Here is a 54,683-nt window from a genome sequence, read left to right as displayed (position 1 = left end):
CGGGCTGGAGTTTCGCCGCATCCAGTTCACAGCCGACCTGATGCCCTCGGATATCGTCGGGGGCCCTGTCTACAACCCCAAGGACGGCAGTTTCGCCCTGCGGCCGGGGCCGGCATTTTCCAATGTGGTGCTCGCCGATGAGATCAATCGCGCCAATCCGCGCGCGCAGTCGGCCTTGCTGGAATGCATGGAAGAGGGGCAGATCACCCTGGACGGCCAGACGCTGCGCCTGCCCGAGCCCTTCCTGGTGCTGGCCACGCAGAACCCGATCGACATGGCGGGCACCTATCCGCTGCCCGAAGCACAGCTCGACCGCTTCCTGATTCGCCTGTCGCTGGGCTACCCCAGCCCCGAAGTGGAAACCAGCCTGATAGCCACCCAGCAGTTCGAGCATCCGATTTCCCACCTCGCGGCAGTTTGCCGGCCGGTGGAATTCGCCCACTTGGTGGCCAATGCCAAAAACACACTGATTTCTCCGGAGATCTCGCAGTACATCACCGCCATCGTGGCGGCCACACGCAAGCATCCCGGCATCCGCTTCGGCGCCAGTCCGCGCGGAACGCTGGGGCTGGCCCGCATGGCGCGCGCGCTGAGCTGCATACGGGGCCTGGCCTACGTCGATCCGGCCATCGTGCGGGAACTGGCCGTACCTGTGCTGGCGCACCGCATCATCGTGCAAACGCAGGGCGCACAGGCCAAGCCCCCAGCCGCGCTGATCGAGGAAATCCTGGCCTCCCTGCGAACGCCGCAATAAGAAGCCACCATGGAACGCTGGCTCAGCAAATCACGCGTATTGCTGGCATTGAGCGGCGTGCTGCTGCTATCGGCGCTAAACCGGCACGACCCGACGGTGTTCGGCATGTTCCTGTTTCTCGCCACGCTGAGCGCCCTGGGACTGCTCCTGCCCTGGCTGTCGCTGCGGTCCATGCAGGTGTTCGCGAGCGGCAGCTCGGAAGCCGTCGAGGGCCAAGCCTGCGACGTGCAACTACTGGTCGAGCGCCGGGCATGGTGGCCGGCTTTTATGGTGGACGTGGAAACGCACTGGCAATGGGGCCCGAGAACCATCGTGCTGAGCCATACGCTAGCGCTCATACGCGCGCGCCAGCGAAGCGCGCTGGGCCACCAGATCATCTTTCCATGCCGCGGCGACTACCGCCTGGCCAAGGTGGTGCTGGCCAGCGGCTTCCCGCTGGGGCTGGTGATTGCCCGTCGCACCATTGCCCTGCAGGGCGTCGCTGTGCTGGTGCTGCCCAAGGCCGAGCAGGTGTTCTTGCCCGCGGACCTGAGCGCCGCGCACGACCCCGTTGGCAACCAGGTTACGCGCCGCCTGGGGCAATCGTTCGAACTCGGCAACCTGCGCCACTATGTGGCCGGCGAGCCCCTCGGGCGCGTCAACTGGCGGGCTTCCGCACGCTCCGGCGAGCTGGTGATCCAGCAATTTCAACAAAGCGGCTCGCCGTTACTGCATGTGGTGACGGATATTCCCTCCAGCAACGAACTGGCGCGCCCCGACGCCCCTGCTGAACAAGCTCTGCGCGTGGTTGCCGGCCTGTGCGAAGCGGCTGGGGAAGCGGGTGCGCGCCTGCGGGTCTATCTGCCGCAGCAGGCCGAACCGCTACGGGATACCCGAGCCATCCACCGCGCGCTTGCCGGCGCGATGCCCGACAGCCTGCCGCTTCGCGAAGCGCTGGGCCGGCTTCGAGGCCGCCTCTCGGAAGGTTCCCAGCTGCTGGTAGTCGTCAGCCCGCGCTGGGCGGCTTCGTTGTTGCTGCGCGAGTTCTCAGCCGTCGAACTCGGACGCTGCCCAGTGACCGTGTACATCGCGACCCACCCAGCGCAAGCGACCGGCGACCTGGCACTTGCACCGGCCTTGGCCCAAGCGCTGGCGCAAGCCGGTTTCCAGGTCATTTCACAGTACCCGGGGCAACGCTGATGCCGGCACTGCCAACCTCAACAGCCGCCGTCGCAACGGTGCGAACCGCGCAGGACGGGCTCTCCAGTCGCCTGATTGTCGTTTTCACCGGGCTTTGTTATTTATGCGTGGCTGTCGGCTTTTCCTACCTGGACAGGCGATATGGCCATTTCCAGGCTGAAAGCCTGTTTTGGGTCGCCTGGGCCGCACTGGGTTTTACGGGCGGCTCCTTGATACCTGGCAGGGCCGCTCCCGCGGGCAAAGGTCTCAGCAGGGTGATGACGGCCGTTGCCGTGGTGCTGGCCATTTTTCCCGCGCTTTTCATGTACTCGATGCTGCGCTGGGTCTGCGTGCTGCTGCTGCTGGTCATGGCCGCGCGCGCACCTTTCATGCATACCCGGCGTGATCTCTATCTGTGCCTGACGACCTGTTTCACCGTGAGCTTCATGGCAGCGACCCATCACGCGGCCGACTGGACTCTGTGGCTCTACCTGGGCCCGGCCTGGATATTCGCCGGGCTGGCCTTGACCTGGGACTACGCGCCGTCCAGGGCCATCGGACACGCGACGCGGCTGGGCATGAACCTGGGCTTTGTCGCGGCCACGGCGCTGATCGCCGCACTGCTGTTTTTCTTCGTGCCGCGCCCGCCGGTGCTCGGTTTCGGCTTTATCCCTCCCGCGGGCGATGCTTCAGGCCTGCTGGGCCAGCCCGCCGGCAAGCCCCCGGGCGAAGCCGGAACGGGACAGAGGCAAGGCGCAGCCAAAACCGTCGGTCCAGGAGACGCCCCGGGCGGCATGGCAGGCGAAGGCCATGACACGGCAAGAAGCCAGAGCTGGCAGAGTCGCTGGCAGGAGATGCTGAAGAAAATGCGTCCGGCACTCAAGGACCCGGCCATGCCGCAATGGCAAAAAGACCTTCTCGAAAAACTGCTCGACCTGGGGGAGATGCCGGGAGAGCCGCAAACCCGGCCCGGCAAGTCCGGTTCGGGCGGCAGTCCCTCCATGATCGAAAAAGCAGCGGATGCCATCGCTTCGCTGGTGGCGTTGTTGCTGGCGTTGTTGCTGGCCTGGCTGATCTATCGCTGGCGTTACTGGCTGGGCATTGAGCTGCTGCATTTCGCCGCCTGGCTGCTGGCCCCTGTCCGTCCCATGTTGTCGATGCGCCTGTCGGCGCAGGCCATCAAGCTCTGCTTGAGGGAGGCCGGCCATCAAAGCCTGTCCGGCCAGTCAGTGCGGGAATACGTCGCAGCCGCGCCGGGCCAGCCGGAACTGGTACGCCGCTGGTTGGGCTACGCGGTGGAGCTCTATTGCGAGACCCGTTTTGGCGCCGCCCCGGCCACACACGCCAGGGCCAGAAACATGCGCCGGGCAGTCAGCGCAGCTACCCAGGTCGTCAAAGGTTACGCGCCCGAGCTCAGAAAGCCTTGAGGCGAAAGCCCGCGAGGGATGCCTGCGCGCTAGTCGCCGCCCCCACCGCACCCCGAGCCGCAACCCGAACTGCATCCGCTGCTGCCATCCGAAGAATCCCCGCTGCTGCTGGACTCGCTATTGCTCGAGGACTGGCTGCCGCCAAAGCCGTCGGCGTCGCCGCTGTAGCTGCCGTCTGAAAAGCTTTCACCGCAGTAGGTGTGGACCCCGCCCTGCCCATCCTCGCGGCGCACGCCCTTGCAATCGGCCATGTAGACAAAGCCGCCGGGAATCGCGAACTTGGCGTCGAGGGCGAACAGCAGCGGCAGCCGGCTGGGCTGCTTGGGGTTGATGGACTCGTCGCGGCAGGCCCAGAACCAGGCGCGGCGCAGGCCGTCGTTGGTCGAAGCCTTGCGGCCCAGCACCTCGGCCGGCACATGGTCGATGAAGCGCCCTATCACCAGGTCACACCACTCGCGGTAGGCCGAGGTGTGCAGGATGAACTCGTGCCACATGCTATCGACTACCTGCGAGGGCATGGCGACAAAACGCTTGTTGCTGCGCTGGCAGGCGATGAAGAACTGGCGCAGGCCGCGTTCCACGAGTTCGGTATCGCGCAGGCTCAGGTGCGGATAGGCGTCCATCAGCTTGCGCCTGAGGAAGCGGGGCAGCGGCGCTTCGCGGACCAGCCGACTGCGCTCGCGGGCCGCCCAGATGCCGGCGGTCAGCATGAAGGCGAACGAAACGAAAATCGCGCTCATGCCCCAGCCCGGCGGACGCCAACCCGTCAATATCGCGCCCAGCATCAAGCCAACCCAGACGAAGGCCAGCATGGCCGCGGTGGAACGCGAATGCCGCAGCACCAGCCGGCGCAAGGGCGATACCTCCGGGCCCCGATACACTTTTCCTAAACGTGCCATGTCAGACCACCACCGGTTCAGGCTCCAGCAGGATGCCGAAGCGTTCATACACACTGGTCTGGATGGCTTTCGCCAGCGTCATGACCTCGCCGCCGGTGACCGGGTCGGCCGTGCCGCCGCGGTTGACCAGCACCAGCGCCTGCTTTTCGTAGACGCCGGCATTGCCTATGGATTTGCCTTTCCAGCCGCAGGCGTCTATCAGCCAGCCCGCGGCCAGCTTCACCGCGCCGTCGGCCAGGTGGTAATGAACAATCTTGGGTTCGCGCTGGATGATGTCGGCGCACTGCTCGGGCGAGACCGTGGGGTTCTTGAAAAAGCTGCCGACGTTGCCAATCACCTTGGGGTCGGGCAGTTTGGCCTTGCGGATCTCGCAAATCCACTCGTAAATCTGCATCGCATCCGGCGCCTGCACACCCAGCTGCTGCATCTTTTTCTCGATGTCGGCATAACCCAGCACGGGCTTCCAGGCTTTGGGCAGGGCCAGGCGCACCCGGGTGATGACGGCTTTGCCTTCCAGCCCGAAGCCGTGGCCGCCCGGGGCGGGGGCCGCGCTGCTGTGCTTGAACACCGAATCGCGGTAGCCGAAGGCGCATTGCGCGGCATTGAGGGAAAAAGCCTGGCCTGTCGTCAAATCGATGGCGTCCAGCGACTCAAAGCGGTCCTGCAGCTCCACCCCGTAAGCGCCTATGTTCTGCACCGGCGACGCGCCCACCGTGCCGGGAATCAGGGCCAGGTTCTCCAGGCCGGGGTAGCCGTTTTTTAAGGTCCAGCTGACCAGGTCGTGCCAGTTTTCGCCGGCGCCGGCCTCGATGATCCAGGCCTTGGCGTCTTCGCGCAGCAGCCGTTTGCCCATGATCTCGACCTTGAGCACCAGCGGCTTGACGTCGCCGGTCAGCACGATGTTGCTGCCGCCGCCCAGCACGAACTTGGGCGCGGCCTTCAGGGCCGGATCCCGCAGCACGGCGGCAATATCGGCTTCATCGGCCACCCGGACCAGGCTCAGGGCCTTGGCCACGATGCCAAAGCTGTTGGAATGCTGGAGCGGAACGTTTTTCTCGACTAACATCCGGGGGATTGTCTCACCCCGACGCCTCCCCCTTACTCCCTTACCGTCCCCCTCATAAAGACCCGCACCATGCCCTCTTTCGACACCGTTCTTGAAGCCGATCTGGTCAAGGTCAAAAACGCCGTGGAAAACACCGGCAAGGAAATCGCCACGCGCTTCGATTTCAAGGGTACCTCCGCCTCCATAGAGCTCAAGGACAAGGACATCACGCTGATCGGCGACAGCGACTTCCAGCTCGACCAGATCAACGACATCCTGCGCAACAAGCTGACCAAGGCCGGCGTGGACATCCGCTTCCTCGATATCGGCAAGGCCGAAAAAATCGGCGGCGACAAGGTCAAGCAGGTGTCCAAGGTGCGCAACGGCATTGAAGCCGAGCAGGCCAAAAAAATCCAGCAGCTCATCAAGGGCAGCAAGGTCAAGGTTCAGGCCTCCATCCAGGGCGACGCGGTGCGCGTGACCGGCGCCAAGCGCGACGACCTGCAGACGGCCATGGCCATGATCCGCGCAGAAATCAGCGACTTTCCGCTGAGCTTTAACAATTTCAGAGACTGAATATATGCCCCCCACGCTCCCCACTGCGTGTGGTTCGCTGCCCCCCGAGGGGGCTGTTTCGGCTTGGGGCGGCCCGGCGCCGAAACGTATGACCCCCACGCTTGCCACGGCCGTGGCGCCGTTGCTGGCGGCACTCGCGCTGCTGCACGGCGCCGCGCAAGCCCAGACCGTGGGCCTGGCCGGCATGCTGGGCAACAAGGCTTTGCTGATTGTGGACGGCGGCCCGCCCAAGACGGTGGCCCCCGGGGAAACCCACCAGGGCGTCAAGGTGGTTTCCACCACGGGCGACCAGGCGGTGGTGGAGCTGGGCGGCAAGCGCCATGCGCTGCGCATCGGCGAAGCTCCCATGAGCGTGGGCGCCGGCGGCGGCCCGGGCACGCAGGCCGGGCAAGGCACCCGCATCGTGCTGACGGCGGGCAGCGGCGGCCACTTCATGACGCAGGGCCAGATCAACGGAAAGATGGCCCAGTTCCTGGTCGATACCGGCGCCAGCGCCGTGTCCATGTCGCTGGCCGATGCCGAGCGCATGGGCATTGACTACAAATCAGGCCGGCCCGTACAGCTGACCACGGCCAACGGCACCATCCTCGGCTGGCAGACCTCGCTCGCCTCGGTGCGTGTCGGGGATGTGGAGGTGTTTAATGTGCCGGCCGTGGTGGCCGCGCGCGAGATGCCTTTTATCCTGCTGGGCAACAGCTTCCTCACGCGCTTCCAGATGAACCGCACCAATGAAGAGATGGTTTTAACGCGGCGTTTTTGAGTGGCTCTTTGGAGTGGCTCAGGCCTTTTTGGCGCTTCCCAGTTTCGACTCCGTGCCCTTGAGCAGCTTGCTGATGTTCTCGCGGTGGCGGTACACCAGCAGCGCGCTGATCGCGAACATCACCAGCAGCATGGCCTTGTCGACATACCAGGCTTCCCGGTCGCCGAAGAGGTAATACAGGGGCGCGAAGGCCGCGGAAACCAGGGAGGCCAGCGAGGAGTAGCGCGAGAAAAAGGCAATGATCACCCAGGTCGCCAGCGTGGCCAGGCCCAGCACCCAGCTCACGCCCAGCAGCACGCCCGCCGCCGTTGCCACGCCCTTGCCGCCCTTGAACTGGAAGAACACCGGGTACAGATGCCCGAGGAAAGCCGCGAAGCCGACGGCGGCCATCGTGCCGTCGCCCAGGCCGTAGTCGGCGCCAAACCATTTCACCAGCACCACCGGCAGCCAGCCCTTGAGGCCGTCCAGCAACAGGGTCGCGATGGCGGCCGGCTTGCTGCCCGAACGCAGCACATTGGTGGCGCCCGGGTTTTTGCTGCCGTAGCTTCTGGGGTCGCTCAGGCCCATGAGCTTGCTGACGATGACCGCGAAGGACAACGAGCCGAGCAGGTAGGCCAGCAGCGTGGCGACTGTTGAATATGCGTAAACCATGTGTCCCTCTTTATGTATGGTGGCGGCCGGCCTGTAGGCCCGCGCTCAGCCGTAGCCGGCGGCGTTGTCCAAACTCAGCGCGCAATTCACCGATTTTGCACCGAGCAATGTGACGCACACCTGCGGGTCCAGCCCGACCAGGTAACCGCGCCGCCCGCCGTTGATGGCGATTCTAGGCAAAGCCAGGATGCTTTCCTCGATATAGACCGGCATGGCCTTGCGCGTGCCGAAGGGCGAGGTGCCGCCCACCAGGTAGCCGCTGTGCCGGTTGGCGACCTCGGGCTTGCAGGGCTCGACCGACTTGGCGCCTATCTGCCGCGCCAGGTTTTTGGTCGAGACCTTGCGGTTGCCGTGCATCAGCACCAGCAGCGGCCTGGCGTCCTGGTCTTGCATGACCAGGGTCTTGACGACGGTGAAGGGATCAAAGCCCAGCACCTCGGCGCTGTGCTGGGCGCCGCCATGCTCCAGGTACTCGTAGGGGTGCTCGGTGAAGGCCACCTTGCTGGCCTTCAACAACTGCGTGGCCGGCGTTTCGCTGACGTGGCCTTTCTTACTCACCAGGTCGCTCCACACCAAGGGTCGGCGCGGAACCGGCTTCGCCGGGCCGCAGCGGACGCCCCCCGGAGGGGGGAGGCGCCGAAGGCGCGTCGGGGGGAAGCCATCTCTAGAGCGCGGGGTCCCGCAGCTCCCAACGAATCTTGTCGATCTCGGCCAGAATTTCGGGCGTCAGCGTGGTACCCCAGACATCCAGGTCTTCATCAAGCTGCGCGACCGAGGTCACGCCAATGATGGTACTGGCCACCTGCCACTTGGTGTAGCAAAAGGCCAGCGCCATCTGCGTGGGCGTCAGGCCGTTGGCGCGCGCCAGCGCGTTGTAGCGCCGCGCGGCGGCCAGCGCCTCGGGGCGGCCCCAGCGCTGCTTGCGCGTGGAGTCGAATTTGGCGATGCGCGCCTCCTTGGGCGCGTTCGCGCCTTCGAAGCCCGATTCGTCGTACTTGCCCGTCAGCAGGCCGAAGCCCAGCGGCGAATAGGCCAGCAGCGAAACACCCAGCCGGTGCATGCTTTCGTCCAGGCCGTTTTCCACCGTGCGGTTGACCAGGCAGTAGGGGTTCTGCACCGAGGCCACGCGCGGCAGGCCGTGCTGCTCGGCCAGGCGCACAAACTCATGCACGCCGTAAGGTGTTTCGTTCGACAAACCTATGGCGCGCACCTTGCCGGCCTTGACCAGGCCGGCCAGCGCCTGCAGCTGTTCGTGGATGGGCGTGGCGGAGCGTTCCTGCGCGGGGTTGTAGTACAGCGCGCCGAAGGCCGGCACATGGCGCTCGGGCCAGTGGATCTGGTACAGGTCAATGACATCCGTCTGCAAGCGCTTGAGGCTGGCGTCGCACGAAGCCACGATGTCCTTGGCCGTCATGCCGCTGCCTTCGCGCACCCAGGGCATGCCGCGCGAGGGGCCGGCCACCTTGCTGGCCACCACCACCTTGGCGCGTGCTGACGGGTTTTTGGCGAACCAGTTGCCGATGATGGTCTCGGTGGAGCCGAAAGTCTCGGCGCGCGCCGGCACCGAATACATCTCGGCCGTGTCCAGGAAGTTGACGCCGCGCGCCAGCGAGCGGTCCAGGATGGCGTGCGAGGTTTTTTCATCCACCTGTTCGCCAAAGGTCATGGTGCCCAGGCAAACAGGCGTCACATGCAGGTCGCTGGAGCCGAGTTGAACTTTATTCATGGGATTTGCGGGTTGAGGAGAAAAGACGACGAAAAGCGTTGTTGCGCCAATGAGAAAGCCGTGTGACGGACTTCACGAAACGGCTAGTTTAAGGGCTCAGCTCGCGGCGTGCAGGAGGCCTGATTCGGGCCCTTGTCTTACAACTGCTCACCAATTGCCTGCCTAGTATTCACAGACCGGCGATTTAATCCCTGCGTGGCTGAATCCTGAACTGAATTCAAAAGCACACTTTCATAACGACATCGTCCAATTTTTCCCGAGGAGAATTTCCATGAACAAACTGACCATCACTTCCCTGAGCTGCGCCGTCCTGGCGGCCGTCACGCTGTCCGGCTGCGCCAACATGACGGAAACCCAATCCGACACAGCCAAGGGCGCCGGCATAGGCGCGGTGGCGGGTGCGCTGCTGGGCGCGGCCACCGGCGGCTCCAAGGGCGCGGCCACCGGCGCGGTGCTGGGCGGTGCGGTCGGCGCGGGCGGCGGCTACATCTGGTCCAAGAAGATGCAGGACCAGAAAGCCGCGATGGAACGCGCCACCGTGGGCACCGGCGTGGCCGTGAGCCAGACCACCGACAACCGCCTGAAGCTGGACATCCCCAGCGACGTCTCGTTTGACGTGGGCCGCTCGGCCATCAAGCCCAACTTCGCGCCCATCCTGAACCAGTTCGCGACCAGCCTGAACCAGAACCCGGTCACGACGGTCACCATCATCGGCCACACCGACAACACCGGCTCGGACGCCATCAACAACCCGCTGTCTATAGACCGCGCCGATTCGGCCCGCGACTACCTGGTCAGCCGCGGCGTGGCCCGCACCCGCATCGTGACCGACGGCCGCGGTTCGCGCGAGCCTGTGGCCGACAACAGCACGCAGCAAGGCCGCGATAAAAACCGCCGCGTCGAAATCTATGTGGCAGAGCAGGTCGCAGCCCGCTGAACATTGGGTAACTCATAAAAAAAGCACCTTCGGGTGCTTTTTTTATGTCCGCGTCAGGCCGGCGACTGCGCCTTGAATCTTTCCTCCTCCTGCAGGCGCAGCACGCGCCGCTGCACCTTGCCCGTGGTCGTCATGGGCAGCGCGTCTATGAATTCGATCTCCTTGGGGTACTCATAAGGCGCCAGCATGTTCTTGACATGGGCCTGCAGCTTCGCGGTGAGTTCCTCGTCAAAGCCGGCCGCACCACCCGGATGCGCCGCGCGGGCCGCGACCTGGTCGGGCGCGATCACCACATAGGCCTTGACGACGGCGCCACGTTCGCGGTCGGGTTTGGGCACCACGGCCGCGTTGGCGACGGCCGCGTGCTTGACCAGGCAGTTTTCGATTTCACCAGGGCCTATGCGGTAACCGGCGGCCTTGAACACGTCGTCGGCGCGGCCCTCGTACCAGAGATAGCCCTCGGCATCGCGGCGCGCCAGGTCGCCGGTGCGGCACCAGTCGCCGGTGAACTTGTTGCGGGTGGCGGTTTCTTTCTTCCAGTAGCCCAAAAAGAAAATCGGGTCGGGATCGCCGTGCACGTCATAACGGTTCACCGAGACATCGCCAGGCACGCCCACAGCGCATTCATTGCCTTCGTCGTCTATCACCGCCACGCGGTGGCCCGGGTAGCCTTTGCCCATGCTGCCCGGCCGGGCGGGCCAGAAGCGGCTGCAGTTGCCCACGACGTAGTTGATTTCGGTCTGGCCGAACATTTCATTGACGGTGACGCCGAGCTGCTCCTGGCAGTAGGCAAACACCGCATCGCCCACAGCCTCGCCGGCGCTCATCATGGCCTGCAGCGTCAGTTTGAACTGTTGCCTGGGTTTGGGATAAGCCTTCATCATGGCCTTGAGGGCCGTGGGAAACAAAAAGGTGTGCGTCACACCCTGCTCCGCCATCAGGCTGAAGGCCAGCTCGGGGCTGAAGCGCCCGTTAAAGGCGACGATGGGCCGGCCGAAATACAGGCTGGGCAGCAAAGCATCCATCAAGCCCCCGGTCCACGCCCAGTCCGCCGGAGACCAGAAAACCGCGTCCGATTTTTTGTTCGTCTTGCCGTCGAAGCCAAACCAGTTGTGGCTGCAGACAAAACCCGGCAAGTTGCCTATCAATGCCCGGTGCGGCAGCAGCGCGCCCTTGGGCGGGCCGGTGGTGCCGCTGGTGTAGATCAGGATGGCGCCTTCGTCGGCCTTGGTCTTGACGGCCGTGAAGACGCCCTTTTGCGCCGCAAGTGCGCTTTCATAGCCGAGATCGCCCTGGCCCTGGGCACTGCCGGCGGCGATCACCGTGCGCAGCGCCGGGCAGTTGCCGCGAATCGCCTTGAGGCTGGCGATGGAGCTTTCATCGCAGACGGCCACCACGGCATCGCTGTCCTGCAGCCGGTATTCCAGCGCCTCGGGCCCGAACAGCATGGACAGCGGCATGGCCACCGCGCCCATCTGGAACACCGCCATATAGGCCACGGCGGTTTCCAGGCGCTGCGGCATCACGATGGCGACGCGGTCGCCGCGCTGCACGCCCAGGCCCGTCAACACCTGGCTTAGCGCATCGGCGGCCTTTTGCAGCTCCTGGAAGCTGTGCAACACCGTCTTCGCGCCCGGCTTGTGAGCCCGGATGGCGGTTCGGGGCTCGGCCCGCGCCCAGCGGCTGCAGCAGGCCTCGGCGATGTTGAAAAATTCATCCACCTGCCAGCGAAAGCCGGCGTGCAGCGCCGCGTAGTGGTCGGCTTGTGCGTTGGCCGGCTTGTCTCTGTGTTGACTGCGCTTTGTGTCTTGTCTCTTTATCATGGGGTCCAATGTACAAAGAAAAACGCTCCTCCCGCAGCGAGTTTGTCCCTATACGCGGCCTCAGTTACCACGTCCGCCTGTGGGAAAGCCCCTCGGGCACAAACCCCGCGCTGCCGCCACTCGTTTTGGTCCATGGCTGGATGGACGTCGCCGCCTCCTACCAGTTCATGGTGGACGCCCTGTCCGACGCCTTCACACAAGGCCGCACCATCATCGCGCCCGACTGGCGCGGCTTTGGGCTCACAGGCTCGGGCCCGGACGGCAGCCCCGCCGACAACTACTGGTTCGCCGACTACCTCGCCGACCTGGATTTTTTGCTGGCCCACTATGTGGGCGAACAAGCCGTGGACCTGGTCGGCCACAGCATGGGCGGCAATGTCGCCATGCTGTATGCCGGCGTGCGGCCCGCGCGCATACGGCGGCTGGTCAACCTCGAAGGCTTCGGCCTGCCGCCCAGCAAGCCCGAACAGGCGCCGGGCCGTTATGCCAAATGGATGGACGAGCTCAAAAGCCTGCGGCGCGGCGAACTCGCGCTCAAGGCCTATGACGGCGTGGACGGCGTGGCGCGCCGCCTCATGAAAACCAACCCGCGGCTGTCGGCCGACAAGGCGGGCTGGCTAGCCAGCCACTGGGCACGGCCCGATGCGACGGGGAAATGGAACATCCTGGGCGAAGCCGCGCACAAGATCACCAGCGCCCAGCTTTACCGCGTCGACGAAGCGCTGGCGATTTACCGCTGCATCAGCGCGCCCACGCTGGCCGTCGAGGCCTCCGACGATTCGCTGGCCACCTGGTGGCAGGGCAAATACAGCCTGGCTGAGTACCACGAGCGCCTGAAACAGGTGGCCCAGGCCCAAGTCGCCGTGGTCCAGGACGCCGGCCACATGCTGCACCACGACCAGCCGGAACAGCTGGCAACACTGATTGAGGGCTTTCTGGAGCAGTAAGGCCCGTGTCATGAGAAAATGACGGGTTCAGCCGCCCCCTTGCGGCTACCACCTTATTCAGGACAGAAGAATCATGGAAGCAGAACGCATCAACCTCATCAGCAACCAGCTCGTGGACCTCAGCAACCGGGTCAACGAGCTTCGGGGGTATCTTTGACTACCCTGCCAAAGAACGAAAGCTGAACGAAGTCAACGCCGCCCTCGAAGACCCCAAGGTCTGGGACAACCCCAAGCGCGCGCAGGAACTCGGCAAGGAAAAAAAATCGCTGGAAGACGTGGTCCACGTCATCGACCGCCTGAGCTCGGAGCTCTCCGACAACAGCGAACTCTTCGAGATGTCCAAGGGCGAAGGCGACGACGCCGGCATGGCGACGATTGAAGGCGAGGCCGCCAAGATCGCGGCCGAGGTCGAAAAAATGGAATTCCGCCGGATGTTCAACAACCCGGCCGACCCCCTGCCCTGCTTCCTGGACATCCAGGCCGGCGCCGGCGGCACCGAAGCCTGCGACTGGGCCAGCATGCTGCTGCGCCAGTACCTCAAGTACGCCGAGCGCAAGGGCTTCAAGACCACGGTCGAAGACGAATCGCCCGGCGACACCGCCGGCATCAAGGGCGCAACCATCAAGATCGAGGGCGAGTACGCCTTCGGCCTGCTGCGCACCGAAACCGGCGTGCACCGCCTGGTGCGCAAGTCGCCCTTCGACTCCTCGGGCGGCCGCCACACCTCGTTCGCCTCGGTGTTTGTGTATCCCGAAATCGACGACTCCATCGAGATCGAGATCAACCCGGCCGATGTGCGCACCGACACCTTCCGCGCCAGCGGCGCCGGCGGCCAGCACATCAACAAGACCGACTCGGCCGTGCGCCTGACGCACATCCCGACCGGCATCGTGGTCCAGTGCCAGGACGGCCGCAGCCAGCACAGCAACCGCGACGTGGCCTGGAAGCGCCTGCGTTCGCGGCTCTACGACTTCGAGCTGCGCAAGCAGCAGGAAGCCCAGCAAAAGCTGGAAGACACCAAGACCGATGTGGGCTGGGGCCACCAGATCCGCAGCTATGTGCTGGACAACAGCCGCATCAAGGACCTGCGCACCAACGTCGAGGTCTCGGCCACGCAGAAGGTGCTGGACGGCGACCTGGACGTTTTTATCGAAGCCTCGCTGAAGCAGGGCGTTTGATGCCCGTGGCGGCCGGCGCGGCCGCCCGGGTGTTTTTGTTGAGTGATTGTTTGAGTTTTTAAGATTGTTTTGAGGAAGTAGCCATGTTGCAAATGCCCGATGACCGTGGATCTGGACAAGGGCCCACGGTGGTCATCAACCGCGCCGACTACATCGCCCCCGCCTACTGGATAGACACCGTCGACCTGTGCTTCGACCTGGACCCGGCGAAAACCCGTGTGCTCAACAAGATGAGCCTGCGCCGCAACCCCGATGTGCCGCCCCAGCCGCTCAAGCTCGACGGCGAGGAGCTCAACCTGGCGCGCGTGCTGGTCAACGGCCAGGGCACCTCCTTCAAGATGGAAGGCAGCCGCCTCGTGCTGGAAAACCTGCCCGAAGGCAATGAGCCCTTCGAGCTGGAAATCTTCACCACCACCTGCCCGGCCAAGAACACCAAGCTGATGGGTCTCTACGTCAGCAACGACTCCTTCTTCACGCAGTGCGAGGCCGAGGGCTTTCGCCGCATCACCTACTTCCTGGACCGCCCCGACGTGATGGCCAGCTACACCGTGACCCTGCGCGCCGACAAGGCCCAGTACCCGGTGCTGCTGTCCAACGGCAACCTGGTGGACCAGGGCCCGCTGGAGCCCGGCCCCAACGGCGCGCGGCATTTCGCCAAATGGGTGGACCCGCACAAAAAGCCCAGCTACCTGTTCGCCCTGGTGGCGGGCCAGCTGGTCAGCCGTGAGCAGCGCATCACCTCGCGCGCCGGCAAGCAGCACACGCTGCAGGTCTATGTGCGCCCCGGCGATCTCGACAAGACCGAGCACGCCATGGCCTCGCTGATGCATTCGGTGGCCTGGGACGAGGCCCGCTTCGGCCTGCCGCTGGACCTGGAGCGCTTCATGATCGTCGCCACCAGCGACTTCAACATGGGCGCCATGGAAAACAAGGGCCTGAACATCTTCAACACCAAATACGTGCTGGCCAACCAGGCCACCGCCACCGATGTGGATTTCTCCAACATCGAGAGCGTGGTCGGCCACGAGTACTTCCACAACTGGACGGGCAACCGCGTCACCTGCCGCGACTGGTTCCAGCTGAGCTTGAAGGAAGGCCTCACGGTGTTCCGCGACCAGGAGTTCAGCCAGGACCTGGCCGGCGCCCCCTCGGCCCGCGCCGTCAAGCGCATCGAGGACGTGCGCGTGCTGCGCACCGCCCAGTTCCCCGAGGACGCCGGCCCCATGGCGCATCCGGTGCGGCCCGACAGTTATGTCGAGATCAGCAACTTCTACACCGTCACCATTTACGAAAAAGGCGCCGAGGTCGTGCGCATGATGCAGACCCTGGTGGGGCGCGAGGGTTTTGCCCGCGGCATGACGCTGTATTTCGAGCGCCATGACGGCCAGGCCGTGACCTGCGACGACTTCGCGCAGGCGATTGCCGACGCCAACCCCATGTCGGACCTGGCGCGCCTGCTGCCCCAGTTCAAGCGCTGGTACAGCCAGGCCGGCACGCCGCGCGTGCGCGCCCAAGGCCGCTACGACGCCGACGCCCGCACTTACACCCTCACGCTGTCGCAAAGCTGCGCACCCACGGTGGGCCAGCCCGTCAAGCAGCCGTTTGTGATCCCGGTCGGCCTGGGCCTGCTGGGCGCGGACGGCCAGGATTTGCCGCTGCAGCTGGCTGGTGAAAGCCAGGCCCCCGCCAGCACACGCACCGTGGTGCTCACGCAGGCCGAAGAGACCTTCACGTTCACCGGCATAGCCGCCGAGCCCGTGCCTTCCATCCTGCGCGGCTTCAGCGCCCCGGTGGTGCTGGAGTTCGGCTACAGCGACGCCCAGCTGCTGCACCTGCTGGCGCACGACAGCGACCCCTTCAACCGCTGGGAAGCCGGCCAGCGCCTGGCCGTCAACCGCGCCATCGCGGCCATCACCGCAGACGCCACTCCCGCCGCCGTGCTGGACGAGGCCTACCTGGACGCCATGCGCCAGGTGCTGCGCCACCCCACGCTGGACGCGGCCTTCAAGGAGCTGGTGCTCACGTTGCCGTCCGAAACCTACCTGGCCGAGCAGCTCGAGGTGGTGGACCCGCAGCGCATCCACGCGGTGCGTGAAGCCATGCGCCTGCAGCTGGCCACGGCCCTGGCGGCCGACTGGGAGGCCGTCTACGACGCCAACCACGACACCGGCGCCTACACACCCGACCCCGTCTCCAGCGGCCGCCGCGCGCTCGCGGGCATGGCATTGACCTATCTGTGCCTGGCGGCGCAAAGCACCGGCGATACCGACTGGCCGCGCAAGACCCTGCAGCGCTTCAAGGACGCCGGCAACATGACCGACCGCTTCAACGCGCTGGCCGCGCTGGTCTCCAGCGGCCATGCCCTGGCCGGCGAGGCACTGCCGCTGTTCCACGCCATGTTCAAGGACGAAGCCCTGGTCATCGACAAATGGTTCGGCCTGCAAGCCGGCGCGCCGGATCGCGGCGGCAATGTGCTGCCGGCCGTCAAGCAGCTCATGAAGCATGCCGACTTCAGCCTGCGCAACCCCAACCGCGCGCGCAGCGTGGTCAGCACCTACTGCCAGGGCAACCCGGCCGGCTTCCACCGCGCGGACGCCGCCGGTTATGTGTTCTGGAGCGAGCGCGTGATGGAACTCGACGCCATCAACCCGCAGGTCGCCGCCCGCCTGGCACGCGCCCTGGACCGCTGGAGCAAGCTGGCCGAGCCCTACCGCAGCGCGGCACGCGAGGCGATTGCCCGCGTCGCGGCCAAGACCGACTTGAGCAAGGACACGCACGAAGTGGTCTCTCGCGCACTGGCCGACTGAACACCGACGGCACCCGCCATGGCGCTCTTCACATTCGGTACCCCCGCACAGCGGTTTGCGAAGAAGTTCAACCCGCTGCGCGACACGGTGTACGACGCCGGCGGCATGTTCAGCGGCTCGCGCATGTCGGCCGACCTGGCCGCGCTGGAGCCCCTGGCCGAGGCCGTGGGCGCCGACTCCGCCGAGCTGGCTGATTGGCTGTGGCTGCAGTTCGTGGTGTTCCGCAAACGCCAGCTGCATACCGAGGGCCTGCCCCTGGGCCTGCGGGCCCTGGCCCTACGCGCGGCCAGAGGCGGCCTCACGCCCACCGAGCGCTACGAACAGCACTACGCCCTCGGCGAGTCGGCCCTGGAGGCCGAGGACTACGACACCGCCGTCGAACACCTTCAGCAATCGGCCCACTGGGCCGCACACGAAGGGGCCACGCTGAACACCGACCAGAAGCTGGGCATTCGTGAAGAGATAGGCTACGCCCTGCACGAGGCCGGCCGCTTCGCCGAGGCGCTGGCGCACAACCGGCAACTGCTGGCCGATGCACAAAGTGCCTTCGGCTCCGCCACGGACGAGCGCCTCTCGGGCCTCATCAACAACCTGGCGCAAAATGCCTATGAGCTGGGCGAGCATGCGCAGGCACAGGCCTGGCTGCAACAGCGCCTGGCGCTGGGCCAAGCCTTGCAGGACACCGACATCGTGCTGGACACCTTGTTCCAGCTCGGCGTGCTGGCGCACGAAACGGACCAGCCGGCCGAGGCGCGCGCCCTCTTCCAGCAACGCGTGGACATTGCCCGCGCGAAGGACGACGAGGACCTGCTGGAGGGCGCCCTGGCCACGCTCGCCGAATTTGAAGAACGCGAACAGCAAGGCGAGCCCGGCTAGGCGCCCCGCCCAACCCTGCGCCGCCCAACAAACCACCCCTTAACCGAACGGAGCCCCCCATGTCCCAAAAAATCTCCCTGACCCGCTACCTGGTGGAGCAGCAGCGCATGGACGGCCACATCCCGTCGCAGCTGCGGCTGCTGCTCGAAGTGGTGGCGCGCGCCTGCAAAAGCATCAGTCAGGCCGTCAACAAAGGCGCGCTGGGCGGTGTGCTGGGCACGGCCTCCAGCGAAAACGTGCAAGGCGAAGTCCAGAAAAAGCTCGACATCATCGCCAACGAGGTGCTGATCGAAGCCAACGAATGGGGCGGCCACCTGGCGGCCATGGCCTCGGAAGAGATGGACAGCATCTACGTGGTGCCCAACCGCTACCCGCAGGGCGAATACCTGCTGCTGTTCGATCCCCTGGACGGCTCCAGCAACATCGACGTCAACGTCAGCATAGGCACCATCTTCAGCGTGCTCAAAAAGCCTGAAGGCCATGCCGGCGTCGAGGAAAAAGACTTTCTGCAGGCCGGCAACAAGCAGGTCGCGGCCGGTTACTGCATCTACGGCCCGCAGACCACCCTGGTGCTGACGGTCGGCGACGGCGTGGCCATGTTCACGCTGGACCGCGAGCAGGGCTCTTTTGTGCTGACTGAGGAAAACGTCAGGATTCCCGAGGACACCAAAGAATTCGCCATCAACATGAGCAACATGCGGCACTGGGACGCGCCGGTGAAACGCTACATCGACGAATGCCTGCAAGGCAAGGACGGCCCGCGCGGCAAGGACTTCAATATGCGCTGGATCGCCTCCATGGTGGCCGACGTGCACCGCATCCTGACCCGCGGCGGCGTCTTTATGTACCCCTGGGACAAACGCGAGCCCGAAAAGGCCGGCAAACTGCGCCTGATGTACGAAGCCAACCCCATGAGCTGGCTCATAGAACAGGCCGGCGGCGCCTCCACCAACGGCAAACAGCGCATCCTCGATTTGCAGCCAACCAAGCTACATGAACGGGTCAGCGTGATGCTGGGCTCCAAAAATGAGGTCGAACGGGTGACCTCCTACCACTCCGGGCTATAATCTCGGGCTGTATTTCAAATTAAGCCGGTGTAGCTCAGTCGGTAGAGCAGCTCATTCGTAATGAGAAGGTCGGGTGTTCGATTCATCTCTCCGGCACCAATTCAGCGGGAAATAGCGATAGTGGTCACTTACGGTGATTGCTGAGGTCACTTCTGGTGACGGTCGGCTTTCCGCATTAAAAAGCCTCCCTTGTGGAGGCTTTTTCTTTTCCGACTGCTTTTGGGACTTGGCTCCACTCATGATTGCTAACGACGAGCGGAGCTTCGCGCTTCAGCATAGTTGCTGACGCGCCCGCAGCCCCGGCAAAGAAAGGACGCTCTGCGAAGACGCGACAACCACAGCCACCTGCGCGCTTTCACTCGTCGAATGTCTTGCCGATCTGCAGCCAATCTAAAGAACGATGCCGACCCGGCAGAACTTCCGGGAGAACATGTCGGGCCAATCGCAAACCGCTTGCTGAGTTGGCGAACCACACCACCGCGTCTTTCGTTTCGAGGTTGCCCATCACGAATGCACGAAAGCCCGGATTATGTCCCCAATGGAAGAAGCAGCCTTGCGACGGCTCCAGGCCCCAACCGAGTCCCCAAGCTACGTCTTTTTCCTCTGCAGCATCTGAATTCAAGACGTCGTCGACACCCTCTCTTGCTGCGATCATTGGTGTAAACCACCGCGTATGCATCGTCGATGACAGGCCGGTTCCACGAAGCACCGCCTGCACGAAATGCGCGTAATCCGTCGCGGTCGTCAAAAGCGACCATGAGGCTGCCGCTTTGACTGGACGCCGCTTGGAGACAGCTTGTCCATTTATTTCTCGTCCTTGCGCATGGTTGGACTCGAACCGGTCCTGCCAATTCAAACTAGAGTCAGTCATTCCGAATGCCTTGAAGACCCGGGTGCAGGCGACCTCCTCCAAAGGACTATCCGTCAATCGTTCGATCGCTTGTTGCAGCCAGCCAAAAGCGCTGCTGCCATAGTTGAACCGCTCGCCAGGCGCGAAGTAGGTCTTCAGCGGTGTGCCTGCTCCTGCGATGTTAGGAAGCCCGCTTGAGTGGGTAAGCACATGCAGAGCGGTAATTGCCTTAGCTCGTTCATCGTCTGCCACAAAGCTTCCACAGATCGCATGAAGCGGTCGGTCAAGATCGAGCAACCCTTCCTCCGCAAGCTGAAGGGCAATAAAGGAAACCACTGGCTTCGTGAGCGATGCGGCTTCGAAAACGGTGCGGCTGTTCACTGCGGCGCCGTCGTGGGCGCCCCGAATCCCAACGGCATAAGTCGAAGCAATCTTACCGGACCTCAACGTCGCAAGCGACAAGCCATGAGTTGCCTTCTGAACTCGGGAGTCATGCAGAATTTTTTCAAGCATAGGTGTGTGTAAACGAAATGGCGCCACGACAGCGTGGTGTCTAAGGCGTTTGAGTATCGCTCCAGCGCCGACCAATGCTTGGTGTGCATCGGACTCAACTGCTCGGCCGCCAATCAATACCTCCAGGTATGCCATCCGTTTGGCCTGTTCGATTCATCTCTCCGGCATCAATTGAGGCCCTTGTTTTGCAAGGAACAGGGGCCTTTTTTATTCCTTTCTGGCCCATTCGCTCCTCGCGAAACTGCGGTGAGATGACAACAAAACCGAGTTCACTGCGTAAATTAGCCGGCTGAAAGCATGCCTTTCACTTACGTCCTGTTACGATCAACCAAGCCCTGAACACAGCCCTTTGAGAGCTCCATTTTCCAAGTCCATTTGTTCAGCCCACTGGTCCCCGTGGATAGGAACAAATGAGTCGCTTGATCACTTACCTGGCCCGTTGCGGCCTCACCGGCATGCTGGCGATGGCCGCTGCCACCACCGCACTCGCCGCCGATGAGCGTTTTGAGATCACGCGTTTCCAGGTGGAGGGCAACACCCTGCTGCCCGCGGCGGAAGTGGATCGCCTGGTGGGCCCTCTCGCCGGCCCGCAGCGCGGTTTTGCCGATATCCAGCTTGCAGTCGAGGCCTTGCAGCAGGCTTATCGCAAGGCCGGCTACAGCACGGTGCTGGTCTCGGTGCCCGAGCAGGAACTGGCCGGTGGCGCGGTGAAGCTGCTGGTGCGGGAGACCGTGATTTCCTCGATCACCGTGACCGGCAACCAGCATTTCGACGAAGCCAATATCCGCGCGAGCCTGGTGCGGCTGCAGGTGGGCCGTTCGCCCAGCCTGGGCGCAATTTCGGAATCGATACAACTGGCCAATGAAAGCCCGGCCAAGCAGGTCGGCGTGACCTTGGCCGAGGGCGAGAAGCCGGGCACCATAGACGCCAAGGTGCTGGTCGACGACCACAAGCCGCTGCGCTTCATCACCACGCTGGACAACACGGGCTCGCCCTCCAGCGGGCGCTGGCGCACCGGCGTGGCCGTGCAGCATGCCAACCTTTTTAACCGCGACCATGTGGGCACGCTGGCCTACACCACCTCGCCCGACAGCCCTTCGGGCGTGAACCTGAATGTGTATTCGGTGGGCTACCGCGTCCCGCTGTATGCCTATGGCGACAGCGTCGACTTTATTTACGGCAAGTCGAGCGTCAATTCGCCCGCCAGCTCGCCGGTGCTGGGCGGCCTGCTGGGCTTTACGGGCAAGGGCGACGTGTACGGCTTGCGCTGGAACCACTTCCTCGGCCGCAGCGGCGAAAGCACTTCCAAGCTGGTGCTGGGCCTGGACCACAAATTCATCGACTCGCGCTGCGAAGTCGGCGGCGTCACGGTCAGCATCGCGCCGCCCACGCCGCCGATTGCCTCCTGCGTGCCCTACAAGACCACGCCGCTGAGCATCACCTATAGCAGCCAGAGCGAGGGCGCCGACCAGGTGTCGGGCTATAGCGTGGGCCTGTCGCGCAACATTCCCAGCGGCGAGCGCTACACGAATATCGACGGCCGCACGGACCGCTACTCTTACCTGACGCCGGGCAACCGCAGCACGCGTGACGATTTCATGGCCGCGCGCGCGAGCGCCTCGCTGTTCAAGTCTTTGGCCAGCGGCTGGCAGCTTCGCCTGGCCGGCAGCGCACAGTACACCGACACGCCGCTGCTCGCGGGCGAGCAGTTCGGCCTGGCCGGATCGACGACGGTGCGCGGCTTCCAGGAGCGGGCGGTGACGGCCGACAGCGGCATCGTGGCCAATGCCGAGCTCTATACGCCGGAGCTCTCCGGCCGTGTCGGGCTGCCGGGCCAGCTGCGCGGGGTGTTTTTCATTGACGCGGGCCATGGCAGCAACAACAAGGTGGGCAGCAGCGGCCTGCCCGGCAGCGTCACGGTGTCCAGCATGGGCGCCGGCCTGCGTTATGTGATGAGCCGCGATTTCAGCCTGAACGTGGACCTGGCGCGCGTGAACAACGCGGGCAGCTCCCTCACGGAAAAACGGGGCGACTGGAATGCCCACCTGAGCGCCTCGCTGGCGTTCTGAAGAAGAACACAAGGTAGACCACCATGCCCATGTCCACGCACTTGCATTCCGGCCCCCTTCGCCTCTCGCTGCTGGCCAGCGCCCTGTTGCTGGCCAGCGCCACGCAGGCTTTTGCCCAGGGCTTGCCGGCCAATGCCCTGCCCACGGGCTGGAACGTCACGTCCGGCAGCGCGAGCTTCGCGCAGAGCGGCAACACGCTGACCATCAACCAGACCAGCCAGCAGGCCATCGCCAATTTTTCGAGCTTCAATGTGGGCTCGGCCGCGCTGGTCGACCTCCGCCAGCTGAACAGCTCGGCAGCCCTGCTGGCCAGGGTCAACGGCGGCGACCCTTCCCAGATTCTTGGCGGAATCCGGGCCGACGGCGCCCTGTGGCTGATCAACCAGGCCGGCATCATGGTGGGCCCGGGCGCGCGCATTGACGTGGCGCGTTTCATCGCCAGTTCGCTGAATGTGAGCGACAGCGATTTCCTGGCCGGCCGCATGAACTTCAAGGGCACGGGCACGCCGGGCGATGTGCGCAACGCCGGCACCATCAACGCGGCCAGCGGCGGCAGCATTTACCTGGTGGGCGCCAATGTCGCCAACACCGGCAGCCTGAATGCGCCCCAGGGCGAGGTACTGCTGGCGGCAGGGCAAACCGTGCAGCTGGTGGACACGGCGACGCCGGGCGTCAGCATTGCCATCACCGGCACGCCGGGCGAAGCCAGAAACCTGGGACAGATCACGGCCGAAGCCGGGCGCATAGGCCTGGCCGCGGGCCTGGTGAGCAACAGCGGTACGATCAGTGCCTCCAGCGCGGTGCGCGAGGGAGGCCGGATTTTCCTGCGCGCCTCGGGCGATGTCAGGACCTCTGCGACCTCCAGCATCAGTGCCAACGGCACGACGGGCGGCAATGTGGTGCTGATCGCCGAGAACGCGGCATCGATAGACGGCCAGGTGTCGGCCACGGGCAGTGCTGGCCGCGGCGGTTATGTGGATACCTCGGGCCATCGTTCACTCGACGTGGTGAACGTGCCGACGGTCGGCCAGGGTGGCGAGTGGCATATAGACCCCTTCAGCATCGAGATCGTGGCCGCCGGGCCGGACGGCGGCGTTGTGGGCACCAATGCCATCACATCCAATGAGACCGGCGCCCATATCAACGCGGCGACGATTGTTGCCCAGCTCGATGCCGGCACGAATGTGAGCATCACCACGGGCACGGGCAACCCCGCCCTGGACATGGTGCACGGCGACATCACGGTGTCGGCCGCCATCACCAAGAGCGCCGGGGGCGATGCGGCTTTGACGCTGAACGCCAACAACAACATCATCATCAACGCGCCCATCACCAGCAGCTCGAACAAGCTGGCCCTGAACCTGAACAGCAACTACCTGAACAACTACCCGGCCGACAACCACGCGGTGCAGCTCAATGCCGACCTGGCCTTGAACGGCGGCGCGCTCACCGTGTCGCAAAGCGGGGGCATTGGCAACGGCACACTCAATATCGCGGGCGGCACGACAACGCTGGCGGGCGGCTCGGCCATCAACGCCTCGGGCGTCAATGTGCAGGCCGGCGGCACGCTGGCCGGTACCGGCACCCTGGCGCTGGGCGGCACCGGGACGCTGCTGAACAACGGCACCGTGTCACCGGGCAGCGCAGGGTCCGCCGGCACGCTGTTTGTCCAGGGCAAGTACACGCAGGGCAGCACCGGGGTGCTGAACATCAGACTGGCGGGCACCGACAGCTTTGACAGGCTCGCCATCAGCAACACCGCCAGCCTGAACGGCAGGCTCAATGTCCGCGGGCTCAACGGCTTTGTGCCGCCTGCCGATTCGACCTACAACTTTCTGACGGCAACGGGTTCGGGCAGCGGCAGTTTCAGTACGGTCGACGCACCCAACATCACCTCCGGCAACGGCACGGCAAGCCTGGCCCTTAGCTACCCCGGAACAGGCACTACCGTTGCCCGCATCACGGCAACCGCTTCGTCGGCGAACATCTGCGCGATTGCGCCGGGTTCAGCGCTCTGCCAGGTGCTGTCGGCCGCCATCCCCGTCGCGGTCGCGGTGCAGCCCGCCACCACGGCCGTCACCACGGCCTTGGACTCCAGCGTCAGACCGCTCGCTACCGGCGCAGCGTTGTTCTTTACCCCGCCGCCAAGCGAATCCACCCCCGAGCAGGTCGCCTCCATGCCGGTCTCCATCCCGGCGGCCGGCAGCGCGGGAACACAAGAGGACAAGGACAAGCTGGCTCCCGACAAAAAGGACGACAAGTCGACGGAAGTCAAAACGACCGTCGCCAAAAACGAGCCGTCCAAAAAAATGTATTGCAATTAAAGGCGCATGACATGAAGCAGCCAACTTTTTTCACCCGCCTGCTCCCCGCATTGGCACTGGCCCTGCTGGCGCTGGCCCCGCTGGCGCAGGCCCAGGTGGTGGGCACCGTCACCAAGGTCTCGGGCCTGATGGTGGCCAAAAGCGCCGAGGGCCGCAGCCGGGTGCTGGCCGAGAACTCGCCGCTGCGCCAGGGCGACACCATCAGCACCGGGCGCAATACCTTCGGCCGCCTGGAGTTTGTGGATGGCGCGGCCATGGTGCTGCAGCCCGAGTCCCTGCTGGTGCTGACGCGCTACCGCTACGACGCGGGCAAGCCCGAACTCGACAAGGTGGAGCTGGAACTGGCGCAAGGCGGCTTCAGCAGCACGGCCGGCGCATTGGGCAAACGCAGCCAGGACGCCACCGTGATCACCACGCCTGCGGGCAATCTGCAGGGCAGCGCCAGCATGGAGGTTTCGCTCAGGTAGCTATAAGGCCGCCCGAGCAACTTCTTCGACAACCCACATCGCAGGAAACCCCATGAAAAAATTCACGTCGATCTCGCTGGCCTTGCTGGCCGCGCTGGCCTCCACCGCGGCCCTGGCGCAGAACACTCCGGCCATACCCTCGCCCACCGGCGCGCGCGCGCCGGGGCTGTATGTGGCCGTGCTGGACGGTTTGATCAAGGTCACCAACCCGGCCGGCACCACGAATTTCGCGGCCGGCCAGTTTGGCTACACCGCCTCGCCTATGCAGGTGCCTGCCATGGTGCCGAAAAACCCGGGGCTCCCATTCACGCTGCCGCCGGCGTTCAACCAGCCGACCTCGCCCACCGGCTCGTCGACCGGTGCCAGGCCCGCAGTGGATTGCATCGTGCGCTAAACCCCGGATACCGCGCCCGGCAAGGCTGGAGCCCGGTCTATCTTCGCGGCCCCCTGGAAAGCCCCTGTTCTTGCGAACCAGGGGCTTTTTGACGCCATCACGCAGCGGCGGCGAACAATGAGTACCTTGGTCGTACCCGGGGAAGCCCTGCCCTGGCAGCGTTGCGTATTCAGGGCCTTTGCCTAAGAATGGGACCGAACAACGGGAGGTTCTGATGAAGACACCATTTCAAGCGCTGTTGCCCGCCGCCGTGGCCCTGCTGGCCGTCGCCCTGCCGCAAGGGGCATCCGCCCAGGCGACGCTGGAAAAAATCAAGAGCCGCGGCCAGATCAATGTGGGCTACCGCTCACTTGCGGCGCCTTTCTCGTTTCACCAGACGCCGGAAAAGCCCATGGGCTACAGCATTGATTTCTGCAAGCCCATGATTGAGAGCCTGCGCCAGGCCGCCGGCAACAAAAACCTGCCGGTGCGCTACATCGCGACCGAAGTGGACGTGCGCGTGCGCCTGCTGGCCGAGGGCAGCGTGGACCTGCTGTGCGAGAACGTGACCGACACGCCCGAGCGCCGCGCGCGCATGGATTTTTCGACGCCGATTTTTGTCGATGCCATCCAGGTCGCCGTGCGCAACAAGGACATGATCAGCACGCTGGAGCAGCTCAAGGGCAAAAGCATTGTGGGCATAGACGGCAGCACCGTCGTGCCGGCCCTTGACCGCTATGCGCAATCGCATTCGCTGAGCTGGCAACACGCCAAGGCCGTGAACCCCGACGCTGCGCTGGGGCAGCTGCAGCTGGGCTGGGCGGCCGGTTATGCGCGCGACGGCGTGATGCTGGCGGCCCAGCTTGCGAGCCTGCCCGACGCGGGCAACTACACCATACTGCCGGAGCGCCTGTCGGTGGAGACCATCGCCATTGGCTACCGCAAGGGCGATGCCGCCATGGGCGCGCTGGTCAATGCCTCCATCAAGGAGTCCATGCGCAGCGGCGCCGCCCAGGGCTGGTACGAGCAGTGGTTTTTAAAGCCGGCCAAGCCCGGCGGCAAGCCGCTGTTCACGGCCATGCCGGCGGAGATGAAAACGCTGTTTGAGACCGCCAAGGCGAACTGAGCGGGAGCGCCGGACCCACCCGGGTTGCTCAGGCGCCGGCAGGCGGCGGGGCGTCCTCGGGCGTGATGAAGGAGTCTTCCCAGGCCACCGCAAACTGGTGATCGACGTTGTCGTGAACAATGCCGGAGCCGGTGCTCAGCGGGTCGAAGTTGGTAAAACGTATCTTGCGGTTGCGCTCCAGCTTGGCGCGCAGGCTGCTGCGGGCCGCGGCTATGGCGGCCAGATCCACCTGGTTCGCCGCGGGGTTCCGCTGCTGCGCCTGTTCCGCGGGCGGCACTTCGGCGACCAGGGCGCCGCCGTCGGCCGCGCGCATGGTGTCGGGCACAGTGGCCAGGGCGTCGGCCTCGGCCTCCAGCGGCAAGGCCATGGGCGGCTCGCCGAGCACGGCCGGCGAGGACGGCGCTTCGTCGTCGGACAAATCGATTTCACCGAGGAAGGCGGCGCGCACGTCTTCCAGCGTGGGAAGGTTGCCGGCGCGCACCACGGCATAGGCGATGCCGCATTCGGCAAAGAGTTTTCGCTTGAGGTCGCGGCTGCTGGCCCTCAGGCCATGCGGGCCGGGCACGTCCAGGCAACCGATGACGGTGCCATCGGCGGCGCAGACCGTGAAGCTGCAATAGACGTTTTTGAGCAGCTCGAAGGAGCGCTGGCCTTCGGCCTCGTTGCGCGGCGAGACAAAACGGATGACCGGGACCTTGACCACCACATGGTGGTCGAAAAACGCGCGTTGCAGCCAGTGCCAGACTTCCTGTTCGGCATCGAGCAGCAAAGGCCTGGGCTGAAGGTGCCACTGCGCGGGAATACGTCTTTTTTTGCGGGCGGCGCGCGCCAGCCAGCCGTGGTGGCAAGCCGCCCCTGTTGCCATCCCTGACACTGCCGTCKCCGTCAGTGCCAACACAAAAACATCAAACATGTGTGCCTTAACTTTTTTTCAGTTTAAACACAGCACCCTTGAAGTTACAACCATTTACGTACCTGGGTGTTGTTGCGGCGTCTCACCCCTCGTCAGTCTGCGGTAAGTAGTGACTTATGTCACGCAACAGCGCCTAAAAGCAGCGAAGCCGCAACAGCATTTGAAACGAAGGATTACAACTCAGGCGAGTCGGCTTCCGGCAGCAAGCTGGCCAGCACCTTGTCGATGCGCTTGCCGTCCAGGTCCAGCACTTCGAAGCGCCAGCCCGCGCATTCGACGATCTCGGCGGTCTTGAGCAGCCGGCCCGAGACGCTTTGCAGCAAGCCGGCCACCGTGTTGTAGCGGCCCTTGCCCTCTTCGGGCAGTTCCTTGATGTCCAGCCTGGCCTTGAGTTCGGCCACGGGCATGACGCCGTCGATCAGCCAGCTGCCGTCCTCGCGTTCGGTGGCCCAGGCGTCCACCTGGGCGCCGGGCTGCAGCTCGCCGGTGATGGCTTCCAGCATGTCCATGGGCGTCATCAGGCCCTGCACCACGCCGTATTCGTCGACCACAAACACCATGCGGGTGGATCGCGCGCGGAACTGCTCCAGCAGTTCCATGCCGGTCAGGGTTTCCGGCACAAAGACCGCCGGCACCGCGTAAGCGCCTATGCGGTCGGCCACCGAGGGCACGGCGCCCGGGCCTTGTTCCTGGCCGAGGCCGGAAGAGGCGGCGGGCTGGATCTGGCCGCGCAGCGCGAGCAGCTTGGCCACGTTGACCACACCCACCACGTCGTCCAGGCTGCCGCGGCACACCGGGTACCAGGAATGGCCGGTGGCGCCGGCCTTGGCGATGGCCTGGGCCACGGTGTCGGAGGCGTCCAGCCACTCGATGTCGGAGCGCGGCAGCATCAGCGAGGTCAGCAGCCGGTCGTCGAGCAGGAACACGTTCTGCACCATCTGGTGCTCGTGCTCCTCGATCAGGCCGGCGTCCACGCCCTCTTCCAGGCTGGCGGCGATTTCCTCCTCGGTCACGGCGCGGCCGGCGGTGTTGTCGATGCGCAGCAGCTTGAGCACCGCCAGCGTGCTGATGGACAGCAGCCGGACAAAGGGCTTGAAGCCCGTGGCCACCCACATCATGGGCCGCGACACCAGGCGCGCGACGGTTTCCGGATAAAGCTGGCCTATGCGCTTGGGCACCAGTTCGCCGAACACAATGGTGATGAAGGTGATGACGGTCACCACCAGCGCGGTGGCGGTGATCTGGGAGGCGCGCTGCGGCGCGCCGAAAGTCTGTATCCAGGCCGCCAGGCCGTCACTGAAGGCCGCCTCGCCGATGATGCCGTTGAGCATGCCTATGGAGGTGATGCCCACCTGCACCGAGGAGAGAAACTGCGTGGGGTTGTCCAGCAGGCCCAGCGCGGACTGCGCCCCCTTGTCACCGGACTCCCCCATGGCCGTGAGCCTGGCCTTGCGGCTGGAAGCGAGGGCCATTTCCGACATGGCAAAAACGCCGTTGAGAAGCGTCAAAAAAGCAATCAGCAAAAAGTCCATGAGGCCTGGCGCAAAATAAACACATGTCAATGTACTGTATCGGCGACCTGCAGGGTTGCGACGCCCCCCTGGGGCGGCTGCTCGAGAAGCTGGATTTTTCACCCAGCCGCGACACCCTCTATATCCTCGGCGACCTGGTCAACCGCGGCCCCGAGTCGCTCAAGGTGCTGCGCCGCCTGGCCGCCCTGGGCGACGCCGCGCAGTGCCTGCTGGGCAACCACGACCTGCATTTGCTCGCGCTGTGGCAGGGCGCGCGCAAGCCGGGCCGCCACGACACCATGCAGGAGATCCTGCAGGCCGGCGACGCCGATGCGCTGCTGGACTGGCTGCGGCACCGCGCCATGGCGCTGCAGCGCCACGGCTGGCTGATGGTGCACGCGGGCGTGCTGCCGCAGTGGACGGTGGCGCAAACCCTGGCGCTGGCGGCCGAGGTGGAGCAGGTGCTGCGCGGCAGCGAGCTCAAGGATTTTTTCGGCGCCATGTACGGCAACACGCCGGAGCGCTGGAGCGACAACCTGCAGGGCGCCGACCGGCTGCGCGTGGTGGTGAACGCACTCACGCGCCTGCGCTTTTGCACGCCCGAAGGCGTGATGGAGTTCGCCAGCACCGAAGGCGCCGATGGCGCGCCCGCCGGCTACCTGCCGTGGTTTGAGGTGCCCGGGCGCAAGACCGCCGGCACGCCGCTGGCCTTCGGCCATTGGTCCACCCTGGCCAAGGACGGCGCCGCACCGCGCCTGCGCAACAACACCTTGCCGCTGGACACCGGCTGCGTATGGGGCGGTTGCCTCACGGCAGCCAAACTGGGAGTGGAAGCCGGAACGTTTGAACTGATCGCCGTGCCCTGCGAACAGGCGCAAAAACCCGGCAAGGCCGGTAAATCAGGCTGAGGCGGTCCGGCCCCGGCCGGCCTCGTCGGCCCAGGCGCGCGCCACGCTGGCGGACAGCAGCAGCACGGCCGAAGAAAAGTAGATCCACATCAATATCACCACCAGCGAGCCGGCCGCGCCATAGGCCGAGACCACGGCGGCGGTGGAGAGATAAAAGGCCATCAGGTGCTTGCCGACCGCAAAGAGGATGGCCCCCGCGGCTGACCCCATCACCAGATAGCGTAAAGCGGGTTTGGGGCCGACACTCATTTTCATGAGGGCCACAAACAGTGCGACACAAAAACCGAAAGACACGAGTTCGTTGAGCACCCAGGCGAGTTTTTCGACCGGCAGGTAGCTGCCCGCCCAGCCCGACAGCAGGCTTAAAAAGGTCGAAATCGCCAGCGAGACCAGCAGCAGGAAACCGAACGCCAGGATGTAGGCCACCCCGCGCAGGCGCACGGAAGCGCCGTGCCACCACTTCTGCTGCGGCACTTCGCCGCTGCCTTGCCGCCACAGGCGCTCAAACGCATCCTGCAACTCCGCGAACACGCCCGTCGCCCCCGACAGGAGCAGCGCAAAGGCAAACAGCGAAGCCGTGATGCCTTCCGAAGGCGCCTGGGCGCTGGACAGCGCCTGCTGCACCACCTGGGCGCCCTGCGCCCCTATGACGCTGCGGATCTGGTCGACCAGGCTGGTTTCGAGATAGGCACGGTCCAGCCACCAGCCCAGCACGGCGACCAGCAGGACCAGCAGCGGCGCCAGGCTCAGGATGCCGTAAAAAGACATGGCCGCGCTCATGCGCATGCCGCCGGCGTCAATCCAGTGGTCGACGGCGCGCCACAAGGGGCGGAAGATTTTCAGGGCCTGGGGGGAGAGCGCGGCAAACCCCGAAGCCGCCGGCGGAGGGGGCTTCAGGTCGGGGTCGGAATTCGCCATCATGGGGACAGCGTAAAAGGCGGGCCGCGCGGCCCGCACCGGACAGCCCCTCTAGCGGCCGTAGGCTTGGACCGACGGCGGGGCGGCTTTCAGGCCGCGGTTCAGACCGTGGGCTGGGTCTTGAACAGCGCCGCGACTTTTTTCTTGGGCTTGATATTGGCCGACACGCCGCTGCGCGCGGGGGCGGCCTTGGCGGCGGCTTCCCAGGCGGGCTGGGCGTCGGGCGCGACCGTCGGCTCATAGGGCTGGTCGAAGAAGGGGTCGCGCGGCGCGGCCGCCTGGCGGTGCGGCGTGTATTCGCGGCGCTCGCGCGGCTGGCGTGCCTCGCGCGGGCTGGCGCCGTCCTCGCCTTCGCGGTACATGCGACGGCCGTCGTTGATGCGGCCCTGCTCCTTGATGCGCGGGCGGTCTTCCTCGAACTCGAGGGGTTCCAGCTCGATCTTGGTCTTGATCAGCTTCTCGATGTCGGCCACCAGGCGGTTGTCGCTGCTGGCCACAAAACTCACGGCCAGGCCCGAGGCGCCGGCGCGGCCGGTGCGGCCTATGCGGTGCACATAGTCTTCGGCGTTGAAGGGCACGTCGAAGTTGAACACCGCCGGCACGTCCTTGATGTCCAGGCCGCGAGCGGCCACGTCGGTGCAGACCAGCAGGTCGACTTCACCCTTCTTGAAGGCTTCCAGGGCCTTGAGGCGCTCGTCCTGGCTTTTGTCGCCGTGCAGCGCGGCGGTCTTCAGGCCCTCGCGCTCCAGCGAACGGGCCAGGCGCGCGCAGCCCAGCTTGCTGTTGACGAACACAAAGGCCTGCTTCATGCCGCGCTCTTTGAGGATCTGGTGCAGTGCGCGGCGCTTGTCGTCGGCGCCCACGCTGTAGAAATGCTGCTCGACGGTGGAGGCCGTGGCATTGGAGCGCGCCACCTCGATGGTGACCGGGTCCTGCAGGTAGCTGGAGGCCAGGCGCTTGATTTCGGGCGAGAAGGTGGCCGAGAACAGCAAGGTGATGCGCTGCTTGGGCAGGTAGCTCAGGATGCGCTGCAGGTCGGGCAGGAAGCCGATGTCCAGCATGCGGTCGGCTTCGTCCAGCACCACGTACTCGACCTGGTTGAGCACCGCGTTCTTGGCTTCGATGTGGTCCAGCAGGCGGCCCGGGGTGGCCACCAGCACTTCCACGCCTTTTTTGAGCTCGGCCGTCTGCGGCTTCATGTCCATGCCGCCGAACACCACGGTGCTGCGCAGGTTGGTGTACTTGGCATACAGCTCGACCTGCTGGGCCACCTGCACCGCGAGTTCGCGCGTGGGCAGCAGCACCAGCGCGCGCACCGGGTGGCGCGCGGGCGAGGTCGAGGGGTTTTCGTGTTTCATCATGCGCTGCAGCAGCGGCAGCGAAAAAGCGGCGGTCTTGCCGGTGCCGGTCTGCGCGGCGCCCATGACGTCCTTGCCCTGCAGGACGACCGGAATGGCCTGCTCCTGGATGGGGGTCATGGTTTCGTAGCCCATTTCGGCGACGGCGCGGGCCAGCGGTTCGGCCAGCGAAAGATTCGAAAAAGAGGATGTCATAAGAAAGCTCTGCTTAACGCTTGCGGGTATCTCTGTCGGTGGTAGCGCGCGTATCGGGGGATGGGGTTGCCTGGGCGCGCGTGCGGCCAACAGCACAGCCGTTGGCGGGAAAGGTAACACCGCAGACCGCCCGGGTCCGCGCGATCTCGACCGCGCGGCAGGGCTTGTGCAGGGCTTCCTCAGCCCCGTATTGTCGCACTTTGGGCCCATTGGCTGGTTTTGCCGGCGATTTGGGGTTTCAGGGCTTGCCGGGGGGTCCGGCGCCTGGGCTGCCTCCGGTCGCATATTGCTATCAATCTTATAGCTTTCAATCCCCGCCAGTCAATGAATCCGGCCAGACAGGCTATAAATTCCGGGCGCTAAAGGTGTCGCAGGCCTTGACGCTGCCGGTTTTAAAGCCGGTATCAAACCAGCGCTGGCGCTGGGCGCTGGTGCCGTGGGTGAAGCTTTCGGGCACCACCGCGCCGCCGCCGGCGCGCTGCAGGGCGTCGTCGCCGATTTTGGCGGCCGCGTTCATGGCCTCCTCGACGTCGCCCTGCTCCAGGATCTGGCGGGCGTTCTGCGCGTTGTGCGCCCAGACCCCGGCAAAACAGTCGGCCTGCAGCTCCAGCCGCACGCTGAGCGCGTTGTATTCCACCTTGCTGACGCGGCCGCGCATCTGCTCCATCTTGGCGCTGATCCCCAGCAGGTTCTGCACATGGTGGCCCACCTCGTGGGCGATCACATAGGCCTGGGCGAAGTCGCCGGGCGCGCCCAGGCGGCTGCGCAGGGTTTCGTAAAAACCGAGGTCAATGTAGACCTTCTGGTCGCCCGGGCAATAAAACGGCCCCATGGCCGCCTGCCCCTGGCCGCAGGCCGTGGGCGTGGCGCCGCGAAACAGCACCAGCCGGGGTTTTTGGTAGGTGGCGCCGCCCTTGGCAAAAACATCCGTCCAGACGTCCTCGGTGTCGGCCAGCACGGTGGAGACAAACTTCGCCATGCGGTCGTCGGCCGGCGGCTTGTGGGCCGGCCCCTGCTGCTGCACCTGGGCGGGCGGTCCGCCGCCGCTGAGCAGCCCCAGGATGGTCAGCGGGTTGATGCCGAAGATCCAGCCGCCGACCAGGGCCACCACGATGGTGCCAATGCCTATGCTGCGTCCGCCAAAACCGAAGCCTCCGCCACCCCCGCCGCCGTCATCACGCCGGTCTTCGACGTTGTCGGATTCGCGATTGCCTTCCCATTTCATGATCTTCCCCTTGTCCAATGCACTTACCGTGCAATACTTGTTGGCGTCCGCCGTGCAGGCACTGCCCCGATGCCCCGGGCGCGTGTCAGCGCATGCGCCGACTTTACTTGAGCGGCGCACCCGCCGCGGAACAAAATTGAACCCCGGTGTATCCATTTCTTATGAACACTTTTGCCCTTTCCTCGCCCACAGGCCCCGGCCCGCAGCGCAGCACCGGCGCCGTGTTGTTCCTGTTGTTCCGCTCGCCACGCCTGGCCCTGGCGCTGCTGCTGGCCATGCTGCTCACGGCCTGCGCCAGCCCCATCACCACCCGCGTGACCAGTTTCAACCAGTGGCCCGCCGACGCGGCGGGCAGCACCTTCAGCTACATCACGCCCATGGACACCACGCGGCAGCTGGAGCAGGCGACTTACGAAGGTTATGTGCAGGCCGAACTCGAAAAACGCGGCCTCAAGCGCGCGCCCGAAGGCCAGGCCGGCCGCCTGCAGGTCGACGTGGCGGCCAGCAGCCGCAGCGAGGAAAAAACCTGGCTGCAGCCGGTCTACCAGGACAACATGGTGTTCCTGCCACCCTACCGCGACGCCGCGGGCCGCCTTTACGGCGGCGGCTGGGTGCCCGACCCCTTCGGGCCGCGCTATGTGGGCGACCGGCCGGTCAATGTGACGGTTTACACCAACAGCCTGCGCTTGCGCCTGCTCGACACCAAGGGCACGCCACCGGGCAAGCCGCCGCGCACGGTGTTTGAATCGCGCGCTATTTACGAAGGCGGCAGCGGCGACCTGCCGCTGGTCGTGCCCTACCTGGTGCGCGCGGTGTTTGACGATTTCCCGGGCCAGAACGGCCAGGTGCGTGTGGTGAAGTTCGACAGCGAAACCGGCGCCGTGATCAAAAAATAGCGGGCCGCTTACTCAAAGCGCAGCGCCAGCCCCTTGAGCGCGCCGGCCAGCGGCCCGGCCGCCTCTATCTCGGTATGCCAGCGCTGCCCGGCCTGCACCGGCCAGGCGTCGGTCAGCGTGCCGGTGGTAATCAGGTCGCCGGCCCGCAAAGCCGGCGCGCCCGGTGTGGCGCGCAGCTCGCGCACAAAATGCAGCAAGGCCTGCACCGGGCCGTCCAGCACATTGGCGCCCACGCCCTGGTCCTTGAGCACACCGTCGGCATAGAGCTTGAGCCGCAGGCCGGCCAGCGCCTCCATCAGCGCCTCGGGTTCCGTTGCGGCGGGCAGCGCCACCGTATGGCCCACCAGCAGCCGGCCGTGCAGGCCGCCGTCGGCCACGGCCTGCGCGGCGCTGAACTTCCAGCCCGGGAAATGGGTGTGCACGATTTCATAGCCGTGCGCCACCCAGGCAATCGCCGCCACCAGCTGCGCGGCCGTGCAATCGGGCGGCGGCGCCTCGCGCAGGCCGAACACCACCTCGGGCTCTATGCGCGGCTCGCACAGGCCCTTGAGCGAGAGCACGCCTTCATTGGGCGCGGCGGCGTCGATCTGCACCAGGCTGCTGCGCCACACCGTGCCCCAGATGGGCCCGTAGACGCCATAACGCGGCCAGATCGTGCGGTTGGTAAAGCCGACCTTGTAGCCGACCGGAGCATCGCCCTGGGCGCTGCGTGCAGCGCGCACGGCCAGCGCGGTGGCATAGGCCAGCGGCACATCGGCCGGCACGGCAGCCGGCCAGGGCAGCGGCCGGGCTTCGAGGCGGGCGCGGGCCAGGTCGGTGACCAGCGCGGCAATGTCCGGGTGCGAGGGGGTGTTGTTCATTGGGCCATGGTAGCCAAAAAGCCGCCCTCCCCCACAATGGCGGCATGGCTGCCCCCTCCTCTTCCACCACCTCCACCGCCTCCCTTCCCCGCGTGCTGCTGACCGGCTTTGACCCCTTTGGCGACACCGGCCACAGCAGCCAGCCCCTGAACCCCAGCTGGCTGGCGGTGAAGGCGCTGCACGGCAAGCGCATCGCCGGCCACCTCGTGGTGGCGGCGCAGCTGCCCACCGTGTTCCAGGCATCGATGGACGAACTCACGCGGCTGCTCCAGCTGCACAAGCCGGCGCTGGTCGTCTGCGTGGGCCAGGCCGGCGGGCGCGGCGCGATTTCGCTGGAACGCATCGCCATCAACGTCAACGACGCGCGCATCCCCGACAACGCCGGCGCGCAGCCCGTGGACACACCGGTGGTGGCCGGCGGGCCGGCGGCCTACTTCAGCAGCCTGCCCATCAAGGCCATGCTGCAGGCGCTGCAGGCGGCGGGTGTGGCGGCCGAGGTCTCGCAGACGGCCGGCACCTTTGTCTGCAATCACGTGTTTTATGCGCTCATGCATGTGCTGGCCACCAAGCGCGGCTTCAAGCGCACGCGCGGCGGTTTTATCCATGTGCCCTACCTGCCCGAACAGGGCGCGCCCAGCATGCCGCTGGAGGAGATCGTGCACGGGCTGCGGCTGGCCGTGGCGGCCGCGCTGGCCACGCCTCGCGACATCGCCAAGGGCGCGGGGGCCGTCAGCTAGCCAGGGTGTCGTCCCGCGTGCCGGAATCCCGCGCGGGCGCGGCCGGTTCGTCGCGCAGCAAGCGCCACAGCAAAAAAGTGCCGAGGATGGCGTTGCCCAGCGCAAAACCGGTGAGCAGCAGCGTGGCCCAGGCGGTCAAGGGATGGTTGTGCACCACCCAGGCCAGCAGCGGCGACAGGCCGTTGAGCGTGAGCATCAGCCAGAACAGCGGGTTGCGCGGCTGGTAGAGGCGAGAAAGAGGACGTGACGGTGGCATCACCCATGCTAACCGCGCAGGCCCTACGCGGGCCTGACAGGCCGGGCTTGTTAACAGGCCTTAGCGAATGGCAAACGACGCTGCCATCAAACCCTGGGGCGAGTGTGCCGGGTGGGCCGGCATCACGCTGCCCGCGGAAGCCGAGGCTTCGGCAAAAGCCGGCGCCTTGGATGCACTGTCGGCAGCGGGCGGCGGCGGTGGGGTAACGAGGACGCGGGCCTGCTGGATACAGTTCTGGCGCGCGGCACCTGGGCGGGTTTCCATGCATTGCGAGATGGCCATGAGTTCGGCCCGGCGCTGGTCGTCGCGCAGCTTGGCCTTTGTTACCTGCGCATCCGCCACAAAGGCCATGGCGGCCAGCTGGCACAGGATCACCAGGCCCGCCGCGACCAGCATCAGCGTCTTGTAAGGTATTTCGTCGATTTTTCGCAAGTGGTCAGAGAACATGGCAACCTCCCGTTGGTTACACCATGCTAGGGCGGGCTTGCAATAGTCCATTCGGCGCCTTGCCCGTCCCGCTGTAGGATAAAAACCTCTGGTGAAGCCGCCGTGAAATCCACCCGCGCGCCGGTCCATCCACCACTTCGCGGGCCATCCCGCTTACCATCGCAGGCATGACGCTCCATCCGTATCCCACCTCGCTGGACGCCGGACAGACCGCCGCGCGGCTGCCCTACCCGCTGCTGGTCACCGAACTCATACGCCTGCTCAAGGACGAGTCGGTGCAGGTCCCGCAGCGGGTGGTGCAGGCCCTGCCCGGTGGCGGTAGCCTGTTTGTGATGCCGGCGCTGGACGCCCGCACCGCGATCGCCAAGCTCATCACCCTGACCCCCGCCAACGCCGGCAGCGGCCTGCCCGCCATCCAGGGCGACGTGGTGGTGTTTGACGTCGCCACCGGCCGGCGCCGGCTGATGCTGGACGGCCCCACCGTCACCGCCAGGCGCACCGCCGCCGTCTCGCTGCTGGCCGCGCAGCGGCTGGCGCCCAACACCCGCGGGCCCATGCTGATCGTCGGCGCCGGCGTGCAGGGCGTGGCCCACCTCGAAGCCTTTGCCCAGGGCCTGGGCGTGCGCGACTTCCGCATCACCTCGCGCAGCCACGCCAGCGCCCAGGCCCTGGCGCAGCACGCGCAGTCGCTGGGCCTGAACGGCCGCGTCGTGCCCGACGCCGACGCCGCCCTGGCCGACTGCCCGCTGGCCGCCACCTGCACGCCGGCTGGCGGCGTGGTGCTCAGCGCCCTGCCGCGCGACGACGGCTTTATCAGCGCCGTGGGCGCCTACACGCCGGCCATGGTGGAGCTCAGCGCCGCCCTGTGCCAGTACGTCGCGGCGCAGGGCAGCGTGCTGGTCGACACCCCCGACGCCGTGCACGAAGCCGGCGACCTGCTGCAGGCGGGCCTGGACGTGGCCCGCTTCGCCAGCCTGGGCGAGGTGATACGCCAGGACATGAAAAAACCCGCCGGGCCGGTGCTCTTCAAAAGCTGCGGCTGGGCGGGCTGGGATTTGGCCGCGGCGCGCACGGCGCTGGCCTGAACGGCCCCCGGGTCGCCGGCGCTACAAGCTCGCGGCGCCCAACAGGCCTTTCATTCTCAATCGCTGAATTTCGCCAGCTGGTTGAGGAATTCCTTGATGTTCTCAAGAATGGAGCGTTCGTTGGACAGGCGCAGCCGCTCCACGGCCACAAAGGCGTCCGACACAGTGGCGCTGCCGGTGGCCTTGACGGGATAGTCGCGCGCCACACCCTGGCCCGCCACCTTGTAGGTGATATTGGACTTCACATCCAGGGTGAATCCCATGAGGGGCTGGTCCAGTTCCGCCAGGTTTGCCGATACGGCGTACTTGGCCTGCGCCGGATCGGTGGCGAGGTAACCGCTGATGGCCAGGCTGTCCTCCAAGGCCTTCTTGAAACTGGCGCCGTCCACCTGCGAGGTCCACATCGGGTTGGTGGCCTTGCCACCCGTCACTTCGCCCAGCTTGACCGAGCCCTTGAGCTTGGGGTTGACCGTCGCGACGCTGCCCGGCTTTACCGTCATGGCCTGCGGCGTGGCTGAACTGGCGCAGCCGGTGAGCTGCAGAACCACGGCGGCGCCGATGGCCGCGCCCAATAATTTCAGAAACCTCATATCCTCACTCCTTCGTTGGCGTTGTTGAAACTGGCGCTGTTGAAACTGACGGCGGCGGACAGGGGCTGCCAAGCACGACCGCCACTTCTTCGGGGTAATTGAAACCTGCTCCGTTGCCTGAATCGACCGCGTAACCGATCAGGCCGCCCGCGAGGATATTGCCCCAGGCACCGTTGTTGTTCTTGGAAACGAACTTCGCAACGCCTTTCGACTGGGCCTTGCTGCAGGCGACGGCAAGCTCGCCATAGGATTTCCGGATCAGCGCGGAATCGGGTGTGGTGAGCTGCCAGCTTCCCTTGTCGTTGCTCAGCGTGCAGGACGCGGCGGGCACGATGTCGCCCTCACACACCGCCGTCACCGCAATGCGTTGGCTGGTACCACTGGTAATCGAGGCGCAACCGCCCAGTACAAAGCTGAGCCCCAGCACCCAGCCGGCTGTCAGGCGCATCACGCCCGGGCTACCGGAAAATCGCGACCTGAGGGCACGGGTCGCTGGAAAGGCCGCGCCCTGGCAAGCGTCCCTGATGAATGAACAGACATTTTTTGCCTCCCTTTTTTCGTGCTTATTGGGTATCCCTCGTGGCCGTGAATGTAACACGATGTTTCTACACTAAAGAGGCCATGTGTGTGTTTTTATGACCCTTGCGTCTTTGGGCCGATCAAGATAAAGGAACGGAAGCGGTGGGCGCCGCAGCGCAAGGGCATCAGGGGGTTTGCCGGGGCAGCGAGATGCAAGCAGGTGCCCACCTACACCCGGATGCCGGTGCGGGTGTTACGCTGGCCCGTCCACACCGGAGGTAACACCATGAAGATCCTGTTCGCTGCCGACGGCAGCAAGTACACCAAAAAAGCCCTGGCCTTCCTGGTCAACCATGAAGACCTGGCCGGCGCCGAGGGCGAGGTGGTGGTGCTCAATGTGCAGGCGCCCGTGCCGGGCCGCGTCAAAAGCATGCTGGGATCGGCCAACGTCAAGGCCTATCACGCTGAGGAGTCGCAAAAGGTGCTGGCGCCCATAGAACGCTTCCTCAAGCGCCACAAGCTCTCCTTCAGGACCGTCGCCGTGGTCGGCACGCCCACCACCGAAATCCTGCGCGCCGCCAAACGCGAGAAGGCCCACCTCATCGTCATGGGCACGCACGGCCAGGGTTTGCTGAGCCGCGCGCTGATCGGCAGCGTGGCCCAGCGCGTGGTCGCGGAAAGTGATATCCCGGTGCTGCTGGTCAAATAAGGGCCACCCCGCGAGGCGCCCTTTTCAAGCCTTCGGCAGCGTCACCCCAACCTGCCCCTGGTACTTGCCGCCGCGGTCCTTGTACGAGACCTCGCAGACGTCGTCCTTGTCGCTCTCGAAGAACAGCACCTGGGCGCAGCCTTCGCCCGCGTAGATCTTGGCGGGCAGCGGCGTGGTGTTGGAGAACTCCAGCGTCACATAGCCTTCCCATTCGGGCTCGAAGGGCGTGACGTTGACGATGATGCCGCAGCGCGCGTAAGTGCTTTTCCCCAGGCAGATGGTCAGCACATTGCGCGGGATGCGGAAGTACTCGACGGTGCGGGCCAGCGCGAAGCTGTTGGGCGGGATGATGCAGCTGTCGCCGTGGAAGTCGACAAAACTTTTTTCATCGAAGTTCTTCGGGTCGACCACGGTGCTGTGGATGTTGGTGAAGACCTTGAACTCGGGCGCGCAGCGGATGTCGTAGCCGTAGCTGCTGGTGCCGTAGCTGATGATCTTCTGGCCGTCGCGCTGCCGGATCTGGCCGGGTTCGAAAGGCTCGATCATGCCGTGCTGCTCGGACATGCGGCGTATCCATTTGTCGCTCTTGATGCTCATTCGGGGAAACTCCTCACTGTGCCCCGATTGTAGGCAAGGTTGACGCGCCCCCTCCCCGGGAGAGGGCACGGCCTATAAGGCCTGCGAAATCACGGTCCGCTCAATCACCCGGTCGTCGCCCAGCACGATCAGCGCGAACAGCAGCTCGCCCAGGTTGGCGGCCAGCGCGGTCTTGCGCGCCAGCAGCGGCGTGGCCTGCGGGTTGAGGACCACAAAATCGGCCTCGCAGCCGGGCTGCAGGTTGCCGACCACGCCTTCCAGGCCCAGCGCGCGCGCCGCGCCCGCCGTGTGCTGCCACCACAGCTGCTGGGGCGAGAGCGACAGGCCCGGCTTGGTCTGCCCTTCGCGGCCCACGTAATAGGCGGCCAGCATGGTGTGGAAGGGGCTGAAGGAGGTGCCGCCGCCCACGTCGCTGGCCAGGCCGTAGGGAAAGCCTATGCGCTCGGCGCCTTCGTAGTCAAAAAAGCCGCTGCCCAGGAAGAGGTTGCTGGTCGGGCTGACGGCCGCGGCCGTGCCGGTGGCGCGCATCAGCGCGCGGTCCTCGTCGTCTATGTGTATGCAGTGGGCATAGACGGCGCGCGGGCGTAGCAGGCCGAACTGCTCGTACACGCTCAAATAGCTGCGCGCCTTCGGGTAGAGCTGCCGCACCCAGGCGATCTCGTCCTTGTTCTCGGCGACGTGGGACTGTATCCAGACGTCGGGGTATTTGGCAGCCAGCTCGCCCGCGCCGCGCAGCTGGGCTTCGCTGCAGCTGGGCACAAAACGCGGCGTGATGGCATAACCGAGCCGGTCCACGCCGTGCCAGCGCTGGATCAAGGCTTCGGTGTCGATAAGGCTTTGCGCGGTGTCGTCGCGCACGCCCTCGGGCGAGTTCTGGTCCATCAGGCATTTGCCGGTCATCAGGCGCAGGCTGCGCTTTTGCGCTTCGCTGAACAGCGCGTTGACGGATGCGGGATGCGAGGTGGCAAAAGCCAGCGCGGTGGTCACACCGTTGCGCAGCAGCTCGTCAATGAAAAACCCGGCGGCCTGCGCGCTATGGCCGGCGGCCGAAAAGCGGCTTTCCTCAGGGAAGGTGTAGTTTTCCAGCCAGGGCAGCAGGCCTTCGGCCGGCGAGCCGATCACGTCGAGCTGCGGGTAATGGATGTGCATGTCCACAAAACCCGGCGCGATGATGCGGCCCGGCAGGTGCTCGGTGGGCAGCTCGGCAAAACGCGGCGCCAGTGCCTGGTAGCTGCCCGCAGCCTGCACCCGCTGGCGGCCTTGCGCGTCGGGGCCGACCACCAGCAGGCCGTCGGCCTCGTAGGCGGCCTGGGCGGGGCCGGTGAAATACAGGAGGGCGGCGCGGTAGGCTTTCATGGAGATGAGGGTAACGCAAGCGCTCCGCGCGGCAATATTCAAATTCCGATAAGGGGTATCTGGCCCTTAGCGGCTTACCCGGCAGCCGTCGCCCAGCGAGGCGCGCCAGACGCGCACGGATGTCAGCCCCGGCAGGCGGGCGTCCAGCTTGCGGAAAATGAACTGGCAGAGGTTTTCGAGTGTGGGCGGGCCCAGCTCTTTCACGTCGTCGAGCAGGTGGTGGTCCAGTTCCTCGCGCAGCACGGCGATTTCGCGCCGCACCAGGCCCAGGTCCATGACCATGCCGGTGGTGGCGTCGGGTTCGCCGGCCACAAAGACCTCGGCGTTGTAGGTGTGGCCGTGCACACGTTTGCTGCCTTCGGCCTCGATGGCACGCTTGAGCGTGTGGGCCGCGTCAAAGTAAAAAGTCTGGCTGATCTCGCAGCGCATGGGGGGGTGTGGGGAGGCTTGTTTCATCGGATGCCCGTGATCTTGTGGGTCTGCAGGCTGAGCCGCCAGGCCGGGCGCTCCATGCACAGCTGTATGCAGGTTTCGGTGTTTTGCTGCCGCTGCGGGTTGTCCATGGGCTGCAGGTAGCGGTGCGTGAAGTCGGCGGCTTCGAGCTCGGCCAGGTCAAAACTGGGCTGGGGCCACACCACTTTGAGTTCCTGGCCCGCACGCTGCACCCAGGGGGCGCCGGCCTTGGGGCTCACACAAATCCAGTCTATGCCTTCGGGCGCCACAATGCTGCCGTTGGTCTCGACCGCGATCTGGAAACCGCGCGCATGCAGGGCCGCAATCAATTCGGCATCGACCTGCAGCAGCGGCTCGCCGCCCGTCATGACCACAAAACGGTGGGCACTGTCGCCGGCCGGCCACTGCGCTTCGATTTGCTTCGCGAGCGCATCCGCATCGGCGAACTTGCCGCCCAGGGTGCCGTCGGTGCCGACAAAATCGGTGTCGCAGAACCGGCAGACGGCTGTGGCGCGGTCCTGCTCGCGGCCCGACCAGAGGTTGCAGCCGGCAAAGCGGCAGAACACCGCGGGCCGTCCCGCATTGGCGCCCTCGCCCTGCAGCGTGTAGAAAATTTCCTTGACCTGGTAGCTCATGGCGCGGCTTTCGCGCGGCCATGGCCGCAGCCCGCCGCGGGCATCAGCCGGTGCGAAACAGGAAGTTGAACGGGAGAAATAAAACAGGCGCCCGCACAAGCCGGAAGACCGGGGGTCGCGAGGTTTTTATACATGGTGGTCCTCTACATGGCCCCGGAGATAAACAGATGCTGGCGCGCCGGGACAGCACGCTGAAGTCCTGATTTTACCGGTTCAGGGACCGGGGCGAGATTTCAGGGGGATTTGCGGCCGGGCCTCAGGGCACGGGCATCTCGCGCGCCTGCTGCTGCAGCCAGCCGCAAAAGCTGTCCAGCCGCGCATGCGGCCCGGCCCGGCGCCTGGCCACGTACTGGTAGGCGCTTTCCTCAAAGCCCAGCGGCGCCACCAGGCGGCCGGCACGCAGGTCGTCCATCACCAGGTGCCAGGGCGCGATGCAGACGCCCAGCCCGCCCACCGCGGCCTCCAGCGTGAAGTAATAGTGCTCAAAGGCCGGGCCGGCCTGCACCGCCAGGTCGGTGCCGCGCGACTCACACCACATGCGCCAGGCATCGGGCCGCGTCGTCGTGTGCAGCAGGGGCAGGCCGGCCAGGTCCTGTGGCTGGCGCACAGCCGCCCTGGCCGCCAGCGCGGGCGCCATGACCGGCCCCAGGCGCTCCACAAACAGCGGCAGCAAGGTGGCCGAGGGCTGGCTGTCACGCTCGGCGACCGTGATGACGAGGTCGTAACGGTCGCGGTCCAGGTCGGGCGCATGCTCGGCCGCGCTGAGGCGAACCTCGGTATCGGGCTGCAGCGCGTTGAAGCCGTAGAGGCGCGGAATCAGCCATTTGACGGTGAAGGTGCTGAAGCAGCACACGTCCAGCGTCCCGGCTTCGCCGCTGCGCACCTCGCGCACCGCAGCCTCCATCTGGTCCAGCGCGGCGGACAGCGCCGGCCACAGCGAGGCGCCGGCAGCCGTCAGCTCCGGCTTGTTTTTGGCGCCCTCGAACAACACCACGCCCAGCGCCTGCTCCAGCTGCCGCACCTGCCGACTGATGGCGCCCGGCGTGACCGACAGTTCCTCGGCGGCGGCCGTCATGCGGCCCAGCCGGGCGGCAGCCTCAAAGGCGCGCAAGGCATTCAGGGGTGGGAGGCGGCGCTTCATGATGTGAGTTTATTGCACATAGGATGCGCCAAGAAATCGTTTTGCCTGGCAAGCCTTCCCCGTCAGAATTCGCAGCACCCTGACAAAACAGGCAGCTGTCCCACAACAACTTCAATTGAGGAAAAATCACATGCCCTTTATCCACACCCACGTCCACCAGAGCACCAGCCCCGAGCACCGGCAAGGCATCGTCATGGGCATACACCAGGCCCTGGTCGACAGCATAGGCATGCCCGAGGACGAGCTCTTCAACATGGTGAACGACTACGGCGCAGGGCAGTTCTTCTTTGACCGGACATTCAACGGCATGGCGCGCTCGGAGCGGCCGGTGGTCATCGAGATCACGCTGCGGCGCGGCCGCAGCGATGCGATGAAACGCGCACTTTACGCGGCCATCGCGCGCAATCTAAAGACCAATGCCGGCGTGGCGCCCGACGATGTGTTTATCTTCATGCACGAGAACGACTACTCGGACTGGTCGGTGGGCGGCGGCAAGTTCGCCATGGCGCTGGTGCAGCAGCCCGGCCCGGGCTGAAGCCGAACGCCCTATTTGCCCGCAACGGTCTGGCCGGACGGCAGCGACGGCTGCACCGGGTAGGCCCTGGCCATCCACAGGTAGAGGCCGGCGCCCAGCAGCAGCGTGGCGGCGGCTATCTCCAGCGACAGCGTAAAACCCGCGCCCGCATTGGGCGTGTGGCGCAGCAGCACGGCCACCAGCGGCGGGCCCAGGATCTGGCCGACACCATAGGTGGCGGTCAAGAGGCCCATAAAACTCGCGGCCGTTGCGGGTTTCAGGCGGCGCACTTCCTGCATCGCAAAAAAAGTGATGGCGGTGAACGGGATGCCCAGCATCAGGCTGCCAATGGCAAAACCCGCGAGGCTGGGGCTCCAGAGGCTGGCCGCGATGCCCAGGGCCTGCAGGAAATAACAGCCCGCCAGCAGCAGGCGGAAGTCCTTGCCCGGCGGCAATCGTGTGGCCAGCAGCGCACCCAGCATCACGCCCAGGCCGAAGATGGGCCAGAACATGTCCAGCCAGGCCGAGCCCGGCAGCGCCGCGCGCGCAATCACCGGCAAGAAGGTGGCGGTGATGATGTAGCCAAAACCCGCCAGGCCGTAGGCCAGCGTCAGCAGCGTCATTTCGGCCTGGCCGTGCTGCGGCGCCGCGCCGGGCGAGGCGGCGGCGCGCGGCGCCAGCGCGACAAGGCGCTCGTCGCCACCGCGCAGCACATGCCAGACCAAGGCGGCCAGCACAAAGGACAGCGCACCAAACAGCATCCAGCCCGTGGCGGCCGTCCAGTGCCAGGCCACCATGCCGGTGGCGAACAGGCCGCTGAGCACAATGCCGGCGCCAGGGCCCACATAAATAATGCCGCCCATCGCGGGCACGCCGCGCCTGGCCAGTTGAGAGAGGCACCAGCCCGAAGTGAACACAAACACCACCGCGCTGGTCACACCGGCCGCAAAACGCAGCAGCGGCCACGCGGCCGGGAAGTGCCAGCCCATAGCCAGGGTCAGCACGCCGGTGGCGAGCAGCCCGGCGCGCACCAGCGAGGAATAAGCCAGCGAGGGCAAGCCCTTGAAGCGCGCCCACAGCCAGGGCTGCAAGGTGCAGAGAATCGCGCCCAGCATGTAGCCAAAGTAGTTGGCGCTGGCCAGCCAGCTGGCCGTGGGCAGGTCGACCACGCCGTCGCTGAGCATCATGGGCAGCAGCGGCGTGAAGGCAAAACGCCCTATGCCCATGGCCACGGCCAGTGCCACCAGCCCGGCCAGCGCGATGGGCCAGGCGCCGTGCGGGGTGGGCGGTGAATCTTGTTGCTGCTGCGGCGTTGGGGGCATGCCCGGATCCTTGCTGGATGGTTCAGTCGGGAATCATACGTTTGCGCCCCGCCCCAAGGCGGGCGCCGGTCGAATACCCCCGCGCATGACCGCGCGGCCATCTTCAGCGGCGAACACCGGCCGCGCGCCTTGCGTGCACGGCGGGCAAGGCCGCGGGCTGCTGCTGCACCGCCTGCCGCAGCAGCATGGCGAGCTGCGCCACCGGCGCTTCAGGCTCGGCCGCCGCGCGGTACAGCGACAGCGCGATGCGCGGCAGCCTGGGCAGGCCGTGCGCCGCCGGCGCCAGTGCCCGCAAGCTGCCGGGCACGCCGATCGCCGTGCGCAGCGTGAGCCCCAGGCCGGCGGCGGCCGCGGCCCAGAGCGCCGCCAGACTGGCGCTGGTGAAGGCATGCCGCCACGGGATGCCGGCCTGCTCGAGCGCGCCCGTGGCGATGTCGCGCAGCGGGCAGGGCGCGTCGAGCAGCACCAGCGGCAAGGCCTCGCCGCGCCAGGCGCCGTCCCGCCCGCCGGCCTGCAGCGCGCGGGCCCAGGCCGGAAGGTCCTCACCCTGCGCCGCGGCGCCCAGCCACTGCAGTGGCAAGTCCAGCAGTTGCTCGCCGTGCGGCAGCGGCGATCGCTCGCCGGCGTCCCAGACCAGGGCCAGGTCCAGCTGGCGCAGGGCCAGCCGCTCGCGCAGCTCGGCGCTGCGCGCCACGCAGGCCTCGATGCGCACCTTGGGATGGGCGCGCGCAAAACGGCCCAGCACGCCGGGCAGCAAGGTTTCGCCGAAATCCTCCTGCAGGCCCAGGCGCACCCAGCCCTGCAGGTCGGCGCCGCGCAGAGCGGCGGCGGCTTCTTCATTGAGGTCCAGCAGGCGGTGCGCGTAGGCCAGCAGGGTTTCGCCCGCATCGGTCAGCGCCAGGCCGCGGCCGGCCTTGCGAAACAGCGGCGTATCGGCCTGCGCCTCCAGCTTCTTGAGCTGCGCGCTCACGGCGGAAGTGGAGCGCCCCAGCCGGTCGGCGGCCTTGGCATAGCTGCCCAGCGCGATGCCGGTGGCGAAGGTGCGCAGCACGTCGGGTTCGAACAGGGGCTGGGCCATGAAATCATCCTATTTATTGGGATTGTTTGTTCAATATTTTCTGATTTTCAGAACGATTTTAGCTTTCTACACTGGCGCCGTCTTCTCTCATTTCCCCCCGCCCTGGAAAGCCCTTTATGCCATCCCTGATCCATCCCGCTCCCGGCCCGCAGCATCGCTGGAAAGTGCTGGGCGTCGGCGTGGCCGCCAACGCCAGTTTTTCCGTGGCGTTCAGCGGCCTGCCCATGACGGCGGTTTTCATGCGTTCGGGCTACCAGCTCGACAACAGCTCGCTGGGCTTGGTGCTGGGCCTCATGGGCCTGGGCATCGCGGTCAGCGAGCTGCCCTGGGGCCTCCTGGCCGACCGCTGGGGCGACCGGCCGGTGCTGCTGCTGGGCCTGGGCGCGACGGCCGCGGCGCTGGCCGCGATGGCGCTGTTCGCGGCGCCCACGCCCGGCCACATACCGGGCCTGCCCTTGCTGGCCGCCGGCCTGTTGCTGGTGGGCCTGCTGGGCGGCAGCGTCAACGGCGCGAGCGGACGCGCCATCATGTCCTGGTTCCGCAGCGGCGAGCGCGGCCTGGCCATGAGCATCCGCCAGACCGCCGTGCCGCTGGGCGGCGGCCTGGGCGCGCTGCTGCTGCCGGGACTGGCGCTGCACGCGGGCTTCGCGGTGATCTACGCTTTGCTCGCGCTGCTCTGCGCGGCCACGGCCGCCCTGGCATGGCTGTGGCTGCACGAGCCGCCGCCTTCCACGGCCGCCGTCGCCCCGCCGGCCGCTGCATCGGCGCCGGCCGCAGACGCCACCGCCGGCCCGCTGCGCGACGCGCGCGTCTGGCGCATCGTGGCGGGCATAGGCATTCTGTGCGCACCGCAATTCGCGGTGCTGTCCTTCGGCACGGTCTTCCTGCACGACTTCGCGCACTGGGGCGTGGCCGCCATCACCACCGCCATGGTCAGCGTGCAGGTGGGCGCGATGGGCATGCGCGTCTGGAGCGGCCACTGGACCGACAGGCACCAGAACCGCCGCGCCTATTTACGCGCCTGCACCTTGCTGAGCATTGCCCTGTTCTGCGCGCTGTCCGCCCTGGCGGCCTGGGCCGGGCTGCAGCCCGCGGTGCCGGCCGCCGTGGGCATCGCGCTGGCGGCGCTGCTGGCGGCCTGCGGGATTTGTGTATCGGCCTGGCACGGCGTGGCCTATACCGAACTTGCCACACTGGCCGGCGCGCGGCGTGCAGGCACGGCGCTGGGCATGGCCAACACCAGCGTGTTCGCGGTCTGCTTTGTCACGCCGCTGAGCATTCCCTACCTGCTGGCCTGGCAGGGCTGGGCCGTGGTCTGGGGCGTGGCCGGCCTGTGCGCATGGCTGGCGCTGCCGCTGCTGGCAACGGCCGCACCGCGGGCAGCCGGCATTCAGTTGAAGCGCTCGAAGCTTTCGTTGAGGCGGTCCACATAACGCGCCTTGGCCGAGGCATCGATAAAACTCGCCTCGAAGCTGTTGCGCGCCAGCGTGTAGGCATGGCGCGCATCCATGCCGGTGGCCGCGAAGGTCTGCGTGAAGTTCTCGTTCATATAGCCGCCGAAGTAGGCCGGGTCGTCCGAGTTGACGGTGGCCGCCAGGCCGGCGTCCAGCAGTTCGCGCAGGTTGTGGCTGGCCAGGTCGGGGAACACGCAGAGCTTGAGGTTGGACAGCGGGCACACCGTGAGCGGAACACGGTCTTGCGCCAACCGCCGCATCAGCGAGGCATCACGGCTGGAACGCACGCCGTGGTCCACGCGTTCGACCTTGAGCACATCGAGTGCCGTCCAGACATATTCGGGCGGGCCCTCCTCGCCCGCATGGGCGACCAGGTGAAAGCCCAGCTCGCGGCAGCGCGCGAAGACGCGTGCGAATTTCTCGGGCGGGTTGCCGACCTCGCCTGAATCCAGGCCTATGCCGATAAATTTGTCGCGAAACGGCAAGGCCTGCTCCAGCGTTTCAAATGCGTCTTCCTCGCTCAGGTGGCGCAAAAAGCACAGGATCAGCGAGGCGCTGACGCCGAATTCAGCCCGTGCATCCACGCAGGCGCGGTGCAGTCCATTGACGACGGTGGCCATGCTGACGCCGCGCGCGGTGTGCGTCTGCGGGTCGAAGAACATCTCGGTATGCAGCACATTGTCGGCCGCAGCCTTGCGCAGGTAGGCTTGCGCCATGTCGTAGAAATCCTGTTCGGTGATCAGAACGCTGGCGCCGGCGTAATAGATGTCGAGAAAGCTCTGCAGGTTGGTGAAGGCGTAGGCACTGCGCAGCTCTTCGACGCTGGCGTAGGGAATCGAGACATTGTTGCGGCTGGCCAGCGCGAAGATCAGCTCGGGCTCCAGCGAGCCCTCGATGTGCATGTGCAGCTCGGCCTTGGGCATGCGCCTGAGCAGCTCGGGCAGGCGGTCCGCGGCCACGGGTTTGACGGAAAAAGACATATCGGCTCCCTGAAAAACAAAAGGCTGCCTGGAGGCAGCCGAATCCGGATCCATCCCCTCTCCCGGAGGAGAGGGGGTGAAAGACGCATCAGTTGCCGGGCACCTTGCCCTCGACGCCCTTGACGTAAGTCTTCAGGCCGCCCAGGAATTTGTCGTCGGCCACCACGTCTTTGGCCAGCAGTTCCTTGCCGGTGTTGTCGGTGATGGGGCCCTTCCAGATCGAGAAGCTGCCGTCCTTCAGGCCGGCCTTGACTTCGTCGATGCGCTTTTTGGTGTCGTCGGGCACGTCGGCGGCAATCGAGACGATGTCGATCGCACCTTCCTTGACGCCCCACCAGGAGGCGGTGTTGCCCTTCCACTTGCCTTCAAGCGCCTCACCGACGGCCTTCACGTAGTAAGGGCCCCAGTTGATCACGGCCGAGGCCAGGTGGGCCTTGGGGCCGTAGGCGGTCATGTCGGAATCCCAGCCGAAAGCGCGTTTGCCCATTTTTTCGGCGGTCTGCAGCACGGCGGAGGAGTCGGTGTTCTGGAACAGCACGTCGGCACCGCCGTTGATCAGCGCGGTGGCGGCTTCGGTTTCCTTGGGCGGGTTGAACCACTCGTTGACCCACACCACCTTGGTCTTGACCTTGGGGTTGACCGACTGCGCGCCCAGCGTGAAGCTGTTGATGTTGCGCACCACTTCGGGAATCGGCACCGAGCCGACCACGCCCAGCGTGCCGGACTTGCTCATCTTGCCCGCGATCACGCCGGCCATGTAGGCGCCTTCGTAGGTGCGGCTGTCATAGGTGCGCATGTTGTCGGCCTGCTTGTAGCCGGTAGCGTGCTCGAACTTGACGTCCTTGGTGTCGCCGGCGACCTTGAGCATGGGCTCCATGTAGCCGAAGGTGGTGCCGAAAATCAGCTTGTTGCCCTGGGCCGCCATGTCGCGGATCACACGTTCGGCGTCGGCCGACTCGGGCACTTTTTCGACAAAGCTGGTGACGACCTTGTCGCCGTAGGCCTGCTGCACCGCCTTGCGGCCGTTGTCGTGGGCATAGGTCCAGCCGCCGTCGCCCACCGGGCCGACATAGGCAAACGCCACCTTCAGGGGCTCGGCCTTGGCGGCGGGCGCCGCAGCCGCGGGCGCGGCGGCCGGAGCTGCCGGTGCCGCCTCTTCCTTTTTGCCGCAACCCACCAGGGCCGCCGCAGCCACCGCGGACAGGGCCGCCAGCTTGAGCAGGGAACGTTTTTGCAGGTCAGTCATGTCATCTCGCTTTCGTGGAAGGAAGGTGAAGAAAGTAAAACAGGGTGCACGGAAAAAATGCAATTATGCGGCGGAAACCCGGGACAGGTCCTCAGGCCCCGGGGTAAAACGGCTTGCCGATGGAGCTGGGCATGTTGACGCGAATCCACAGCGGGTTGCGCGAGATCAGCACCAGCACCACGATGGTGGCCAGGTAGGGCAGCATGCTCAAAAACTGCGTGGGCACATTCACGCCCAGGCTTTGCAGGTGGAATTGCAGCATGGTCACCCCGCCGAACAGGTAAGCCCCAAGCAACACCCGTGCCGGGCGCCAGGTGGCGAAGGTGGTGAGCGCCAGTGCGATCCAGCCCTTGCCGGCGATCATGCCCTCGACCCACAGCGGCGTGTAGGCCACCGACACATAGGCGCCGGCCAGGCCGCACAGCGCGCCGCCGGCCACCACGGCCGCCAGCCGTATGCGCCGCACCGGGTAACCCAGCGCATGCGCCGATTCGGGGCTTTCGCCGACCGAGCGCAGCACCAGGCCGGCGCGCGTGCGGTACAAAAACCAGACCAGCCCGGCCGTCAGCGCCATCGCGATATAGACCATGGGATGCTGGCGGAACAGCGCCGGGCCCAGCAGCGGGACGTCGGCCAGGAAGGGAATCGGGTAATGCGGCTGCTCGGGCAGTTTTTCCTGCACGTACTTGATGCCGGCAAAGGCCGAAAAACCCGCGCCGAACAGGCTCAGCGCCAGGCCGGTCGCGTACTGGTTGGTGTTGAGCCAGATCACCAGCACGCCGAAAACAGCCGCCAGGAAGGCGCCCGCCGCCATGCCGGCCGCAAAGCCCAGCCAGCTGTTGCCGGTGTGCACCACCGTGGCAAAGCCGGCGATGGCGGCGCACAGCATCATGCCCTCGGCGCCCAGGTTGACGATGCCGGCTTTTTCATTGATGAGCAGGCCCAGGGCCGCGATGGCCAGCACGGTGCCGGCGCTCAGCGTCGCGGCGATCAGCAGCGCGGTGGAATCCATCACTCGGCTCCTTTCAGCACTTCGGAAGACGGCGGCGTGGCCACCGGCATGGTGATGGGCTTGGCCAGCCTCAGGCGGTAGGCGATCAGGGTGTCGCAGGCCAGCAGGCTGAACAGCAGCAGGCCCTGGAACACGCCGGTGATGGACTTGGGCAGGCCCAGGCGCGACTGCGCGAGCTCGCCGCCTATATAAAACATGCTCATCAGGATGGCCGAGAACACCACGCCCACCGGGTGCAGCCGCCCCACAAAGGCGACGATGATGGCGGCAAAACCGTAGCCCGCCGGCACATAGGGCGTGAGCTGGCCTATGGGGCCGGCCACCTCCAGCGCGCCGGCCAGGCCCGCGGCGGCGCCCGAAGTCAGCAAGGCCAGCCACAGCGCGCGGCGCGACGAAAAACCGGCGTAGCGCGCGGCCGCGGGCGCCAGGCCGCTGACTTCATGCCGGAAGCCCGCATAGGTGCGGAACAAAAACAGCCACAGCCCGGCCACGCCCAGCAGCGCGAGCAGGATGCCGATGTTCACGCGCGAGCCCTGCATGAGCCGCGGGATCTGCGTCACGGCCTCAAAGGTCTTGGTCTGCGGGAAGTTGTAGCCGTTGGGGTCCTTCCAGGGGCCGAAGACCAGGAAGTTGAGCACCATGTCGGCCACATAGACCAGCATCAGGCTCACCAGGATCTCGTTGGCGTTGAAGCGGTCGCGCAGCAGGGCCGTGAGGCCGGCCCAGGCCATGCCGCCCGCGATGCCGGCCAGCAGGATGGCCGGAACAATCCAGGGGCCTGTGGTTTTCTCCGCGAGCAGCGCGATGCCGCCGGCCGCGATGGCGCCCATGACGAACTGGCCTTCGGCGCCTATGTTCCAGACATTGGAGCGAAAGCACACGGCCAGCCCCAGCGCGATGATGAGCAGCGGCGTGGCCTTGACCAGCAGCTCGCCGATGGCATACGGCGACTTGATCGGTTCCCAGAAAAACACCTGCAGGCCCTTGACCGGGTCCTTGCCCAGGGCCGCGAACAGCGCCACGCCTATCAGCACGGTGATCAGCAGGGCCAGCAGCGGCGAAGCGTAGCTCCAGAAGGCGGACGGCTGGGGGCGGACTTCAAGCTGCGCCATGGGCCACCTCCGTCTGCGACCACAGCCCGCTCATCCACTGCCCCACGCGTTCCACCGTGGCGTCGGCGCGCGGCAGCGAAGGCGAAAGCTGGCCCTTGGCCATCACATAAAGCCGGTCGCAGATGTCGAACAGCTCCTCGAGCTCTTCGCTGACGACCAGCACCGCGCAGCCGGCATCGCGCAGCTTGAGCAGCTCGCCGCGTATCTGCGTGGCCGCGCCCACGTCCACGCCCCAGGTCGGCTGCGAGACGATGAGCAGCGTGGGCTGGGCATCGATCTCGCGGCCCATGATGAATTTCTGCAGGTTGCCGCCCGACAGCGACTTGGCCACGGCCTGCGGCCCGCCCGACTTGACCTTGTAGGCGGCGATGATGCGCTCGGCCTGCGCCTGCAGCGCGCCGCGGTTCAGCCAGCCGTTGCCGGCGACGGACTCCTTGCGCGTGAGCAGCAGGTTGCGCGCCAGCGAAAGCGAAGGCACGGCGCCGCGGCCCAGGCGTTCCTCGGGCACAAAATGCAGGCCCAGCGCGCGGCGCCGGTGCGGTCCCAGCTTGCCCACCGCCTGGCCCTTGACCACAATCGCATCGCCGGCGGCGCGGGTGTCTTCGCCCGAGAGCGCGTACAGCAGCTCCTTCTGGCCGTTGCCCGAGACGCCGGCAATGCCGACCACCTCGCCGGCGCGCACCTGCAGCGCCACCTGGTGCAGGTCCACGCCGAACTGTTCTTCCTTGGGCAAGTCCAGCCGCTTGACGTCCAGCACCACGGCGCCGGCGTGCAGCTCGCGGTGCTCCAGCGCGGGCGGCTCGGCGCCAATCATGAGGCGGCTCAGCGAGGCATTCGATTCCTGGCGCGGGTCGCATTCGCCCGAGACCTTGCCGCCGCGCAGCACCGTGCAGGCGGTGCACAGCGCCCGGATTTCATGCAGCTTGTGGCTGATGTACAAAATGCTGCAGCCCTGCGCGGCCAGCTGGCGCAGGGTGACAAACAGGTTTTCGACGGCCTGCGGCGTCAGCACCGAGGTCGGCTCGTCGAGGATCAGCAGCCGGGGATTCGTGAGCAGCGCGCGCACGATTTCCACGCGCTGGCGCTCGCCCACGCTGAGCGTATGCACCGGCCGTGTCGGGTCCAGCTGCAGGCCGTAGGCCTGGGTGGTCTGCACGATGCGGGCCGAGACCTCGGCCAGGCTCAGGTGTTTGTCCAGCCCCAGCCAGACGTTTTCGGCCACGGTGAGCGTGTCGAACAGGCTGAAATGCTGGAACACCATGCTGATGCCCAGGGCCCGCGCCTCGTGCGGGTTGCGCACCGTCACCAGCTGGCCATCCATGGCCACGGTGCCGGCGTCGGGCCTGACGGCGCCGTAGATGATTTTCATCAGCGTGGATTTGCCGGCCCCGTTTTCGCCGAGCACGGCGTGGATCTCGCCGGGCCGCACGGTCAGCGAGATGCCGCTGTTGGCCAGCACGCCGGGATAACTTTTGCTGATGCCCTCCAGCCGCAGCCGCGCTTGCGGCCCGGAAGGGCTGTCGGTGGGGGGCTGCGCTGTGCTCATTTGTCTCGTGGTGTCCGTTTTTTTGGGGTGGTCGGTATTCTAGGGAGCCAGGCCGGCGGCACATGCCCGGCCGTCACGCAAAGTCATTCTTTTCGCAGCATGGAGGCCACGGACTTGACCCTCTCGCGCAGCCATTTCGCGGCATTCGAGGCATGCGTGCGTTCATGCCAGAGCTGGTAATACATCATGCGGGGAAACTCCACCGGGCTGGGCAGTATGGCGACCGGCAGGATGCCGGCAAAACGTTCGCAATACTGGCGGCCCGTGGTCATCACCAGCAAGCTTGATGCCACCATGGACGGCATCAGGCCGAAGTGCGGGCAGCGCACCGTGATGTTGCGCGCCAGGCCCAGCGTGTCCAGGTGCTCGTCGATCACGCCCTTGGCGCCCGGGTGCAGCGCCGAAGGCGCGATGTGTTCGGCTTCCAGCCAGCTCGCGGTGTCCCAGCCGCGGCGCACCGCGGGGTGGTCCTTGGCCACCAGGCACACCACCTCGTCGCCGAACAGGCGCGCCATGTGCAGGTCGTCGGGCGGCGCGGCCCAGTTGCCGATCACGATGTCGGCCTGGCCCTGGGCCAGCTGCGCGCGGTAGTCGGAGTCGGCCGACAGCGGCTGGATCTCGATGCGGCAGCGCGGCGCCTGCGCCTTGATCTGCGCGACCAGCTGCGGCAAAAAAAGCGGGTCCAGGTAGTCGCTGGCCGCCAGGCGGAAGGTGGTGTCGGCCGTGGCCGGGTCGAAGCCGCGGGCGTCGCTGAACA

The 54,683-nt window shown here is 66.0% G+C and carries 53 protein-coding genes and 1 tRNA gene (2 of these 54 only partly in view); 24 read left to right on the top strand and 30 right to left on the bottom strand.

Annotation, left to right across the window (positions count from 1 at the left end; translation table 11 throughout):
• The 3 genes from AC1D09_RS04520 to AC1D09_RS04510 all read left to right on the top strand — a co-directional run.
• On the top strand, window positions 1–754 hold the 3' portion of the coding sequence (locus AC1D09_RS04520; protein WP_477663964.1) for an AAA family ATPase. It extends 209 nt beyond the left edge of the window; only the last 754 of its 963 coding nucleotides appear in the window; the start codon falls outside the window, past its left edge; it ends in the stop codon at window positions 752–754.
• Window positions 755–763: 9 nt separating this feature from the next.
• The gene (locus AC1D09_RS04515; protein ID WP_477663963.1) at window positions 764–1,933 is read left to right on the top strand and encodes a DUF58 domain-containing protein; all 1,170 of its coding nucleotides are present in this window, start codon (window positions 764–766) and stop codon (window positions 1,931–1,933) included.
• A 257-nt stretch (window positions 1,934–2,190) separates the two neighbouring features.
• Window positions 2,191–3,339, top strand: coding sequence for a hypothetical protein (locus tag AC1D09_RS04510; RefSeq protein ID WP_477663962.1), 1,149 nt, complete (start codon window positions 2,191–2,193; stop codon window positions 3,337–3,339).
• A gap of 29 nt (window positions 3,340–3,368) precedes the next feature.
• On the opposite strand, the gene AC1D09_RS04505 is transcribed toward AC1D09_RS04510, so the two are convergent.
• Both AC1D09_RS04505 and murB read right to left on the bottom strand, forming a co-directional pair.
• Window positions 3,369–4,238: a glycine-rich domain-containing protein gene (locus tag AC1D09_RS04505; RefSeq protein ID WP_477663961.1), complete on the bottom strand. Its 870-nt coding sequence runs from the start codon at window positions 4,236–4,238 to the stop codon at window positions 3,369–3,371.
• Window position 4,239: 1 nt separating this feature from the next.
• On the bottom strand, window positions 4,240–5,304 hold the full coding sequence (gene murB / locus AC1D09_RS04500; protein ID WP_477663960.1) for a UDP-N-acetylmuramate dehydrogenase: 1,065 nt from the start codon (window positions 5,302–5,304) through the stop codon (window positions 4,240–4,242).
• Between the two features lie 69 nt (window positions 5,305–5,373).
• On the opposite strand from murB, the gene AC1D09_RS04495 reads away from it, so the two are divergent.
• A complete protein-coding gene (locus AC1D09_RS04495) occupies window positions 5,374–5,859 on the top strand; it encodes a YajQ family cyclic di-GMP-binding protein (RefSeq protein WP_007866093.1) in 486 nt (161 codons plus the stop codon).
• Window positions 5,860–5,947: 88 nt separating this feature from the next.
• Window positions 5,948–6,619 (top strand): retropepsin-like aspartic protease family protein, encoded by a 672-nt coding sequence (locus tag AC1D09_RS04490; protein WP_477663959.1) that lies wholly within the window; start codon window positions 5,948–5,950, stop codon window positions 6,617–6,619.
• An 18-nt stretch (window positions 6,620–6,637) separates the two neighbouring features.
• Here the strand turns inward: AC1D09_RS04490 and plsY are convergent, their stop codons facing one another.
• The 3 genes from plsY to AC1D09_RS04475 all read right to left on the bottom strand — a co-directional run bounded on the left by plsY (window position 6,638) and on the right by AC1D09_RS04475 (window position 8,996).
• The gene (gene plsY, locus AC1D09_RS04485; protein ID WP_477663958.1) at window positions 6,638–7,270 is read right to left on the bottom strand and encodes a glycerol-3-phosphate 1-O-acyltransferase PlsY; all 633 of its coding nucleotides are present in this window, start codon (window positions 7,268–7,270) and stop codon (window positions 6,638–6,640) included.
• Between the two features lie 45 nt (window positions 7,271–7,315).
• Complete coding sequence (locus AC1D09_RS04480) at window positions 7,316–7,828, bottom strand: aminoacyl-tRNA deacylase (protein WP_477663957.1); 513 nt, start codon at window positions 7,826–7,828, stop codon at window positions 7,316–7,318.
• Between the two features lie 106 nt (window positions 7,829–7,934).
• A complete protein-coding gene (locus AC1D09_RS04475; RefSeq protein WP_477663956.1) occupies window positions 7,935–8,996 on the bottom strand; it encodes an aldo/keto reductase in 1,062 nt (353 codons plus the stop codon).
• Window positions 8,997–9,267: 271 nt separating this feature from the next.
• Between AC1D09_RS04475 and AC1D09_RS04470 the strand changes: the two genes are divergently transcribed.
• On the top strand, window positions 9,268–9,933 hold the full coding sequence (locus tag AC1D09_RS04470; protein WP_477663955.1) for a YiaD family glycine zipper/OmpA-like lipoprotein: 666 nt from the start codon (window positions 9,268–9,270) through the stop codon (window positions 9,931–9,933).
• Window positions 9,934–9,986: 53 nt separating this feature from the next.
• Here the strand turns inward: AC1D09_RS04470 and AC1D09_RS04465 are convergent, their stop codons facing one another.
• On the bottom strand, window positions 9,987–11,756 hold the full coding sequence (locus AC1D09_RS04465) for an acetate--CoA ligase (RefSeq protein ID WP_477663954.1): 1,770 nt from the start codon (window positions 11,754–11,756) through the stop codon (window positions 9,987–9,989).
• 8 nt (window positions 11,757–11,764) lie between these two features.
• On the opposite strand from AC1D09_RS04465, the gene AC1D09_RS04460 reads away from it, so the two are divergent.
• The 6 genes from AC1D09_RS04460 (at window position 11,765) to AC1D09_RS04435 (ending at window position 18,730) form a co-directional block, all read left to right on the top strand.
• Window positions 11,765–12,703 (top strand): alpha/beta fold hydrolase, encoded by a 939-nt coding sequence (locus tag AC1D09_RS04460; RefSeq protein ID WP_477663953.1) that lies wholly within the window; start codon window positions 11,765–11,767, stop codon window positions 12,701–12,703.
• A gap of 73 nt (window positions 12,704–12,776) precedes the next feature.
• Window positions 12,777–13,881, top strand: a protein-coding gene (gene prfB, locus AC1D09_RS04455) for a peptide chain release factor 2 (protein WP_139200916.1) whose coding sequence is annotated in 2 segments (ribosomal slippage) — window positions 12,777–12,857 and window positions 12,859–13,881 — 1,104 coding nt in all. Because the reading frame shifts where the segments join, the coding sequence is not laid out codon by codon here.
• Between the two features lie 83 nt (window positions 13,882–13,964).
• Window positions 13,965–16,688 (top strand): aminopeptidase N, encoded by a 2,724-nt coding sequence (gene pepN / locus AC1D09_RS04450; RefSeq protein WP_477663952.1) that lies wholly within the window; start codon window positions 13,965–13,967, stop codon window positions 16,686–16,688.
• An 18-nt stretch (window positions 16,689–16,706) separates the two neighbouring features.
• Window positions 16,707–17,564, top strand: coding sequence for a tetratricopeptide repeat protein (locus AC1D09_RS04445; RefSeq protein WP_477663951.1), 858 nt, complete (start codon window positions 16,707–16,709; stop codon window positions 17,562–17,564).
• Window positions 17,565–17,623: 59 nt separating this feature from the next.
• A complete protein-coding gene (locus tag AC1D09_RS04440; protein ID WP_477663950.1) occupies window positions 17,624–18,631 on the top strand; it encodes a class 1 fructose-bisphosphatase in 1,008 nt (335 codons plus the stop codon).
• Between the two features lie 23 nt (window positions 18,632–18,654).
• A tRNA-Thr gene (locus AC1D09_RS04435) sits at window positions 18,655–18,730 on the top strand.
• A gap of 256 nt (window positions 18,731–18,986) precedes the next feature.
• Here the strand turns inward: AC1D09_RS04435 and AC1D09_RS04430 are convergent.
• Entirely contained in the window at window positions 18,987–19,994 is a 1,008-nt protein-coding gene (locus AC1D09_RS04430) for a serine hydrolase domain-containing protein (RefSeq protein ID WP_477663949.1), read from the bottom strand.
• Window positions 19,995–20,404: 410 nt separating this feature from the next.
• On the opposite strand from AC1D09_RS04430, the gene AC1D09_RS04425 reads away from it, so the two are divergent.
• From AC1D09_RS04425 to AC1D09_RS04405, 5 genes are all read left to right on the top strand, one after another.
• On the top strand, window positions 20,405–22,063 hold the full coding sequence (locus tag AC1D09_RS04425; protein WP_477663948.1) for a ShlB/FhaC/HecB family hemolysin secretion/activation protein: 1,659 nt from the start codon (window positions 20,405–20,407) through the stop codon (window positions 22,061–22,063).
• Between the two features lie 23 nt (window positions 22,064–22,086).
• Complete coding sequence (locus AC1D09_RS04420; RefSeq protein ID WP_477663947.1) at window positions 22,087–24,387, top strand: two-partner secretion domain-containing protein; 2,301 nt, start codon at window positions 22,087–22,089, stop codon at window positions 24,385–24,387.
• 11 nt (window positions 24,388–24,398) lie between these two features.
• Window positions 24,399–24,854, top strand: a complete 456-nt coding sequence (locus AC1D09_RS04415; protein WP_477663946.1) for a FecR family protein — start codon at window positions 24,399–24,401, stop codon at window positions 24,852–24,854.
• A 52-nt stretch (window positions 24,855–24,906) separates the two neighbouring features.
• A complete protein-coding gene (locus AC1D09_RS04410) occupies window positions 24,907–25,248 on the top strand; it encodes a hypothetical protein (RefSeq protein WP_477663945.1) in 342 nt (113 codons plus the stop codon).
• Window positions 25,249–25,462: 214 nt separating this feature from the next.
• A complete protein-coding gene (locus tag AC1D09_RS04405) occupies window positions 25,463–26,353 on the top strand; it encodes an amino acid ABC transporter substrate-binding protein (RefSeq protein WP_477663944.1) in 891 nt (296 codons plus the stop codon).
• A gap of 28 nt (window positions 26,354–26,381) precedes the next feature.
• Here AC1D09_RS04405 and AC1D09_RS04400 read toward each other — a convergent pair whose 3' ends face one another.
• Both AC1D09_RS04400 and AC1D09_RS04395 read right to left on the bottom strand, forming a co-directional pair.
• A complete protein-coding gene (locus AC1D09_RS04400) occupies window positions 26,382–27,218 on the bottom strand; it encodes a DUF2726 domain-containing protein (RefSeq protein WP_477700946.1) in 837 nt (278 codons plus the stop codon).
• A 221-nt stretch (window positions 27,219–27,439) separates the two neighbouring features.
• A complete protein-coding gene (locus AC1D09_RS04395; RefSeq protein ID WP_477663942.1) occupies window positions 27,440–28,798 on the bottom strand; it encodes a hemolysin family protein in 1,359 nt (452 codons plus the stop codon).
• 23 nt (window positions 28,799–28,821) lie between these two features.
• On the opposite strand from AC1D09_RS04395, the gene AC1D09_RS04390 reads away from it, so the two are divergent.
• Window positions 28,822–29,685, top strand: a complete 864-nt coding sequence (locus tag AC1D09_RS04390) for a symmetrical bis(5'-nucleosyl)-tetraphosphatase (RefSeq protein ID WP_477663941.1) — start codon at window positions 28,822–28,824, stop codon at window positions 29,683–29,685.
• On the opposite strand, the gene AC1D09_RS04385 is transcribed toward AC1D09_RS04390, so the two are convergent.
• The 3 genes from AC1D09_RS04385 to ypfJ form a co-directional block, all read right to left on the bottom strand.
• Window positions 29,677–30,606: a YihY/virulence factor BrkB family protein gene (locus tag AC1D09_RS04385; protein ID WP_477663940.1), complete on the bottom strand. Its 930-nt coding sequence runs from the start codon at window positions 30,604–30,606 to the stop codon at window positions 29,677–29,679. The genes AC1D09_RS04390 and AC1D09_RS04385 overlap by 9 nt on opposite strands.
• A gap of 98 nt (window positions 30,607–30,704) precedes the next feature.
• Window positions 30,705–32,156: a DEAD/DEAH box helicase gene (locus tag AC1D09_RS04380; RefSeq protein WP_477663939.1), complete on the bottom strand. Its 1,452-nt coding sequence runs from the start codon at window positions 32,154–32,156 to the stop codon at window positions 30,705–30,707.
• Window positions 32,157–32,499: 343 nt separating this feature from the next.
• Window positions 32,500–33,381 (bottom strand): KPN_02809 family neutral zinc metallopeptidase, encoded by an 882-nt coding sequence (ypfJ, locus tag AC1D09_RS04375; protein ID WP_477663938.1) that lies wholly within the window; start codon window positions 33,379–33,381, stop codon window positions 32,500–32,502.
• Window positions 33,382–33,542: 161 nt separating this feature from the next.
• Here ypfJ and AC1D09_RS04370 point away from each other — a divergent pair, with 161 nt between their 5' ends.
• Window positions 33,543–34,277, top strand: a complete 735-nt coding sequence (locus tag AC1D09_RS04370) for a DUF4136 domain-containing protein (protein WP_477663937.1) — start codon at window positions 33,543–33,545, stop codon at window positions 34,275–34,277.
• Window positions 34,278–34,285: 8 nt separating this feature from the next.
• Here the strand turns inward: AC1D09_RS04370 and AC1D09_RS04365 are convergent, their stop codons facing one another.
• On the bottom strand, window positions 34,286–35,137 hold the full coding sequence (locus AC1D09_RS04365) for a 2-keto-4-pentenoate hydratase (protein ID WP_477663936.1): 852 nt from the start codon (window positions 35,135–35,137) through the stop codon (window positions 34,286–34,288).
• A 44-nt stretch (window positions 35,138–35,181) separates the two neighbouring features.
• Here AC1D09_RS04365 and pcp point away from each other — a divergent pair, with 44 nt between their 5' ends.
• Window positions 35,182–35,874 carry a pyroglutamyl-peptidase I gene (gene pcp / locus AC1D09_RS04360; RefSeq protein WP_477700945.1) on the top strand — a complete coding sequence of 231 codons (693 nt, stop codon included), beginning with the start codon at window positions 35,182–35,184 and terminating at the stop codon, window positions 35,872–35,874.
• On the opposite strand, the gene AC1D09_RS04355 is transcribed toward pcp, so the two are convergent.
• Both AC1D09_RS04355 and AC1D09_RS04350 read right to left on the bottom strand, forming a co-directional pair.
• The gene (locus AC1D09_RS04355; RefSeq protein ID WP_074575745.1) at window positions 35,867–36,130 is read right to left on the bottom strand and encodes a hypothetical protein; all 264 of its coding nucleotides are present in this window, start codon (window positions 36,128–36,130) and stop codon (window positions 35,867–35,869) included. The two genes, pcp and AC1D09_RS04355, sit on opposite strands and share 8 nt — an antisense overlap.
• A gap of 60 nt (window positions 36,131–36,190) precedes the next feature.
• A complete protein-coding gene (locus tag AC1D09_RS04350) occupies window positions 36,191–36,577 on the bottom strand; it encodes a hypothetical protein (RefSeq protein ID WP_477663934.1) in 387 nt (128 codons plus the stop codon).
• A gap of 167 nt (window positions 36,578–36,744) precedes the next feature.
• Here AC1D09_RS04350 and AC1D09_RS04345 point away from each other — a divergent pair, with 167 nt between their 5' ends.
• Window positions 36,745–37,662, top strand: coding sequence for a delta(1)-pyrroline-2-carboxylate reductase family protein (locus AC1D09_RS04345; RefSeq protein WP_477663933.1), 918 nt, complete (start codon window positions 36,745–36,747; stop codon window positions 37,660–37,662).
• Between the two features lie 56 nt (window positions 37,663–37,718).
• Here the strand turns inward: AC1D09_RS04345 and AC1D09_RS04340 are convergent, their stop codons facing one another.
• Both AC1D09_RS04340 and AC1D09_RS04335 read right to left on the bottom strand, forming a co-directional pair.
• On the bottom strand, window positions 37,719–38,252 hold the full coding sequence (locus AC1D09_RS04340; protein WP_477663932.1) for a YajG family lipoprotein: 534 nt from the start codon (window positions 38,250–38,252) through the stop codon (window positions 37,719–37,721).
• Window positions 38,253–38,256: 4 nt separating this feature from the next.
• Window positions 38,257–38,703 (bottom strand): hypothetical protein, encoded by a 447-nt coding sequence (locus AC1D09_RS04335; RefSeq protein ID WP_477663931.1) that lies wholly within the window; start codon window positions 38,701–38,703, stop codon window positions 38,257–38,259.
• Between the two features lie 354 nt (window positions 38,704–39,057).
• Here AC1D09_RS04335 and AC1D09_RS04330 point away from each other — a divergent pair, with 354 nt between their 5' ends.
• The gene (locus tag AC1D09_RS04330) at window positions 39,058–39,480 is read left to right on the top strand and encodes a universal stress protein (protein ID WP_477663930.1); all 423 of its coding nucleotides are present in this window, start codon (window positions 39,058–39,060) and stop codon (window positions 39,478–39,480) included.
• Between the two features lie 24 nt (window positions 39,481–39,504).
• Here AC1D09_RS04330 and dcd read toward each other — a convergent pair whose 3' ends face one another.
• The 5 genes from dcd to AC1D09_RS04305 all read right to left on the bottom strand — a co-directional run bounded on the left by dcd (window position 39,505) and on the right by AC1D09_RS04305 (window position 43,662).
• Window positions 39,505–40,077, bottom strand: coding sequence for a dCTP deaminase (gene dcd / locus AC1D09_RS04325; RefSeq protein WP_477663929.1), 573 nt, complete (start codon window positions 40,075–40,077; stop codon window positions 39,505–39,507).
• Between the two features lie 72 nt (window positions 40,078–40,149).
• On the bottom strand, window positions 40,150–41,433 hold the full coding sequence (guaD, locus tag AC1D09_RS04320; RefSeq protein ID WP_477663928.1) for a guanine deaminase: 1,284 nt from the start codon (window positions 41,431–41,433) through the stop codon (window positions 40,150–40,152).
• A gap of 66 nt (window positions 41,434–41,499) precedes the next feature.
• Complete coding sequence (locus AC1D09_RS04315) at window positions 41,500–41,862, bottom strand: 6-pyruvoyl trahydropterin synthase family protein (RefSeq protein WP_477663969.1); 363 nt, start codon at window positions 41,860–41,862, stop codon at window positions 41,500–41,502.
• 23 nt (window positions 41,863–41,885) lie between these two features.
• Entirely contained in the window at window positions 41,886–42,521 is a 636-nt protein-coding gene (gene queE / locus AC1D09_RS04310) for a 7-carboxy-7-deazaguanine synthase (RefSeq protein ID WP_477663927.1), read from the bottom strand.
• 256 nt (window positions 42,522–42,777) lie between these two features.
• Complete coding sequence (locus tag AC1D09_RS04305; RefSeq protein WP_477663926.1) at window positions 42,778–43,662, bottom strand: LysR substrate-binding domain-containing protein; 885 nt, start codon at window positions 43,660–43,662, stop codon at window positions 42,778–42,780.
• Window positions 43,663–43,792: 130 nt separating this feature from the next.
• Here AC1D09_RS04305 and AC1D09_RS04300 point away from each other — a divergent pair, with 130 nt between their 5' ends.
• On the top strand, window positions 43,793–44,197 hold the full coding sequence (locus tag AC1D09_RS04300) for a tautomerase family protein (protein WP_477663925.1): 405 nt from the start codon (window positions 43,793–43,795) through the stop codon (window positions 44,195–44,197).
• Window positions 44,198–44,208: 11 nt separating this feature from the next.
• Here the strand turns inward: AC1D09_RS04300 and AC1D09_RS04295 are convergent, their stop codons facing one another.
• Together AC1D09_RS04295 and AC1D09_RS04290 are read right to left on the bottom strand one after the other, a co-directional pair.
• A complete protein-coding gene (locus AC1D09_RS04295; protein ID WP_477663924.1) occupies window positions 44,209–45,498 on the bottom strand; it encodes a YbfB/YjiJ family MFS transporter in 1,290 nt (429 codons plus the stop codon).
• 103 nt (window positions 45,499–45,601) lie between these two features.
• Window positions 45,602–46,576: a LysR substrate-binding domain-containing protein gene (locus AC1D09_RS04290; RefSeq protein ID WP_477700944.1), complete on the bottom strand. Its 975-nt coding sequence runs from the start codon at window positions 46,574–46,576 to the stop codon at window positions 45,602–45,604.
• 116 nt (window positions 46,577–46,692) lie between these two features.
• On the opposite strand from AC1D09_RS04290, the gene AC1D09_RS04285 reads away from it, so the two are divergent.
• Entirely contained in the window at window positions 46,693–48,009 is a 1,317-nt protein-coding gene (locus AC1D09_RS04285) for an MFS transporter (RefSeq protein WP_477664808.1), read from the top strand.
• Here the strand turns inward: AC1D09_RS04285 and AC1D09_RS04280 are convergent.
• From AC1D09_RS04280 to AC1D09_RS04255, 6 genes are all read right to left on the bottom strand, one after another.
• Window positions 47,967–49,010 carry an adenosine deaminase gene (locus AC1D09_RS04280; RefSeq protein ID WP_477664807.1) on the bottom strand — a complete coding sequence of 348 codons (1,044 nt, stop codon included), beginning with the start codon at window positions 49,008–49,010 and terminating at the stop codon, window positions 47,967–47,969. The genes AC1D09_RS04285 and AC1D09_RS04280 overlap by 43 nt on opposite strands.
• A gap of 88 nt (window positions 49,011–49,098) precedes the next feature.
• Window positions 49,099–50,256 carry a BMP family ABC transporter substrate-binding protein gene (locus tag AC1D09_RS04275; RefSeq protein ID WP_477664806.1) on the bottom strand — a complete coding sequence of 386 codons (1,158 nt, stop codon included), beginning with the start codon at window positions 50,254–50,256 and terminating at the stop codon, window positions 49,099–49,101.
• A 91-nt stretch (window positions 50,257–50,347) separates the two neighbouring features.
• Window positions 50,348–51,268, bottom strand: coding sequence for an ABC transporter permease (locus AC1D09_RS04270; RefSeq protein WP_477664805.1), 921 nt, complete (start codon window positions 51,266–51,268; stop codon window positions 50,348–50,350).
• Window positions 51,268–52,380 (bottom strand): ABC transporter permease, encoded by a 1,113-nt coding sequence (locus AC1D09_RS04265; protein ID WP_477664804.1) that lies wholly within the window; start codon window positions 52,378–52,380, stop codon window positions 51,268–51,270. Before AC1D09_RS04265 ends, AC1D09_RS04270 begins: the two co-directional genes overlap by 1 nt.
• The gene (locus AC1D09_RS04260) at window positions 52,367–53,926 is read right to left on the bottom strand and encodes an ABC transporter ATP-binding protein (protein ID WP_477664803.1); all 1,560 of its coding nucleotides are present in this window, start codon (window positions 53,924–53,926) and stop codon (window positions 52,367–52,369) included. The genes AC1D09_RS04265 and AC1D09_RS04260 overlap by 14 nt, the downstream gene beginning before the upstream one ends.
• A gap of 83 nt (window positions 53,927–54,009) precedes the next feature.
• On the bottom strand, window positions 54,010–54,683 hold the 3' portion of the coding sequence (locus tag AC1D09_RS04255) for a LysR family transcriptional regulator (protein WP_477664802.1). The gene runs 259 nt beyond the window's last position; the window shows 674 of its 933 coding nt (coding positions 260–933); its start codon lies off the right edge, out of view; it ends in the stop codon at window positions 54,010–54,012.

Source organism: Polaromonas sp. P1_A2, from assembly GCF_056406895.1.
The sequence above is the reverse complement of the archived record's forward strand: the minus strand, read 5'-3'. Positions and strand labels throughout refer to the sequence as shown.

What these genes read in the sequence shown, in the direction of transcription:
- AC1D09_RS04515 (WP_477663963.1), top strand. Translation starts at nt 764, where the DNA reads ATGGAACGCTGGCTCAGCAAATCACGCGTATTGCTGGCATTGAGCGGC.
- AC1D09_RS04510 (WP_477663962.1), top strand. Translation starts at nt 2,191, where the DNA reads ATGACGGCCGTTGCCGTGGTGCTGGCCATTTTTCCCGCGCTTTTCATG.
- AC1D09_RS04505 (WP_477663961.1), bottom strand. Translation starts at nt 4,238, where the DNA reads ATGGCACGTTTAGGAAAAGTGTATCGGGGCCCGGAGGTATCGCCCTTG.
- murB (WP_477663960.1), bottom strand. Translation starts at nt 5,304, where the DNA reads ATGTTAGTCGAGAAAAACGTTCCGCTCCAGCATTCCAACAGCTTTGGC.
- AC1D09_RS04495 (WP_007866093.1), top strand. Translation starts at nt 5,374, where the DNA reads ATGCCCTCTTTCGACACCGTTCTTGAAGCCGATCTGGTCAAGGTCAAA.
- AC1D09_RS04490 (WP_477663959.1), top strand. Translation starts at nt 5,948, where the DNA reads ATGACCCCCACGCTTGCCACGGCCGTGGCGCCGTTGCTGGCGGCACTC.
- plsY (WP_477663958.1), bottom strand. Translation starts at nt 7,270, where the DNA reads ATGGTTTACGCATATTCAACAGTCGCCACGCTGCTGGCCTACCTGCTC.
- AC1D09_RS04475 (WP_477663956.1), bottom strand. Translation starts at nt 8,996, where the DNA reads ATGAATAAAGTTCAACTCGGCTCCAGCGACCTGCATGTGACGCCTGTT.
- AC1D09_RS04470 (WP_477663955.1), top strand. Translation starts at nt 9,268, where the DNA reads ATGAACAAACTGACCATCACTTCCCTGAGCTGCGCCGTCCTGGCGGCC.
- AC1D09_RS04465 (WP_477663954.1), bottom strand. Translation starts at nt 11,756, where the DNA reads ATGATAAAGAGACAAGACACAAAGCGCAGTCAACACAGAGACAAGCCG.
- AC1D09_RS04460 (WP_477663953.1), top strand. Translation starts at nt 11,765, where the DNA reads ATGTACAAAGAAAAACGCTCCTCCCGCAGCGAGTTTGTCCCTATACGC.
- pepN (WP_477663952.1), top strand. Translation starts at nt 13,965, where the DNA reads ATGTTGCAAATGCCCGATGACCGTGGATCTGGACAAGGGCCCACGGTG.
- AC1D09_RS04445 (WP_477663951.1), top strand. Translation starts at nt 16,707, where the DNA reads ATGGCGCTCTTCACATTCGGTACCCCCGCACAGCGGTTTGCGAAGAAG.
- AC1D09_RS04440 (WP_477663950.1), top strand. Translation starts at nt 17,624, where the DNA reads ATGTCCCAAAAAATCTCCCTGACCCGCTACCTGGTGGAGCAGCAGCGC.
- AC1D09_RS04430 (WP_477663949.1), bottom strand. Translation starts at nt 19,994, where the DNA reads ATGCTTGAAAAAATTCTGCATGACTCCCGAGTTCAGAAGGCAACTCAT.
- AC1D09_RS04425 (WP_477663948.1), top strand. Translation starts at nt 20,405, where the DNA reads ATGAGTCGCTTGATCACTTACCTGGCCCGTTGCGGCCTCACCGGCATG.
- AC1D09_RS04420 (WP_477663947.1), top strand. Translation starts at nt 22,087, where the DNA reads ATGCCCATGTCCACGCACTTGCATTCCGGCCCCCTTCGCCTCTCGCTG.
- AC1D09_RS04415 (WP_477663946.1), top strand. Translation starts at nt 24,399, where the DNA reads ATGAAGCAGCCAACTTTTTTCACCCGCCTGCTCCCCGCATTGGCACTG.
- AC1D09_RS04410 (WP_477663945.1), top strand. Translation starts at nt 24,907, where the DNA reads ATGAAAAAATTCACGTCGATCTCGCTGGCCTTGCTGGCCGCGCTGGCC.
- AC1D09_RS04405 (WP_477663944.1), top strand. Translation starts at nt 25,463, where the DNA reads ATGAAGACACCATTTCAAGCGCTGTTGCCCGCCGCCGTGGCCCTGCTG.
- AC1D09_RS04400 (WP_477700946.1), bottom strand. Translation starts at nt 27,218, where the DNA reads ATGGCAACAGGGGCGGCTTGCCACCACGGCTGGCTGGCGCGCGCCGCC.
- AC1D09_RS04395 (WP_477663942.1), bottom strand. Translation starts at nt 28,798, where the DNA reads ATGGACTTTTTGCTGATTGCTTTTTTGACGCTTCTCAACGGCGTTTTT.
- AC1D09_RS04390 (WP_477663941.1), top strand. Translation starts at nt 28,822, where the DNA reads ATGTCAATGTACTGTATCGGCGACCTGCAGGGTTGCGACGCCCCCCTG.
- AC1D09_RS04385 (WP_477663940.1), bottom strand. Translation starts at nt 30,606, where the DNA reads ATGATGGCGAATTCCGACCCCGACCTGAAGCCCCCTCCGCCGGCGGCT.
- AC1D09_RS04380 (WP_477663939.1), bottom strand. Translation starts at nt 32,156, where the DNA reads ATGACATCCTCTTTTTCGAATCTTTCGCTGGCCGAACCGCTGGCCCGC.
- ypfJ (WP_477663938.1), bottom strand. Translation starts at nt 33,381, where the DNA reads ATGAAATGGGAAGGCAATCGCGAATCCGACAACGTCGAAGACCGGCGT.
- AC1D09_RS04370 (WP_477663937.1), top strand. Translation starts at nt 33,543, where the DNA reads ATGAACACTTTTGCCCTTTCCTCGCCCACAGGCCCCGGCCCGCAGCGC.
- AC1D09_RS04365 (WP_477663936.1), bottom strand. Translation starts at nt 35,137, where the DNA reads ATGAACAACACCCCCTCGCACCCGGACATTGCCGCGCTGGTCACCGAC.
- pcp (WP_477700945.1), top strand. Translation starts at nt 35,182, where the DNA reads ATGGCTGCCCCCTCCTCTTCCACCACCTCCACCGCCTCCCTTCCCCGC.
- AC1D09_RS04355 (WP_074575745.1), bottom strand. Translation starts at nt 36,130, where the DNA reads ATGCCACCGTCACGTCCTCTTTCTCGCCTCTACCAGCCGCGCAACCCG.
- AC1D09_RS04350 (WP_477663934.1), bottom strand. Translation starts at nt 36,577, where the DNA reads ATGTTCTCTGACCACTTGCGAAAAATCGACGAAATACCTTACAAGACG.
- AC1D09_RS04345 (WP_477663933.1), top strand. Translation starts at nt 36,745, where the DNA reads ATGACGCTCCATCCGTATCCCACCTCGCTGGACGCCGGACAGACCGCC.
- AC1D09_RS04340 (WP_477663932.1), bottom strand. Translation starts at nt 38,252, where the DNA reads ATGAGGTTTCTGAAATTATTGGGCGCGGCCATCGGCGCCGCCGTGGTT.
- AC1D09_RS04330 (WP_477663930.1), top strand. Translation starts at nt 39,058, where the DNA reads ATGAAGATCCTGTTCGCTGCCGACGGCAGCAAGTACACCAAAAAAGCC.
- dcd (WP_477663929.1), bottom strand. Translation starts at nt 40,077, where the DNA reads ATGAGCATCAAGAGCGACAAATGGATACGCCGCATGTCCGAGCAGCAC.
- guaD (WP_477663928.1), bottom strand. Translation starts at nt 41,433, where the DNA reads ATGAAAGCCTACCGCGCCGCCCTCCTGTATTTCACCGGCCCCGCCCAG.
- AC1D09_RS04315 (WP_477663969.1), bottom strand. Translation starts at nt 41,862, where the DNA reads ATGCGCTGCGAGATCAGCCAGACTTTTTACTTTGACGCGGCCCACACG.
- queE (WP_477663927.1), bottom strand. Translation starts at nt 42,521, where the DNA reads ATGAGCTACCAGGTCAAGGAAATTTTCTACACGCTGCAGGGCGAGGGC.
- AC1D09_RS04305 (WP_477663926.1), bottom strand. Translation starts at nt 43,662, where the DNA reads ATGAAGCGCCGCCTCCCACCCCTGAATGCCTTGCGCGCCTTTGAGGCT.
- AC1D09_RS04300 (WP_477663925.1), top strand. Translation starts at nt 43,793, where the DNA reads ATGCCCTTTATCCACACCCACGTCCACCAGAGCACCAGCCCCGAGCAC.
- AC1D09_RS04295 (WP_477663924.1), bottom strand. Translation starts at nt 45,498, where the DNA reads ATGCCCCCAACGCCGCAGCAGCAACAAGATTCACCGCCCACCCCGCAC.
- AC1D09_RS04290 (WP_477700944.1), bottom strand. Translation starts at nt 46,576, where the DNA reads ATGGCCCAGCCCCTGTTCGAACCCGACGTGCTGCGCACCTTCGCCACC.
- AC1D09_RS04285 (WP_477664808.1), top strand. Translation starts at nt 46,693, where the DNA reads ATGCCATCCCTGATCCATCCCGCTCCCGGCCCGCAGCATCGCTGGAAA.
- AC1D09_RS04280 (WP_477664807.1), bottom strand. Translation starts at nt 49,010, where the DNA reads ATGTCTTTTTCCGTCAAACCCGTGGCCGCGGACCGCCTGCCCGAGCTG.
- AC1D09_RS04275 (WP_477664806.1), bottom strand. Translation starts at nt 50,256, where the DNA reads ATGACTGACCTGCAAAAACGTTCCCTGCTCAAGCTGGCGGCCCTGTCC.
- AC1D09_RS04270 (WP_477664805.1), bottom strand. Translation starts at nt 51,268, where the DNA reads ATGGATTCCACCGCGCTGCTGATCGCCGCGACGCTGAGCGCCGGCACC.
- AC1D09_RS04265 (WP_477664804.1), bottom strand. Translation starts at nt 52,380, where the DNA reads ATGGCGCAGCTTGAAGTCCGCCCCCAGCCGTCCGCCTTCTGGAGCTAC.
- AC1D09_RS04260 (WP_477664803.1), bottom strand. Translation starts at nt 53,926, where the DNA reads ATGAGCACAGCGCAGCCCCCCACCGACAGCCCTTCCGGGCCGCAAGCG.